The organism is Streptomyces mesophilus (assembly GCF_011044995.1).
GTDB classification, from domain to species: Bacteria; Actinomycetota; Actinomycetes; order Streptomycetales; family Streptomycetaceae; genus Streptomyces; species Streptomyces mesophilus.
Window position 1 is genome coordinate 1 of sequence record NZ_JAAKZW010000026.1, and the last position, 50,414, is coordinate 50,414.

The following is a 50,414-nucleotide window of genomic DNA, read 5'->3' on the forward strand; positions in this document are numbered from 1 at the left end:
CACCCCGCCCGCCCGGACCGAGCCGGAGGTCCGCCCGTGACCGACACCCCCATCCGTCTGCTCCTCGCCGACGACCACCCCGTCGTACGGGCAGGGCTGCGCGCGGTCCTGGAGACCGAGCCCGGACTCGCCGTGGTGGCGGAAGCGGCCACCGCCGAAGACGCGGTCGTCCGCGCGGCCGCGGGCGATATCGATGTCGTCCTGATGGACCTGCAGTTCGGCAAGGGAATGGGAGGCGCCGAGGCCACCGCGCTGATCACCGCACGCCCGGACGCCCCGCGCGTCCTGGTCGTCACCACGTACGACTCCGATGCCGACACCCTGCCCGCGATCGAGGCCGGCGCGACCGGCTACCTCCTCAAGGACGCGCCTCCGGAGGATCTGGCGGCCGCGGTACGTACGGCTGCCGCGGGCCGCACGATCCTGGCCCCCGCGGTCGCGGACCGTCTGATGCACCGCCTCCGCACCCCTGCGGCCGCGCTGACCCGGCGCGAGACGGAAGTCCTCACCCTGGTCGCGGAAGGCTTGTCGAACCAGGCGATCGGCCGGCAGCTCCACCTCACCGAGGGCACGGTCAAGTCCCATCTGGCCCGCGTCTACGCCAAGTTGGACGTCGATTCGCGTACGTCCGCCGTGGCGACCGCGGCAGCACTGGGGCTCATCCGCCGCTAGACCCGTCCGCGCGCGTAGCGGCTCGCGAGCGCGGCGGCGCGTTCGTGCAGACGGTCGCGCAGCCACTGCGGGCTCAGCGCTTCCGCCTGTGTGCCGAGCTGCCACAGCGCCCATTGCGCGTGCCTCGCGTCCTGGAAGGCCACGTCGAGGCGCAACCAGCCGTCCTCGTCGGCCTCTTCGGCCTCTTCGCCGAGGACGGCGACGGCGGTGCCGACCAGCTCCTCCCGCCGCGCCGGATCCACCCGTACCCGCACGGTGACCTGGTCGCCGCCGGTGCGGAACCGCGTGCTGCGCTCCTGCCAGGCCCGGTCGAGATCGACCCGGGCCGGCCGGGCGGCGGGCTCGGCGAGTGCTTCGGCCGCCAGGATCCGGGACAGCCGGTACGTGCGGTCCTCGCCGGATCGCGCGGCCAGCAGGTAGCCCCGGTCGCGGATGGTGACCAGGCCGATCGGATCGACGGTGCGCCACGCGGGGTCCTGATCGGCGGCCGCGTACCGGATGCGCAGCCGGTGGCCGGAGAGCACGGCGCGCAGCACCTCGGCCGCCACGGCGTCCGGCACTTCGTCGTCGACGAGCCGGCGGGAGAGCAGGTCGGTCTCCGGGTCGATGAGGAGGCGTTCGGCCACGCCGGCCGCGGTGTGGCGATAGCTCTCGGGCAGCGCGTCGACCACCTTGAGCATCGCCGCGGCGAGCGAGGAGCCGAGCCCGAAGGCCTGTGCGCCGCGCCGCGATCCGGCGACCAGGAGGGCGAGGGCTTCGTCGGGGTTCAGCCCGGTGAGCTCGGTACGGAATCCGGGCAGCAACGCGAATCCGCCGTGCCGGCCGCGCTCCGCGTAGACAGGAACCCCGGCCGCGGACAGTGCCTCGATGTCGCGCAGCACGGTGCGCGTGGAGACCTCCAACTCCTCGGCCAGCGCGGCCGCGGACATGCGTCCTTGCTGCCGCAGCAGCAGCACCAGGGACACCAACCGGTCGGCACGCATGCCGGAACCCTAATCAAATACATGACAGGGGATGTCATGAATGGTTGGCAGGCTCGGCACCGCACGAGGAGGAGAACTCGATGGGAGCTGATGTGGGCGTGGAGCGAACGGCGGTCAACCCGTGGGCGTGGTCCGGGGAGTTGGGGTACAACCAGGGCGAACTCGTCACCGGACACACCCGGACCCTGTACTGCTCGGGACAGACCGCGATGAGCGAGGACGGCAAGCCCGAGCACGCCGGTGACATGGCGGCGCAGCTGACGCTGAGCCTGGACAACCTGGAGGCGGTGCTCGGGGAGGCCGGCATGACGCTGGCCCACTTGGTCCGGCTCAATGTGTACACCACCGACGTCGACCGGCTCTTCGCGCACTACGGCGTGCTGGCCGCGCGGTTGGGGGCGGCACGGGTGGCGCCTGCCACCACGATGCTCGGGGTCACGCGGCTGGCGATCCCCGACCTGTTGGTGGAGCTGGAAGGAACCGCGGTGGCCTGATCCCGGTGAACGGTGGGGCGGGGCCCGCCCCACCGTTCGTACGGCTCAGGCCCGCAGCGCGTCCACCGTCGGCGCCACGGTGCCGAACAGGTCGGTGATCGTGGTCAGCGCGGCCGACTGGAGCGCGGCGGCCGGCACGACGGACCCGTCGGGCGCGGTGAGGTTGCGGGTGGCGGTGGCCTCCGCGACGACGGTGGGGCTGTAGCCGAGGTTGAAGGCGCCCTGGGTCGTGTAGTTGACGCACATGTGGGTCATGAACCCGGCGATGATCAGGTTCTTGCCGCTGCCCGGGGCGGCGTCGAGGCCGGTGAGCACGTCACCGAGGTTCGTCTCGTGGAAGGAGTTCGGGAAGCCCTTGACCACCACGGCCTCGCCCTCGGCCGGGGCGACCTCGTCGCTGATGGCACCGATCTCGGCGCGGATGTCGTACGGGGTGCCTTCGCCGCCGTCGTTGAGGACGTGGACGACGGGAGCGCCGGCGGCGCGGGCACGCTCGAGCAGCCGGGCGCCGGCCGCAAGGGCCTCTTCGGCGCCTTCGAGCGCCATGACGCCGGTGCGGTAGGTGTTCTGGAAGTCGATCATCACGACGATCGAGTCGCCGAGCTTCGGCAGCTCGTTGCCGAGTCCGACGACCTCGCGCAGGGACTTCGAGGGCTGAGTCATGGTGTGCCTTTCATCGGGTGGTGCTGTCGGGGGTGCGGTTCCGGGCAGGGCGAAGCCGCCGGGTGCGCCGGTGGAACACGTCGTACGTGGGCTCGTGGGTCAGAGGGAACTGGTGCGAAAACGGCGCCGGTACCCGGCCGGTGTGGTGGCCAACTGCCGTTTGAACGCGCGGTGCAGGGTTTCCGCGGAGCCGAGTCCGGCCGCCGCGGCGATGCGGTCGAGTGCGTCGTCGGTCGTCTCCAGGAGACGGCGCGCGGTCTCGACCCGGGCGGACTCGACATAGGTGGCCGGGCTCTGTCCGGTCTCCTGTTTGAAGACCCGGGCGAAGTGCCGCTCGCTGAGACACATCCGGTCGGCGAGCACCTCCGCGGACAGGTCCTGGTCGAGGTGGTCGGCGATCCACACCCGCAGTTCGTCGATGTCGCGCCGGGCCGCGGCCGGACGGCTCAGCGGTACGGAGAACTGGCTCTGTCCGCCCTGCCGCTTGAGGTACATGACGAGCTGCCGGGCCACCGCAAGCGCGACGTCCTCGCCGAGATCCTCCGCGACCAGGGCCAGGGAGAGGTCGAGGCAGGCGCTGATCCCGGCGCCCGTCCACAGCCTTCCGCGGTCGGTACGGACGAAGATCGGGTCCGGGTCGACCGTGACGGCGGGGTGGTCGGCGGCCAGCTGGGCGGCGGTCGTCCAGTGGGTCGTGGCCGTCTTGCCGTCCAGGAGCCCGGCGGCCGCGAGCAGATGCGCCCCGACGCACACGGAGGCGACGCGCCGCGATCGCGGTGCGGTCTTCTCGATCCAGGCCACGATGTCCGGGTCGATACGGGCCACGGGCCCCTCGTCGGTGAGGTCGACCGCTCCCGGTACGAGCAGGGTGTCGACCTGCCCTTCCACCTCGTCGAAGCCGAGATCGGCGACGACCCGTACACCTGCCGAGGTGGTCACCTCTCCCGCGGCGGGCCCGGCGAGGCGGACCTCGTAACCGGCGCGGCCTTCGCTCACGCGATTCGCGAGCGAGAAGACCTCGGCCGGTCCCGTGACGTCGAGGAGGTCGACATCGGGGAAGACCGCGATGACGACTCGGTGCTTGAGGGGCATGTCCCCATCCTCGCCCGCGGCCGCGATGGCGGCAATGACGGCTGTCTGTCACATTCGGACATGACCGTCGGCGGGTGGACAGGGACGGCGGCAGGCGTGCCCCGATTCATGACGGCATGCATTCAGGGCGAGCTCGACGTGGTCGATTCGTCTCCGTCGTAGGTGACCAGGGTGTTCTGCGTGACGTGGCCGGCCAGACCGAGGATCAGGAAGAGCACGAGGAGGACCTTGGCGCCGGTGTCGAGCAGCAGCGGCCGGGTCACCGACCGCGCTTCCTCCCCCGTACCGGGGGTGTCACCGAACAGGTGCTTGGGATACGCGGGCGTGAGCAGCGAGAAGTAGGCGGAGGTGCGCAGCTGGTAGCGGGCCATGGCCGCGGTGGCGGTGAAGACGGGGGCCGGCAGCCGTCCCAGGATGATGCCGAGGAGCCAGAAGATCCAGCTGAGCGCCGCCCAGCCGTACTGGAGAAGGGCGATGACGATGGCCGCGGGAATCCCCAGGATCAGCCGGAACAGCACGGCGAGCCGGTTCAGCTCGGTGGGGCGCACCTCGATCTGTACGGGGTAGTCGGGGGCCGTGAACGAGAACGGCGGATAGCGGTCCACCAGCAGCAGGGCGCTCGCGCCGACCCGGGTCCGGTAGGCCAGGACCGAGGCCAGGAAGGAGTAGATCGAGTCGGGCAGCCGCCCCAGGACCAGGGCCGCGAACCATCCGGCGATGGTGACGAAGAACGCTGCGAAGGACAGCAGGGCGGTCACGATGAACTGCGGCACCAACAGCAGCCACCGCAGCAGTACTGTCCAGCGGCGCTGCCGTCCGTCCGCGTGCAGGTCGAAGACGGGCAGCCACTCGCCTTCGTGTACGGGTTCCATGGGTGTTCGCGGGTCCCAGCCTGCTGCCATGACGCGCTCCAGGTGTTCCGGTCGGCCGTCTGACTGCCATCGTGTGGCGGGACGGCGCACCGCGCACGGCCAGGCATCCGATTGGCCAGATCACGTCACCCGCAGCTCCGGCGGTCACGCCGGGTCGGGCCTGGGGGCCCGACGCCGCCCCGCTGACACATCAGCCGGGCGGCGCGAGCCTGCCGGGCACCGGCTCCTACTCGAAGCGGGAGGTGTCGCCCGCCCCGCGCCGGATGATCTCGACGTCGCCGTCGGAGAAGTCGATCACCGTGGTGGGCTCGGTACCGCAGTCGCCCGAGTCGAGGACGGCGTCGACGACATGGTCGAGGCGTTCCTTGATCTCCCAGCCCTGGGTGAGGGGTTCGCCCTCGCCGGGCAGCAGCAGCGTGCTGGACAGGAGCGGTTCACCGAGCTCCTGGAGCAGGGCCTGGGTGACGACATGGTCGGGGATGCGTACACCGACGGTCTTCTTCTTCGGGTGCATCAGCTGGCGCGGCACCTCCTTGCTGGCGGGCAGGATGAAGGTGTAACTGCCGGGCGTGGCCGCCTTGATGGCACGGAACACATCGTTGTCGATGTGCACGAACTGGCCCAGCTGCGCGAAGTCCTGGCAGACGAGCGTGAAGTGGTGCCGGTCGTCGAGCTGGCGGATGGTGCGGATCCGGCCGATGCCGTCGCGGTTGCCGAGCTGGCAGCCCAGCGCGTAGCAGGAGTCGGTCGGATACGCGATGAGCGCGCCCCCGCGGATGCTGTCGGCCACCGTGGAGATGGTGCGGCGCTGCGGGTTGTCGGGGTGGACGTCGAAGTACGTTGCCATCCGGCGAGTTTAAAGCGCGTCGGCAGGTCCGCCGGGACAGCGCGTCAACGTCCGCGCCAGGTCAGTGCGTGACCTTCGCCAGGAAGGCTTCGACATTGGCGACCGTACGGGCGATCTTCTCGTCGACGGTGAGGGTCTCGGTCATCTTGAGGACGCCTTCGACCCGCTTGATGCCGCGGGTGTAGAGCGAGCAGTCGAGATCGGTGCACACGTAGACGCCCACCGAGTCGCCCTGCTTGCCCGCCTTGCCCGCCCGGGGGGCGACCATCAGGGACACGCCGCCGTCCTTGGTGGTGAGACAGATCGAGCACATGCTGCGGTGTGCGTGCCCGGCTATGCGCGGGGCGCCGCGCAGCACCACGGCCTGCGGCCGGCCGTCGATCTCGGTGACGAGGTAGGCGCGGTCGGGTGCCTGCGGGTCGCGCCAGCCGAGGTAGTCGAGGTCGTCCCAGGGGCGTTCTGCCAGGTCACGCGGCATGTTGAGGCGTTTGGCCTCGCCCTTCGAGCAGTTCACGAAGGCGGCTCGGATCTCTTGTTCGGTCAGCGGCTTCATAACGGCGATCGTAATTTGCCTAAAGGCTTTAGGCAAATGCATAATAGCCACAGGACAATGCACCAGAGCTTCACGGCAGGACCAGGCGAGGAGGCCGACGGATGGCACGTGCAGGGCTGACACCACAGCGGCTGACACAGGCCGGCGCGGAGCTCGCCGACGAGGTCGGCTTCGAGCAGGTGACCGTGTCGGCGCTGGCACGGCACTTCGATGTGAAGGTCGCGAGCCTGTACTCGCATGTGAAGAGCTCACACGACCTCAAGACCCGTATCGCCCTGCTGGCCCTGGAGGAGATGGCCGACGCCGCGGCGGACGCGCTCGCGGGACGCTCGGGCAAGGACGCCCTCGCCGCCTTCGCGAACGTCTACCGGGATTACGCGCGCCGGCATCCGGGCCGCTATGCGGCCTCCCAGCTGCGCCTCAGCCCCGAGACGGCAGCAGCGAGTGCCGGCGTGCGGCACTCCCAGATGACCCGGGCGATCCTGCGCGGATACGACCTGCCGGAACCCGAGCAGACCCATGCCGTACGGCTCCTGGGCGGCACGTTCCACGGCTATGTGAGCCTCGAACTGAGCGGCGGCTTCAGCCATAGCGCACCGGATTCGTCGGTGACGTGGGCGCGGATCGTGGACGCCCTCGACGCCCTGCTGCGCAACTGGCCGGCCGAGCCCGCACGTGATGCCCGGGTGGAACCCGAACGTGATGACCGAGAGGCCTGAGGGCACCATGAACGACTGGATCACCACCCCGCTGACCACGGCCATCGTGCGCGGGGCCCTGGAACTCGAACCCACCGCACAGGGCGTCCTGCCGCACCGGCTGCCCGCCCGCGCCCGTGCGCAATGCACCGACGGACAGCTCGCGATGGCCGAGTCGCAGCCCTCGGGCGTACGGATCGCTCTGCGCACCCGCGCCACCGCGCTGGAGCTGGACACCGTGCCCACCAAGCGCGTGTACGCGGGTGCCCCGGCGCGCCCCGACGGGGTCTACGACCTGCTCGTCGACGGTGAACTCGCCGGGCAGGCAAGCGTGGGCGGCGGCAACATCCTGACCATCGACATGGCGAGCGGATCGGTCGAGCACACCGCGGGCGCCCCGGGCACGCTCCGTTTCGCCGGGCTGCCCGACCGCGACAAGGTCGTGGAGCTGTGGCTGCCGCACAACGAGACCACCGAGCTGGTCGCACTGCGCACCGACGCTCCCGTGCAGCCGCTGCCGGCCGAGGGTCGCAAGGTCTGGCTGCACCACGGCAGTTCGATCAGCCACGGCTCCGATGCGGCGAGCCCGAGCACGACCTGGCCCGCCGTGGCCGCCAGGCTCGCAGGCGTGGACCTGGTCAATCTCGGGTTCGCCGGCAGCGCCCTGCTCGACCCGTTCACCGCGCGGGCGATGCGGGACACCCCTGCGGACGTGATCAGCGTCAAGATCGGCATCAATCTCGTCAACCTGGACCTGATGCGGATGCGGGCCTTCGGCCCGGCCGTGCACGGCTTCCTGGACACGATCCGCGAAGGCCACCCGACGGCGCCGCTCCTGGTCATCTCCCCGATCTACTGCGCGATCCACGAGGAGACCCCGGGACCCGGCACCTTCGACCTCGAAGCCTTCGCGACGGGGAAGCTGTCCTTCCAGGCCACCGGCGATCCGGCGGAAGCCGCCGCCGGCAAGCTCACCTTGAAGGTCATCCGCGACGAACTAGCCCGCATCGTGGCCCAGCGCGCGGCCGACGACCCTCATCTCCACCACCTCGACGGCCTCGACCTGTACGGCGAGACCGACTCCGCGGAGCTCCCGCTGCCCGACCAACTGCACCCCGACGCGGCAACTCACCTCCGTATCGGAGAACGCTTCGCGAAGCACGCCTTCGTCAACGGGGCCTTCGCCGGGGGCGGTTCGGCGCCCCCTCGCTGACGGCTTCTAGCCGCCGGTCGAGCCGTCGAGCATCTCGCGCAGGATGTCCAGGTGGCCGTTGTGGCGGGCCGTCTCCTCGGTGAGGTGGAGGAGGATCCAGCGCAGGTCGACGTGGAGGCCGTTGCGGATGGTTCCCACGGCTCGCTTACCCAGATCGTTCTCGGCGACCAGCTTGCGGTAGCGGGCGCTCTGTTCGGCGTACTCGTCGAGCAACTGCGGCAGCGGGAAGTCGACGGCGATCCGCATCTCGCCGTCGGGGTCCTCGTCGGTTATGGGGGCATGGTCTTCCTCGCCCAGGAAGACCACCTGGAACCAGTAGTACTCGACCCAGCGGAGGTGGTTGATCACTCCGCACATGGTCATCAGCGGCGAGCCCGGCAGCAGCGCCTTGCGGGCGTTCTCCGCCGAGACGCCCTCGCATTTGGTGCGGGCGGTGTCACGTGCGTAGTCGAGAAACGTGGTGAGCTGCGTGCGCTCGTCCCACGCGGGCGGGGTGTCATCGATCCTGGTCATCGCGCGAAGCCTCGCCGATCATGACGACCGGTGTCGAGGCATTTGCCGAACGGCCCGGCATGATCCCGGCCACTCCCCGGGCGTACACGGGGCAGGACCCAGGACTTGTCCGGCCGATCACGGTTGTGGGCTGTCGGCCATGATGTCCGGGTGAGCATCATCGTGGAGTTCTTCGTCGCGCCGGACGACACGTCAGCGAGCCTGGCCCTCCAGACCGGGCCGGGGCGGGCATTCGAGTCCCTCCTCTTCGGCAACTTCGATCCCGTAGTGGCCGTAGTCGACTGGGAATGCCTTCTGGCCGGCGGCAGTTTCGAGGAACTCGTCGAGGCCGGTGAGCCTCGCATCGTCGCCGCCCAGGACAACGGCGGAGGCGTCGTCTTGGCGATCTCGCTTCGCCTGTCCACTGCGCTCGCGGATGCCACGCACTCCAGGTTGAGCGACGTCGCCTCCTCGTGGACTCAGCTGCGTGCGGAGGAGGGCGAGGTCATCGACACTGAGATCGCCGAAGCGATCGTGGGTGATCTGGCTGCTCTCGTCAGCAGCGCCCGGCGCCAGAACCAGAGCGTCTACTGCCGGGTCGCGTAGAAGTTCATGTGCGGCGCCAGATCGCGAGGGGGCTTCAGGCGGTTGATCGTCCGTTCGACGGCGTTGCGCTTCTTGTAGCGGTCCTCATCGAAGGCGGGGGTTCCATCCCAGCGGCCCCCTTTGGTCCCGACCTAGGCGTCCGCGGGCGGATCCGGTTCGTCGTCGCCGAGCGTGTAGACGTCCTTGACCTTCACCTCGGTGACGGCCCGGCCCTCCGTGAAAATCTGGCGCCAGTCACCGGAGACATGGAGTTCGTCGGTGCCCATCGCGCGGACGACGACGAGGCCTTCGTCGAAGCACTTGTACGCCTTCATCCAGAGGTTGGCGAAGGCCTGCGAGCGGATGAGGTGCATCCAGTCGCTGCGGTACAGCTCCCGGTTGTAGTTGGACTCCCCCATCGTGGAGACGAACTTGGAGTACATCGCCTTCACGTACTCGAGCGTGACCGTGTCGTCCTCGGCGATGGCACGGTCACGGGCGTCCTTGAGGGCGATACGGAACTTCTCCAGGAGCCCCTCGGTGGCACCCGAGGTCCAGGACTCGTGGATCACCGGCGGCTCGCACAGTCCGTACGGATCCGAGGAGAGCCGCAGGAGCAGGCGCAGCGTCGGCTCGGTGACCCAGAACTCCCCGGACTCCTCGCGGTTGCCGAGCGGGTTGGGCAGCAGGTGCTCCAGGTCCCAGGCGGGCGGCGTGATCAGGTGGACGCCGGCACGGCGGCGGTCGTGGACGTTGCCCGTGGAGTGTTCGAGCGCGCCGATCGGCAGATGGGTCTTGAGGGCGGAGAGATAGGCGCCGTTGACGTCGAGGGCGGTCACTTCGTGGCGGCCCGCCGGGAGTTCGGGACGGGTCCAGTTCGGGCGCGCCTCCCAGATCTCGTCCGGGCCCTTGGCGCTCTTGCGGCGCAGGATGTCGGGCATCGGCGGGTGCGCGATGACCTGGTACCGGGCGCCCTTGCGAGTCTCGTCGAGCAGCGCCATCGCGTCCGGGATCGCGCGCTTGACCAGCGCGGCCGTGGCATTTTCCACGTCTCCGCCGTGGGCGGCGAGGGCGGCTTCGACGGCCCGCGCGATCAGGTCCGGGGAGTCGGCCTCCTTGGCGCGGCGGCCGGCGGGAACGAGTTTTGTGGGGGCCGGTGCGGTCGGCTCCACGGCTGCGGCAGGCGGCGCCTGCTCGCGCGGTGCCGTCGCGGCGGGGGTGGCGGCCTGACAGTCGGCGGCGTCCAAGTGCTGCGGGAACCCCTCGACTTGGTGCACGGCGGGGGCTCCGCACAGGACGCAGGGCGCGGGAGCGGCAAGGGGCGCTCCCCCGGCGACCTCCTCCACGGGCGGCGCCGGCTCCTCAGCCACCGACGCCTCAACCACGGGCGCCTCAGCCTCATCTCCCGTACCTGGGGTGACCTCCTCAGCCCCCACCTTGGCCAGCGCGCCCTCAAGGAAGTACCCGTACTTGGCGCGGATCTCCCCACTCGGCTCGCGCCCACTCTCCCACCCGCCGACGGTCGACGCGGACACCCCGAGCACGGCCGCCACCTGCGTACGGGAAAGGCCGAGCGCCTCGCGCAGCCGTCTGCGTTCGGCGACCGGGGGCAGGGCGGTCTCTTCCTGGACCGAGGCCAGAAGCGCGTCGATCGCGTCGAAGTCCGTCACGGCGCCTCCTTCTCGGGGCGGGCTGGGGGCACTGCCGCACCTTCGGGGGCGCGCACGCGGCAACTATAAGTCGCGGCCGCTGTCCGGTTTCGTACGGCACCAGCCTCGACTTTCCTGCGCAACCCGGCTCGTGACCGGGACCGCACCGGCCACGTACGCGCGCTCAGGCTTCCAGGTCCCGGGCCCGTGACAGGAGCAGCTCCCGTTCCCGGGCGTTGCGTGTCAGCGACGCCGCCCGGGCGAACTCGGCGCGGGCCTCCTCGTGCCGACCGAGGCGCTCCAGGAGATCGCCGCGCACGCTCGGCAGGAAGTGGTAGTCCTTGAGAGCGGCTTCGTCCGCGAGCGCATCCACCAGTTTCAGCCCCTGCTCGGGGCCCTCGGCCATCGATACGGCGACGGCCCGGTTGAGCTCGACCACCGCCGACGGGGTGAGCTGGGCGAGCCGCCCGTACAGGGCGGCGATCGCCTTCCAGTCCGTGTCCTCGTAACGCAGCGCCTGCGCATGGCACATGGCGATCGCGGCCTGCACGGAGTACGGGCCGGTACCGGCGCGCTGCAGCGCGTCGACGCCACGGTGCATCAGCATCCGGTTCCACTTGGTGCGGTTCTGATCGGCGAGCAGCACCGGCTCCCCGTCCGGCCCGGTACGTGCCGGCAGCCGGGAGGCCTGGAACTCCAACAGGGCGGCGAGCCCGTGCGCTTCGGGCTCGCCCGGCATCAGCGCGGCGAGCACCCGGGCGAGCCGGAGCGCGTCCTCGCACAGTGCGGGCCGCAGCAGGTCCTCGCCGGCCGTGGCGCTGTAGCCCTCGTTGAAGATCAGGTAGATGACCTCGAGGACCGAGGCGAGACGGGCCGGCCGCTCGGCGGCCCCCGGCACCTCGAAGGGGACATCGGCCTTGGCCAGGGCGCGTTTGGCGCGCACGATGCGCTGGGCGACAGTCGGTTCGGTGGTCAGCAGCGCGCGGGCGATCTCGTCGGTGGTCAGACCGCCGAGCAGCCGCAACGTCAGGGCGATACGGGCCTTCGCCGAGAGCACGGGGTGGCAGGCCGTGAAGATCAGGCGCAGCAGATCGTCGTCGATGTCGTCGGGGTCGGACGGTTCCGGCGGCGGTACGTCCTGAAGGGTGCGGCCGACCTCGGCGAGCTTGCGGGCGTAGGTCTCCTTGCGGCGTACGAGATCGATGGCCTTGCGCCGCGCGGCCGTCATCAGCCACGCGGCCGGGTTGTCGGGGACGCCGTCGCGAGGCCACTGCTCCAGGGCGCTGATCAGGGCGTCCTGCGCGAGTTCCTCCGCTATGCCGACATCGCGCACGACCCGGGTCACCACCGCGATGATGCGCGCGGACTCGATACGGAAGACCGCCTCCACCGCCGCGGTCGCCTGGTCCTGTCGGGCTGCTGTCACGGCGCCTATCCCAGCATCCGTCCCCGGGCGGGGCAAGCACGGCCGGTGGAATCGAAGGCTCCGCACTCATTGACAGCCTCCGGCGCCGACCTCAAACTCATCCCCTCGCGAGATGTGAACAGTTCTTCACCACACGAACAACGCCGGATTTCCGGCGTGCTGAGCTCGCCCCAGGGACCGATATGACCTCTTCCGCACACTCCGCCCCTGCGGCCCGTGCCCCGCACACGTTCCGGACGGTGTTCCCCGTTCTGGCGCTGTGCTGGCTGGCCGTGTTCTTCGACGGTATGGACGTCAACATCTACGGCGCCGTCATGCCGCACATGCTCGACGACCCCGGACTCGGTCTGACGCCGGGCACCGCGGGCACGATCGGCAGCTGGACCACCTTCGGCATGCTGATCGGCGCGCTCACCGCCGGCAATGTGACCGACTGGCTGGGCCGCCGCCCGATGCTGGTCGCCAGCGTCACGCTGTTCTCGCTCGGCTGCGCCTTGTGCGCGCTCGCCGGAAGCGCCGGTGTCTTCGGCGCCGGACGGTTCGTGGCGGGGCTCGGGCTCGGCGGCCTCATGCCGCTGTGTCTGGCGATGGTCCTCGAGTTCGCTCCGCCGCGGCGGGCCGCACTGATGACCGGCCTCCTGATGACCTCGTATCACGCGGGCGGCATGGCGGCCACGGGCCTCGGCCTCGGCGTGGCCCCGGAGTTCGGCTGGCGCTGGGTGTTCTGGGCCGGGGTGCTGCCCGCGTTCATCGCCGTACCGCTGCTGCTCAAGTACCTGCCCGAGTCGCCGGGTGTGCTCCTGGCACGCGGCCGACGGGCCGAGGCCGAGCAGGTCGCCGACCGCTTCGGGCTGCCGCGTCCCACCGAGGTCGAGGCGCCCGCGGCGGGGGCGAAGGGGCGGATCGCCGCGATCGGCGCCCTGTTCCGTCCCGAGTCGCGGTGGGCGACGCCGCTGCTCTGGCTGGCCTCGTTCTGCGGTCTGCTCCTCGTGTACGGGGTGAGCACCTGGCTGCCGACGATGATGCGGGCGAACGGCTACGGCCTGAACTCCTCGGTCAGCTTCCTGATGGTGATCAACGCGGGCGGCATTGTGGGCATGCTGATCGCCGGCCGGACCGCGGACCGCTTCGGCGCGGTGCGCGTGTCGGCGATCTGGTTCGTACTGACCGCCGCCGGCGCCCTGCTGCTCAAGTCCGAGCTGCCGCTGGGTGTCACCTACGTCGTGGTCGCGATCACCGGGATCTGGCTCTTCAGCGCCCAGGTCATGGTGTACGCGGCGACGAACAGCGTCTACCGGGACAGTGAACGCGCCGCGGGCCTGGGCCTGGTGACGGGCGTGGGCCGCACCGGCGCCGTGGTCGGGCCGTGGCTGGTGGGCGCGCTCGCCCAGAACGGCAACCAGAGCTGGGGCTTCACCGCCTTCGCCCTGGCCGGCCTGCTCGGCGCGGCAGCGATCGCCCTCGTACCGCTGGCCATACGGATCGGTCGCGGTGGTGCACGCACCGCGGCACCGGCCGTCGCCGAACCGTCAAGGGCCTGAACGCAGCGAATGGCCCCGCCCTCTCGATCGGAAGGATCGAGAGGGCGGGGCCATTAGCTGTCAGAGCGCCAACCCGCAGTAGTTCTCCGCCAGTTCCGCCTCCGCGTGCGGCGAGGACGCGATCCGTTCCAGCTGGGAGAGCTGCAGCCGCGTCTCGAAGGGCGACTGGTCGGGGTCGGTGTGCAGCGTCGTCGTCATGAAGTACGAGAAGTGCTCGGCCCGCCAGACCCGGCGCAGGCACGTGTCCGAGTAGGCGTCGAGCAGTTCGGGCGAGCCCGTGGCGTGCCGGTGGGCGAGGGCGCGGGCGAGGACCACGACGTCGGCCGCGGCGAGGTTGAGGCCCTTGGCGCCGGTCGGCGGCACGATATGGGCGGCGTCGCCCGCCAGGAACAGCCGGCCGAAGCGCATCGGCTCGGTGACCGAACTGCGCATCGGCAGCACCGACTTCTGCGTGACGGGACCGCGGACCAGCGGGGTGCCGCGTGCGAAGCGGTGGTCGAGCTCGTCCCAGATGCGCTCGTCGGACCAGCTCGCGGGGTCCGTTCCGTTGGGCACCTGGAGATACAGCCTGCTGACCTGCGGCGAGCGCATGCTAGCCAGGGCGAAGCCCCGGTCCGAGTGCGCATAGATCAACTCGTCGTAGTCCGGCGCCGCGTCGGCCAGGATGCCGAGCCAGGAGTACGGATAGACGCGTTCGTACGTGATGGCCGCCCCGTCCGGGACCGCGTGCCGTGACACTCCGTGGAAGCCGTCGCAGCCCACCACGTAGTCGCAGGTGAGGGTCTGTTCGCGGCCCTCGTGGGTGTAGCGGATGACGGGGCGTTCGCCGTCGATGCCTTCGACGGTGTGCACCTCGGACTCGAAGTGCAGCGGACCGCCTTCGGCGAGCTGCAGGGCTATGAGGTCCTTGACCACCTCGGTCTGCGCGTACACCGTGACGCGCCGTCCGCCGGTCAGCCCCGGGAAGTCCACGCGGTGACCGCGGCCGGCGAAGCGCAGCTCGATGCCGTCGTGCACGAGACCCTCGGCGTCGAGGCGTTTGCCCGCACCGCAGGCGCGCAGCGCATCGACCGTCGACTGTTCGAGGATCCCGGCCCGTTGGCGCTGCTCGACATAGGCGCGCTCCCGGCTCTCCAGGACGACACTGGCGATGCCCGCCTGGTGCAGCAGACGGGCGAGCAGCAGGCCGGAAGGGCCGCCGCCGATGATGCCGACGGTGGTGTGCACAGCGTCTCCTCGTCTTCGAGAGCGGTCCCGCTTGATGCCGGGCGGTGGACCGCCGCCCCAGTTGTTCGTATAGTGAAGGTTCTTTCACTCAAGCGTCGGCCTGAGTCTGCGCGCCTCGTTGCGGCATGTCAACGGCCTTGGCGACCTTGCGCAATACGCGAGACAGACGTGACAGACGAGATCCGCGAGACAGGCCAGGAGCGCCCGTGCCATCCCTCACCACAGCCCCGCCCGCGGAAGCCGTCACACCCTTGATCCGCGGGATCGCCGTACTGCGGGCGCTGACCGACGCCCACGGCCCGCTCACCCTGAGCGACCTCGAGCGTGCGACCGGTCTGGCACGGTCGACGGTGGACCGGATCGCGGCGACCCTCGCGCGCATGGCGTACGTACGGCTCGACGGGCGCACCGTCACGCTCGCCCCGCGCCTGATGGAACTGGGCAACGCATATCTGGGGGCACTGCAACTGCCCGCCCTGCTCGGCACGTTCGCCGACCGGCTGGCCGACGAGCTCGACGAGTCGGTGTCGCTCGCGGTGCGCGACGAGGACGGGATCCGTTTCATCCACCAGGCGACCCGTCGGCGGGCGATGTCGCTGAGCTTCCGCATCGGCGATCTGGTGCCCGCGGAACGCACCGCGCCAGGACCGCTGTTCGCCGCCGACTGGTCCGCGGCGGACTGGGCGCGGTGGCGGGCTCGCCGGGCGTCCGATCCGGGCGACGGCGGCTTCACCGCGCTCCCGTCACGTGAAGTACCGGTGGGCGATGAGGAGTTCGTACGCGCCACGCAGAGCGCCCGGAAGAACGGGTACGCGCTGGACGATCAGCTGATCGAGCCCGGCCTCGTCGCGCTCGCCATGCCCGTACGGGATGCGGCAGGCGTCCCGGCCTGTGTGGTGAGCGTGGTGAGCCACACCAGCCGGCACAGCGCGCGTTCCCTGCGCAAGGAGATGCTGCCGCGGCTGCGGAAGGCCGTGGCCGCGATGGAGAGCGAACTCCGCACCGCGGCCCCTGCGGACGGGCCGCCACGGCCGGCGGCGCTCGCGGCCTGGACGGGTGCGTCCAAGCAGGAGCTGGGCCGGGAGTTCATCGAGTCGCTCGCGCGCGGACTGACCGTCCTGACCGCCTTCGGCCGGACGCGGCCCGAACCGACGCTCAGCGCGGTCGCCGAGGCCACCGGCCTCGCGCGGGCCACCGCGCGCAGGGCACTGATCACCCTGGAGCACCTGGGATACGTGACGTCGCACGAGCGCACGTTCCGCCTGACGCCCCGGGTCCTCGGGCTCGGCTTCCCGCTCCTGTCGCGCACCTCGCTGCCCGAGATCGCCCAGCCCCATCTGGCCACGCTCGCCAAGCAGGTGCACGATTCGGCCTCGCTCGCGGTGTTCGCGGGCGAGGACATCCAGTACGTGGCGCGCATCGCGACCAGCCGCATCATGAGCGTCAACATCACGCTGGGGACGCGATTCCCCGCGTATGCGACCTCTATGGGGCGGGTGCTCCTGGCGGATCTCCCCCAAGGCGAGCGCACCGCACGCCTGGAGCGGATCACGCCCGAGGCGCTCACCCCGCGCACCGTCACCGACCGGGCCCGGCTGGGCGAGGTGCTCGACGAGGCCGCGCACCGTGGTTACGCCCTGGTGGACGAGGAGTTGGAGGAAGGGCTCCGCTCCATCGCGGTACCGGTACGCGACGGAGCGGGCCGCACGGTGGCCGCGGTGAACGTGGCGGTGCACAGCTCTCGGCGCACGGTCGCCCAGTGCCGCACCGACGTACTGCCGCTGCTGCGGGAGACGGCGGAGCGGATCGAGGCGGAGCTGCACATCGCCGGACGGTTCGCGCGGATTCCGGTCGCCTGAGTTCAGACGTAGAGCCCGATCCGCCCGCCTGGTGGGGCCGCATCCGGCGTCAATCGGGCTGCGGCGCCCCGCCGGCAATCGCCTCGGTGATGGTGCGGGCCGTACGCACAAAGTCCTCCGTCTGCCGCGCCGACAGATCCCGCGCGGAGGACTCCTCCAGGGTCTGCCACAGGGCCGCGATCGGTTCGCGCAGGGCGCGCCCCTTGTCGGTGAGGTGCACGACCATCACCCGCCGGTCGTGTGCGGCCGGCTCACGGACAAGGAGGCCTGCGTCCTGCATCCGGCGCAGGGACTTGGAGACGGTGGAGTGGTCGAGGCCGACACATTCGAGGAGCTCGGACTGGCTCTGGCCGTCCCGGTCCAACAGCTGCATCACCAGCAGTTCCTGTCCGGGATGCAGGTCCATCTCCCTCAGCAGGACGGCGGCGCGAGCCCGGTGGGCGCGGGCGAGCTGGAAAATCGCGTAGCTCATCGGACCGCCGCGGGCCGTCGAGGGGATGTCGGGCAGGTCGGGCATCGGGGCGGGTCCTTCAGTTCGTCATCCGGTGTACGTGGGGTAGTCCGTGTAGCCGGCCACCCCGCCGCCGTAGAAGGTAGCCGGGTCCGGCGTGTTCAGCTCCGCGCCGGCGCGGAGCCGTTCGACCAGGTCCGGGTTCGCGAGCGCGAGGGCGCCGACGGAGACCAGATCCGCCGTGCCATTGTCGACGTCCTTGGCGCGGGTGGGTACATCGGCCCCGGCACGGTTCAGGATCAGTGTGCCCGGCCACTGTGCGCGCACGGTGTCCAGGTGGGCCTCGTCCCCCAGGTGCAACACGTGCAGATAGGCCAGGTCCAGCGGGCGCAGCGCCTCCAGGAGCGCGGTGTACAGCTCGGCGGTGTCGGACTCGGCCATGTCGTTGTACGTGTTGCCGGGAGAGATGCGGAAACCGGTGCGCTCCGGGTCGATCTCGTCGGCCACCGCGGCGGCGACCTCTACGGCGAAGCGGATACGGCCCTCGATCGAGCCCCCGTAGCCGTCGGAGCGCCGGTTGGTGTGGTCGGACAGGAACTGGTGCACCAGATAGCCGTTGGCACCGTGGATCTCCACACCGTCCGCGCCCGCCGCGACGGCGGCGGCCGCGGCGCGCCTGAAGTCCTGGACGGTCGCCGCGACTTCCTGCGTCGACAGGGCACGCGGCTCGGGCATCTCCTGAGGTCCGGCCGCGGTGAACATCTGGCCCGCCGGGCGGATCGCGGAGGGTGCGACCGGCTGCCGGCCGTGCGGGGTGTTGTCCGGGTGGGAGATCCGTCCGACGTGCATCAGCTGGATGACGACCCGGCCGCCGGCCGCGTGCACGGCGTCGGTGACCTTCCGCCACCCGGCGATCTGCGCCTCGTCGTAGATCCCGGGGGTGAGCAGGTAGCCCTGACCATCGGCCGACGGCTGGGTGCCCTCGGTGATGATCAGCGCGTGCGAGGCGCGCTGTGCGTAGTACTCGGCGTTCAGCTCCGTCGGCACGCCTTCCGGCGTGGAGCGGTCACGGGTCATCGGGGCCATGACCAGACGGTGGGGCAGGGACATTCCGCCGAGGGTGGTCGGCGTCCACAGGGAGTTCAGCATGAAGGGTCCTTCGATACGGCGGTGACCGGCCGGCCACCGCTCAACTTGAAAAGGGGGCGGGTGTACTCAGCCGACGGTCAGGACGAGTTTGCCCCGCACGTGCCCGGCGTCGCTGACCTGCTGGGCCTTGGCCGCCTGGGCGAGCGGATAGGCGGTGACGGTGGTGGTGAGCTTGCCGGCCGCGGCGTCCTGGGCCACGGCGGCCAGGCTTGCGCGCGAGGACTGCGGGGGACCTTGGGAGAAGGTGATGCCGAGCTGGGGTGCGCGGAAGTCGGCGATGGTGACGATGCGTTCGGTGCCGCCCCGCAGGGCGATGGAGTCTTCGAGGGCGCCCTTGCCTGCCAGATCGAACACCGCGTCCACGCCTTCGGGGGCCAGCGCTCGCACCCGCTCGACCAGGCCCTCGCCGTACACGGTCGCGGTGGCGCCGAGCGAGGTGAGGTAGTCCTGGTTGGCGGGGCCCGCGGTGGCGATCACGCGCGCCCCGCGCGCCGTGGCGAACTGCACCGCGAGGGTGCCGACCGCACCGGAGGCGCCGTGCATCAACACGGTTTCTCCGGCGGCGACACCGAGCAGATTCAGGACCCGCTCGGCCGTCTCACTGGCCACCGGCAGCGCGGCCGCGCCCTGCCACGCCAGGCCGGCGGGCTTGGGGGCCACGAGGGTGGCAAGGGCGTACTCGGCGTAGGAGCCGGTGTCCGACCAGCCGAGGATCTCGTCGCCGACCTGCACGTCGGTCACACCCTCCCCCAGCGCGTCCACCACACCGGCCAGCTCGCCGCCCGGAACGGCGGGGAAGGCCGTCGGGTAGATCGCCTCCAGCATTCCGGACCGCTTCTTGCCGTCCAGGGCGTTCACCCCGGCAGCCTTCACGCGGACCCGGACCTGCCCGGCGCCGGGGCTCGGCACCTCGACATCCGCTTCGTGCAGTACTTCAGGGCCGCCGAACTGGTCGAAAACAATTGCCTTCACGATGACTCACAGCCTCTCCGCCGCCACATACGTGGCTGGCCACATATTCAACGTAACAGAAACCATGTGGCTAGCCAAGTAATTCCCGCGGGCCCTTGGCGGGTACCGACGAGCCGGGCAGCGTCAGCGCCGAACGGCCGCCCGGCGTCAGGCCCGCACTGCCGCCCGTTCCGGGCTGCGCAGTTCTTCCGCCGCATCCGAGACGCGCCGCAGCATGTCGAGGAACACCGACTGTTCCGCGTCCGACAGCGGCGAGAGGAAGACGTGGTTCATGCGGGCGGTGCGGATCGTGAGCTTGCGGTGCACGGTGGCACCCTCGCCGGTGAGGCGGAGCAGATAGCGACGGCCGTCCTCTGCGTCACGCACCTTCTCGATCAGTCCGCGCCTACCGAGCCGGCTGACCACTTCGGCGACGGTGGAGCGGTCCAGACCCACCCGCTCCCCCACCGTGCGCTGATCGAGGCCCGGTTCGGCCATCAGCGCGTTGAGGACCCCGTACTGAGGGGAGGTGATCTCCTCCGAGACCATCGTGGTCCACAGCAGGTAGTGAGCCTGCTGGAGCCGGCGGGCCAGATGCCCCGGGTGGGTGGTCAGATCCACGGCCGCCATCAGTCAACTCCCGACGGTTGTTCGTTGGTGCACTGAACAATACTCACGCGCAGCACACTCAGGGGCAGCGTCGGCCCATCAATCGACCTGTCTTTTCATGGACTTCTTGACGCCATCCACCTCCAGTGCCAGCATGACCGCCCAGAAGATATTAGTCAGTGCACTGAGTAATTCGGTCGGAACCGCCGCTGGGACAGGCGGCCGGCAGGAGGGTTCTCGTCATGGACAAGGTGGTCGCCACCGCCCGGGAGGCAGTGGCCGACGCGACCGACGGAGCCACATTCGCCGTCGGCGGCTTCGGACTGAGCGGTGTGCCGAACGTGTTGATCCAAGCGCTGTACGAGCGCGGGGTCGGCGAACTCGGCGTCGTCTCCAACAACTGCGGCGCGATGGACTCAGGACTCGCGGTGCTGCTGTCCGCGGGACGGATCGCCCGGGTCACGGGGTCCTACATCGGCGGGAACAAGGAGTTCGCCCGCCAGTACCTCGGCGGCGAGCTGGAACTCGAGCTGATCCCGCAGGGCACGCTGGCCGAGCGGCTGCGGGCGGGCGGCGCCGGCATCCCCGCCTTCTACACCCCGGCCGGTGTGGGCACCCAGGTCGCCGACGGCGGACTGCCCTGGCGCTACGACGGGGAGGGCGGTGTCGCCCTCGCCTCCCCACCCAAGGAGGTACGGGAGTTCGACGGCGTCGAGTACGTCCTGGAGCGCGGCATCCGCACCGACTTCGCGCTGGTGCGCGCGGCCCGGGGCGACCGGCACGGGAACCTCGTCTTCAACAAGTCGAGCCGCAACTTCAACCCCCTGGCAGCGATGGCCGGCCGGATCACCATCGCCGAGGTCGAGGAGCTGGTCGAGCCCGGCGAGATCGATCCCGATCACGTGCATCTGCCCGGGATCTTCGTGCAGCGGGTGCTCGCCCTCACCCCGGAACAGGCCGCCGACAAGGGCATCGAGCAGCGCACGGTCACCGTGCCCGCGCAGGCCGAGGAGACGCGATGAGCTGGTCACGGGAACAGATCGCGGCGCGTGCCGCACACGAACTCGAGGACGGCAGCTATGTGAACCTCGGCATCGGGCTGCCGACACTGATCCCCAACCACCTGCCGCCGGGCGTCGAGGTGATCCTGGAGTCCGAGAACGGGATCCTCGGGACCGGCCCGTACCCCCTCGAAGACGAGGTCGATCCGGATCTCATCAACGCCGGCAAGGAGACCGTCACCGTCCTGCCGGGCGCCTCGTTCTTCGACTCCGCGCTGTCCTTCGGCATGATCCGCGGCGGGCATATCGACGCCGCGGTGCTCGGGGCGATGCAGGTCTCGGCCCGCGGGGACCTCGCCAACTGGGCGGTGCCCGGGAAGCTGGTCACCGGGATCGGCGGGGCGATGGATCTGGTGCACGGGGCCCGCCGGGTGATCGTCGTGATGACGCACACCGCCAAGGACGGCACCCCGAAGATCGTGGACGAGTGCTCGCTCCCGCTGACCGGCCGCGGCTGCGTCGACCGGATCATCACCGATCTCGGGGTACTCGACGTAGTACCGGACGGGCTGCTCCTGGTGGAGACTGCGCCGGGGGTTTCCGTGGCCGAGGTGGTTGCCGCGACCGGTGCCCCGCTAGCCATCGCTGACACTGTGGGGAGCAAGGCATGAACACGCGCGATGTGTACATCGTGGACGCCGTCCGGACGCCGATCGGCCGCTACAACGGGGCGCTCGCGAGCGTACGGCCCGACGATCTGGCCGCGCACGCGGTACGGGAACTGATCGGCCGCTCCCCCGAGTTGGACCCGTCCCGTATCGACGACGTGTACTTCGGCAACGCCAACGGCGCCGGCGAGGAGAACCGCAACGTGGCCCGGATGGCCGGGCTGCTCGCGGGTCTGCCGACGTCGGTGCCCGGCGTGACGGTCAACCGGCTGTGCGCCTCGGGTCTCGAGGCCGTGATCCAGGCCGCACGCGCCATCGCCCTCGGCGACGCGTCGATCGCTCTCGCGGGCGGCGTCGAGTCGATGACCCGCGCCCCGTATGTCCTGCCGAAGAGCGACCGCGCCTTCCCCGCCGGGCACACCGAGATGTTCTCCACCACGCTGGGCTGGCGCATGGTGAACCCGCGGATGGCTCCCGAGTGGACCATTCCGCTGGGCGAGTCCGCGGAGCTGATCGCGGACAAGCACCGGATCAGCCGGGACCAGCAGGACGCGTTCGCGCTCGCCTCGCACGAGAAGGCCGCGGCGGCCTGGAAGAACGGCCTGTTCGACGCCGAGGTCGCACCCGTGCCGGTGCCGCAGCGCAAGGGCGAGCCGGTCGCGTACGGCCGTGACGAGTGCGTACGGGAGAACGCGTCGATCGAGGCGATGGCGAAGCTGAAGCCGTCGTTCCGCAAGGACGGCGGGACGGTCACCGCGGGCAACGCCTCGCCGCTCAACGACGGTGCGGCGGCGCTGCTGCTCACCGACGAGGAAGGGCTGCGGGCCACCGGACGCGAGCCGCTCGCGCGGATCTCGGCGACCGGTGTGGCCGCCGTCGACCCGCAGTACTTCGGGCTCGCGCCGGTCCCGGCCGTGGAGCGGGCGCTGGCCAAGGCGGGCAAGTCCTTCGCCGATCTCAACACCCTTGAACTGAACGAGGCCTTCGCCGCTCAGGTGCTCGGGTGCGTGGCCGAGTGGCCCGAGTTCGACCCGGCGATCCTGAACCCTCAGGGCGGCGCGATCGCGCTCGGCCATCCGCTCGGCGCCTCCGGTGCACGTCTGGCCGGCACCGTGGCCCATCAACTGGCCCGCCGCGGCAGCGGAGTCGGCGTGGCGACACTGTGCATCGGAGTCGGCCAGGGCCTCGCCCTGGTCCTCGAACGCTGAGGCCGCAGGGGCCAGGAGACCTCCTGGCCCCTGCACCTCCTTCCACCTTGTCATCGGAGCATCCTCATGACCGAGCTTCCCGTGGCCCTGCCCGACGGGCTCTCCCAGGAACAAATAGACGCCGAGGTCGCCAAGGTGCAGGCCGGCGCGGACGGCGGGGTGCACCCGCCGCGGGATTTCCCGCCGTATCGCAGCAGTACGCTGCGTCACCCTCGACAGCCGCTGGTCCCCCTGCGTGACCCCGAGGCGGTCGAACTGTCCGGTCCCGCCTTCGGCGTCACCGATGTGACCGCACTCGACCGCGACCTCACCCGGCAGCATCTGGGCGAACCGCTCGGCGAACGCATCACCGTCAGCGGCCGGGTGACCGACCGTCAGGGGCGCCCGGTCCGCGGCCAGTTGGTGGAGCTGTGGCAGGCCAACGCTTCCGGCCGTTACGCCCACCAGCTGGACCAGCACCCCGCCCCGCTGGACCCCAACTTCACGGGCTTCGGGCGCTGTCTGACCGATGACGACGGCTCGTACTCCTTCACGACGATCAAGCCGGGCGCCTATCCGTGGCGCAATCACGTCAACGCGTGGCGGCCCGCGCACATCCACTTCTCCGTGTTCGGCACCGCGTTCACGCAGCGCCTGGTGACGCAGATGTACTTCCCCGGCGACCCGCTCTTCGCCTACGACCCGGTGCTGCAGTCGGTGACCGACCTGGCGGCCCGCGACCGGCTCGTCGCCGCGTACGACCACGACCTCTCGGTGCCCGAGTGGTCGCTCGGCTACCGCTGGGACATCGTGCTCGACGGTCCGTCCGCCACGCTCTTCGAGGAGGACCAGTGATGTCCGAGACCCGGCTGATTCCCCGCACCCGACCGATGCCCCGCATCCCCACCCCGTCGCAGACCGTCGGCCCCTTCTACGGCTACGCGCTGCCGTTCACGGGCGGCCCGGAGGTCGCGCCCGTCGGGCATCCCGACCTGATCACCGTGCACGGATACGTGTACGACGGCGCGGGACAGCCCGTCCCGGACGCCCTGTTGGAGACCTGGCAACCCGCCCCGGACGGTTCACGCAGTGGCGCGCCCGGATCGCTGCGGCACGATCCGGTGACGGGTCAGGTGATCGGGCGCGACGGAGTCGGCTTCACCGGATTCGGACGGATCGCCACGGCCGCGGACGGACACTATGCGGTGCGGACGCTGCCGCCGGGCGGTGTCCCGTACCTCTCGGTCCTTGTCTTCGCCCGGGGACTGCTCCATCACCTGTACACCCGCGCCTACCTGCGGCCGGACCCCGACGACGCCCTGCTCGCCTCGCTGCCGGCCGACCGGCGCGGCACGCTGCTCGCGGCCGAGGAGCGGCCGGGGACATATCGCTTCGACATCCGGCTGCAGGGCGAGGGTGAGACGGTCTTTCTGGAGTTCCGGTGAGCGGCGACGAGCAGGGTTACGTGGACGGCGGGCTGCTCTCGCCGGGTTGGGCCGGGTCGCGGGTCGAGGCCGCGGTGAGCGATCTCGCGTACGTCCAGGCGCTGTTGGATGCGGAGGCCGCGCTGACGCGGGCGCAGGCCGCGCTCGGTGAGGTGCCCGCGGATGCGGCCGCGGCGGTGACCGAGGCGGCGCGGACCGAGGCGTTCGATGTGCGGTCGCTGGCGCTGCGGGCGCATGCGGCGGGTAATCCGGTGCTGGCGCTGGTGTCCGATCTGAAGGCCGCGGTGCCTGAGCGGCACCGGGAGTTCGTGCATCGCGGGGCCACCAGCCAGGACATCGTGGACACGGCGACGATGCTGGTCGCGGCTCGGGCGCTGGCTCTCGTACTCGCCGATCTGTCGCGCACCGAGGCGTCGCTGGCGACGTCGGCCGCCGCGCATCGGGGCACGGTGATGGCGGGGCGGACGCTGACGCAGCATGCGGTGCCGACGACGTTCGGTCTGAAGGCGGCCGGGTGGCGGTCGCTGATCCTGGACGCGAGGGACCGGGTGCGGTCGGTACGGGAATCACTGCCTGCTCAACTCGGGGGCGCGGCAGGGACGTTGGCGGCGCTCGGCTCACCGGGGGTCGTGGCAGCTTTCGCCCGGGAGACCGGACTCGCGGAACCCGCACTGCCGTGGCACACCCTGCGTACCCCCATCGCCGATCTCGCCGGCGCCCTGGCGTTCACGGCGGGTGCTCTCGGCAAACTCGCCGCGGACGTCCTCACGTTGTCCCGCACCGAGATCGCCGAACTGGCCGAGGGCACCGGCGGCGCGTCGTCCGCGATGCCGCACAAGGCCAACCCGGTGCGGTCCACGCTGATCGCCGTAAGCGCCCGGCAGGCGCCCGCGCTCGCCTCGGTCCTGTACGGATCGCTGGTCGCCGAGGACGAACGCCCGCCGGGCGCCTGGCATGCCGAATGGCAGCCATTGCGGGAGCTGCTGCGGGTCGTCGGGGGCGCCGCCGAGAACGCCGCCGCCCTCGGCCGCGATCTGCGCGTGGACACCGACGCCATGCGCCGCCATCTCGACCTCACCGACGGGCTGATCGTCTCCGAACGCCTCACCGCCGAGCTCGGCGCCATCGTCGGACGGTCCCGCGCCAAGGAGGTGCTCACCTCCCTCGCCGCACGCGTCCGCAAGGGCGAGGGAAGCCTGGCGCAACTCCTCGCCGAACAGCCCGAGTTCAAGCACCTCGACCTCGACGCCCTGACGGACCCGGCCCGCTACACCGGCGCGGCCGGCGCCCTCACCGACCGCGCACTGGAGCGACGTTGACCTCCCTGCACCACACGACGGAGGGAGCGCCCTCCGCTCCCCCGCTGCTCCTCGGCCCCTCCCTCGGCACCTCCAGCGCGCTGTGGGACGGTGTCGCGCCCGAACTCTCCGCCACGCACCGGGTGATCCGCTTCGACCTGCCGGGGCACGGCCGCTCCCCCGCCTCGCTCATCGAGCCCGGCGCGAGCATCGGTGACCTCGCCGAACTGGTCGTCGGCCTCGCGGACTCGCTGGGCATCGAGCGCTTCTCGTACGCGGGCGTCTCGATCGGCGGCGCGATCGGGCTCCACCTGGCGGCCCGACACCCCTCACGAGTCGACCGCTTGGCGGTCCTGTGCTCCTCGGCGCACTTCGGCGATCCGCAGCGCTGGCTGGACCGGGCCGCGCTCGTACGGCGCGACGGTCTGGAATCGGTGGCGAAGAGCGCGCCCGAGCGCTGGTTCACACCCGGCTTCACCTCGGCGCGACTGCTCGACGATCACCGCACCGCGGACCCGCAGGCGTACGCCGCGTGCTGCGACGCGCTCGGCGCGTACGACCTCCGCGACCAGCTGGCCTCGATCACGGCGCCGACGCTCCTGGTGGCGGGCCGCGAGGACCCGGCCACTCCGCCCGCCCACCTGCGCGAACTCGCCGACGCCATCGGCGACTCGACCCTTGTGGAGCTCCCCGGGGCCTCGCACCTCGCGGTCGCCGAGGCCCCGCTGCCCGTGCTCGCGGCGCTGCGCGGCCACTTCGACGGACCCGCCGACAGCGGGATGACCGTACGCCGCGAAGTCCTCGGCGACGCACATGTAGACCGGGCGCAGCAGCGCCAGACCGCGTTCACCGCACGCTTCCAGGACTTCATCACGCGCTACGCCTGGGGCGAGATCTGGACCGACGACACACTCAGCCGCCGCGAGCACAGCATCGTCACCCTCACGGCACTGGTCGCGGGCGGCCACCTCGACGAACTGGCCATGCATGTACGCGCCGCCCGCCGCAACGGGCTCACACCGGACGAGATCGGCGCGGTGCTGCTGCAGTGCGCCGTGTACGTCGGGGTACCGGCGGCGAACTCCGCGTTCGCGGTCGCACAGCGGGTACTCGACGAGGGTTGAGCCTCACACGCCAGATGAAGGGTGACAGGGTGCCCGCATGGACCAGTCAGCACTGCCCGGTGGTCTCATCAGCAATGTCGTCCGGATCGGTGCGACAGTGCGTCGGCCCCGAACGGCCCGGTCCGGCTTCGTCCATGAACTCCTGGCCCTGCTCGAACGCCGGGGCTGGTCCGCCGCGCCCCGCTTCCTCGGCTGGGACGAGCAGGGGCGCGAGATCCTCAGCCACATCGACGGTCATGCGGCCTGGACCGCGGACCGACGGCGGGCAGCCTGTTCGGATAAAGGCCTGGTGCGGGTGGCCGAGCTCGTCCGCGAGTTCCACGATCTGACGAGCGGCTCCTCGCTGGCCGACGGCGACGAGGTGGTCTGCCACAACGATCTGTCTCCGAAGAACACCGTCTACACCCTCGACGGCGAGGACTGGCGACCGGTCGCGTTCATCGACTGGGACCTGGCCGCCCCCGGCGCCCGCGTCCACGATGTCGCACACCTCTGCTGGCAGTACCTGGATCTCGGCCCGGGCGTCGTGGATGTGCCGGAGGCCGCTCGGCGCATCAAGCTGGTCTGCGATGCGTACGGCCACATCGAACCGGAGCAAGTCGTGGACGCGGTCCTGTGGTGGCAGGACCGGTGCGCGCGGGGCATCGAGACGGGAGCCTCGCAGGGCGATCCGGCCATGGTGCGCTTGCGCGACCAAGGTGTCGTCGATGAGGTACGGGCCTCGTACGCGTGGGTGTCGGCCCACCGCAGCGCATTGGGCCGCGGGGACTGACCGCGCTTTCAGGCGGGCCGGCTCAACCGGTGCAGCCGTAGCGCCAGTTGGAACTCCAGGGCGCGAGCCGGACTGTTCCAGTCCTCGCCGACGAGGCGGCCGATCCGCTCCAGGCGCTGCACGACCGTGTTCACATGGACGTGCAGCGCGTCCTTGGTACGGGTGAGGCTGGCGCCCTGCGTGAAGTACGCGTCGAGCGTGGCGACCAGCGCGGTGCCCCGCTGGTCGTCGTAGTCGAGCAGCGGGCCGAGTGTCCGGTCGACGTACCCCTTCAAGTCGGCCTGGTCACCGAGGAGTACGCCGAGGAAGCCGAGGTCCGCGAGGGCCGCGCCCTGGCCCGTATGGCCGAGCGCGCGCAGCGCGGACAGACAGCGGGCGGCCTCTGCATGCGCGGCGGCCAGCGCCGCGGGACCCGGTGCGGGACCGGCGGCGCCGACCGTCACCGGGGTGCCGAGGGACTGCGCCAGCTGTTCCGCCAGCGACTGGGCCCGCGAGCCCGGTTGATCGCTGGGCATGACAAGGACCACGTGCTCGTGGTGGATCCCGGCGAGTCCGCCCCGGGCGATCCGCGCACCGCAGGCGAGCAGCCGGTGGCGGGGCGCACCCTCGGCGTGCAGCACGAACACCGCGTGCGGCCGGGTCAGGGTCACGCCGAGCCGGCGGGCGCGAACGGTCAGCGCCGCGGGGTCGCCGGTCGAGGAGAGCAGATCGCTGAGGAGTTCGCCGCGCACCCGCTCCTCCGCCTCGGCCACCGAGCGGCGCAGGAGAAGCAGCAGCGCGGTGACCACGGCGGCCCGTTCGAACAGGAGCCGGTCCGCGTCGGAGAGGTCCGCGCGGCCGGTGAGGGCGAGGGAGCCGAGGAGTTCGGGTCCTGCGAGTACGGCGCAGACCCAGGTGCCGTCGCGCTCGACGGCGCGGCCGCTGCTGCGGGAGGCCGCCACGTCAGGGGCGGTCAGGGTGCCCGACTGGCCCCCGGTGGCAGCGAGTTCCGCGCCGTCGGCGTCATGCAGGACGATGCCGCCGTCGAGCAGATCGGCCAGGGCCGCGGCCACCTCGTCGGCCCCGCCGCCCCGCAGCACCAGGTCGGTCAGCTGGTCGTGGGCGGCTTCGGCGCGGCGCATCGCGGCGCTGTGCGCGCTGATGGTCGCGGAGGCGGCGTTGAGGTCGTCGAGCGCGGCCCGGGTCTCCTCAAGCAGGCGCGCGCTGTCGATGGCGATCGCGGCATGGTCGGCCAGCGAGGACAGGAGGTTGACCTCCTGCGGTGAGAACGTGCGCGGGGAGCGGTCGGAGGCGTACAGGACTCCGATCACCTTCGGACCGAGCATCAGCGGCACGCCGAGGATCGCGTGCAGCCCTTCCTCGGCCACCGCGCTGTCGATGGTGAGCGTGTGCTTGAAGCGCGGGTCGTCCTGATAGTCGCCGGTCGCGTACGGGCGGGCGGTGTGCGCGACGAGCCCGCCGAGCCCCTCCCCCATCCCGAGGCGCAGCTGCTGGAACGCGGCGGACACCGAGCCGTCCGTGACGCGCATATAGGTGTCGCCCACGGTGTCGTCGTTGAGCGACATATAAGCGACGTCGGTGCCGAGCAGCAGGCGTGCCCGGTGCACGATCGCGCGCAGGACGGCGTCCAGATTGCGCAGCGCGGCGAGGTCGCTGGCGGTGTCGAACAGGGCGGTCAGTTCGGTCTCGCGCCGGCGGTGCTGGCTGAGGGTGCGCCGGATCCGCAGGGCCACCTCGGTGGCCGCGGAGATCTCGCCCAGTTCTGCGGGGCTCGCCCCGGCCTCGCGTGCCTCGGCGGCAGGCCGGGCGAACTCCTCTGCGCCGGCTCCCGAGGCGAGCAGGTCGAGGAGGCGGCGCAGGGCGGCGCCGCAGGTCAGGGGGTTGTCGCCGAGACCGTTCATGGAGCGGAGCATACGTTTCCCGTACGAGGTGGGGGCCCGCCGTGACGTGGGGTTTTCGTCGGCACGGCGGGCCCGGCGGATCAGCCGTTCACCGAGGCGGGGACCTTCGCGTCGCTCTCGGCGCTCACGCCGTCCTTGGCGAGGTCCCGGCCGAGGGTCTCCTTGGCGATCCACACCGTCACCGCGGTGACCAGGGCCGCGAACGCCAGGTAGAGGGTGACGGGGGTGGAGTTCCCGTAGTCCTTGAGCAGTTCGACGGCGATGATCGGCGCGAGCGCGCCACCGATGATCGACGCCAGCTGGGAGCCCATCGACGCACCCGAGTAGCGGACCTTCGTATCGAACATCTCGGAGATGAACGCGGCCTGCGGCCCGTACATCGCCCCGTGGAACAGCAGTCCGACCGTCACGGCCAGGGCCATCACCGGGAAGGACTCGGTGTCAAGGAGCGCGAAGAACGCGAACGCCCACACCACCATCCCCACCGCGCCGATCAGGGTCACCGGCCGGCGCCCGATGCGGTCGGACAGCGCGCCCCACAGCGGGATGGTCACGAAGTGCACGGCGGAGCCGATCAGTACCGCGTTCAGGGCGGTGCTCTTGGGCAGCTCCAGATGGACGGTGACGTAGACGAGCAGGAACGCCGTCAGGATGTAGTACGAGATGTTCTCGCCGAAGCGGGTGCCGATCGCGGTGAGCACCTCGCGCCAGCTGCGCCGGAACACCTCGACGACCGGCGCCTCGTCCTTGATGCCCTGCTCGGCGCGGGCCGCGGCCTTCTTCTGTGCTTCGAGGAAGACGGGCGATTCGGAGACGGAGATACGGATCCACAGACCGATCACGACCAGGACCCCGGACAGCAGGAACGGGATGCGCCAGCCCCAGGCCAGGAAGGCGGCGTCCGACTGCACCGCGGCGAGCAGCGCGAGCACACCGGTGGCGAGCAGGTTGCCGCCGGGTGCGCCGGCCTGCGGCCAGGACGCCCAGAAGCCGCGCTGCTTGGCGCCACCGTGCTCGGACACGATCAGGACCGCGCCGCCCCACTCGCCGCCGAGCGCGAAGCCCTGGATCAGCCGGAGCAGGGTGAGCAGGATGGGCGCGCCGACGCCGATGGTGGCGTGGGTGGGCAGCAGTCCCATCGCGAAGGTCGCGCCGCCCATCATCATCAGGCTGATGACCAGGAGCTTCTTGCGGCCGATCTTGTCGCCGTAGTGCCCGAAGACCACGCCGCCGAGGGGGCGGGCCGCGAAGCCGACCGCGTAGGTGAGGAACGAGAGCAGGGTTCCGACGAGCGGGTCGCTGTCCGGGAAGAACAGGCTGTTGAACACCAGGGCTGCGGCGGATCCGTAGAGGAAGAAGTCGTACCACTCGATGGTGGTGCCGACGAGGCTCGCGGCGACGATCCGGCGGATTCCGCCGGGGGTGGGCGGTGCGGAGCTGACGCTGGTCATGGTGAGGCCACCGTTTCGGTCGGCTGTGCGGGGACGGGTGTGCGGGCTGAACTGGGGGATGCGGGCCGGACGGGGGCGGGTGCCTAGTTGGCGCCCCAGCCGCCGTCCACGGGGAGGGAGGTGCCCGTGATGAAACCGGTGTGCGGGCCGCAGAGCCAGAGCACGGCCGCGGCCACTTCCTCGGGTTCGATCAGGCGCTTGATCGCCGAGCGTTCCAGGAGCACCTCGCCGATCACGGCTTCGGGGTCGATGCCATGGGCTTCGGCCTGTGCGGCGATCTGACCCTCGACGAGCGGGGTGCGTACATAGCCGGGGTTCACGCAGTTGCTGGTGACACCATGCGGTGCGCCTTCGAGCGCGGCGACCTTGCTGAGGCCTTCGAGCCCGTGCTTGGCGGTCACGTACGCGGATTTAAAGGCACTCGCGCGCAGGCCGTGCATGCTCGAGATATGGACGAGCCGGCCCCAGCCCTGCGCGTACATATGCGGCAGACACCGCTGGATCATCAGGAACGGCGCGGTGACCATGACCTTCTGCAGCAGCTCGAAGCGCTCGGGCGGGAACTCCTCGATCGGCGCGACATGCTGCAGACCGGCGCAGTTGACCAGGATGTCGATCTCGCGGGGCAGCGCCTGCAGTGCGGTGGGGTCGGCGAGGTTCACGGCGTGCGCGATCCCGCCGGCCTCGGTGGCGGTCTCCTTGGCCGATTCGGCGTCCAGGTCCACGACATGGACCTGGGCGCCGGCCTCGGCCAGGGCCAGGGCACAGGCCCGGCCGATGCCGCTGCCGCCGCCGGTCACCAGGGCGCTGCGCCCCGAGAGGTCCACGGCGGCGGCCGCGGCAAGGCCGGGCCGCCCGGAAAGTTGGCTCGTCATGGCGGGAAACGCTAGAGACACACCGTCCATCGGCCCATGTGTCGCGCGTCCACATATTCAGGGCTACAGGTGTGGGCAGGCGCTACCGCCGACCTGCTCAGACCGCCTGGCGCACGCTCACGGCATCCAGCCGGACCGCGAACCGGGCCGTGTCCTCGAGCGTCAGCGCGAGCACCCGCTCCTTGGGCAGGGCCACCTCGATCCGTACACAGAAGGAGACCGCGTACAGCGCACCCTGGGTCTCCTCGTCCTGCAGCGCGAACAGCAGATCACAGGTGTACGCGGTGGAGTCCGGCCCGCTGTCGAGGAACCGCAGATGGGCGGCGCCCTCCTGGGAGCCGAGCCCGGTGACGCACTCCTCGAGGGCGCTCTCGACGCCTGCCCAGAACGCCTCGTTGGCGAAGGTGTCGACGAGTGCCTGGCGCACCCCTTCCTTCAAGGTGAGGACCACGACCTGAACGGGCGCGGTCTCATGCACACCGAATCCGGGGATCACCCGGACCACCCGGCTGTCGGGCAGGGCGCGCGCCGCCCGCTGTATTCGCCCGAACACCTCGGCCCGGGGCGCGGCAAGGGCCTCGGTGAAGCGGGCCTCGATCTCCTTGAGGGGCACGGCACTTGAGGACTGTGTCTCGTACACCGTCCTGTACCCGGCCTCGGCGTGGGTGCCGTTCTGCTCGCTCATCGCTCGCTCCTAGTCACGTGTGCCTGTTCCCTGCCGCGCCCACCCGAGTGATCTTCGGGAGCGCCCAGTATGACGGGCCCTCATGGGGCGGGGATCGGCCGCCCGGGTGCCGGACAGAGCGGCAACTGCGCAGGTCGCGGGGCGTTGTCAGTGCCGTACGCAAGACTGGTCGGTCCGAGGCCTTCAGGGGGAAGGCCCGAGACCTTGCACGAAAGGGCAGTTGACATGACCGAGCTCGAACTTGTCGCAGCGCAGGCCTACATCCGCCTCCTCCAGACGGCACGCGCCGCGCTCGAGGACCCGCGCAGCGCGCCCATGGCGATCACCGTGCTCACCCCGCCCATGGCCGAGGCGGACCAGGCCCTCGCCGCGGCCGGACTCGCGGGCAATGAGCGCCGGTTGTTCGAGCTGGTGCATCGGGTGTGTCCGCGGTTGCCGGTGGATACGCCGGCCTAGGCGCGGGACGGTCCCGGGCGGGGCGGCCGGGCAGCGGTGGACGCCTGACGGTGCGTCGGGCGTGATTCGCCGTGCCGCACCCGCTCCGCACCCGTGACCTCGCCGGGCTGCTGGCCAATACTGGGCAGGGACCGGACGCGAGGGACACCCGACCTACTGAAGGCGGCCGAAATGAAGATGCTCATCAATGTGGCGGAGACGGTGGTCGCGGACGCGCTGCGCGGTATGGCCGCCGCCCACCCGGAGTTGACGGTGGACGTCGAGAACCGGGTGATCGTACGGCGGGACGCGCCGGTCGCCGACAAGGTGGGCCTGGTCTCCGGCGGCGGCAGCGGTCATGAGCCGTTGCACGGCGGGTTCGTGGGTCGCGGCATGCTCTCGGCCGCCTGCCCGGGCGAGGTGTTCACGAGCCCCGTACCGGATCAGATGGTGCGGGCCGCGGCGGCGGTGGACAGCGGGCAGGGCGTGCTGTTCATCGTGAAGAACTACACCGGCGACGTCATGAACTTCGACATGGCCGCCGAACTCGCCGAGGACGAGGGCATCCAGGTCGCCAAGGTCCTCGTCAACGACGACGTGGCGGTCACCGACAGCCTGTACACGGCCGGCCGGCGCGGTACGGGCGCGACCCTGTTCGTGGAGAAGCTCGCGGGTGCGGCCGCCGAGGAGGGCATGCCGCTCGAGCGGGTCGAGGCGATCGCGCGCCAGGTGAACGAGAACTCCCGCAGCTTCGGTGTCGCCCTCAGCGCCTGCTCGACCCCCGCCAAGGGCAGCCCCACCTTTGATCTGCCCGCCGGACAGCTGGAGTTGGGCATCGGTATCCACGGTGAGCCGGGCCGTGAGCGGCGCGCGATGATGACCTCCGGCGAGATCGCGGAGTTCGCCGTGGACGCGATCCTCGACGACATGCGCCCGAACAATCCGGTGCTGCTGCTCGTCAACGGCATGGGGGCGACACCGCTTCTCGAGCTGTACGGCTTCCACGCGGAGGTCACGCGGGTGCTCGCCGCACGGGATATCGCCGTGGCCCGGGTCCTGGTGGGCAACTATGTGACCTCGCTCGACATGGCCGGTGCCTCGGTGACCCTGTGCCAGATCGACGAGGAACTGCTGAGGCTGTGGGACGCACCGGTCCGTACGCCCGCATTGCGCTGGGGCATCTGACCGTCTGCACCACACCGCACCGCACCCACCATCCCTGACAGGAGACCCTGTGCTCGACGCCGAGTTCTTCCGCCGCTGGATGACGGCGACCGCTGCCGCCGTCGACCGTGAGGCGACGCGGCTGACCGAACTGGACTCGCCCATCGGCGACGCGGACCACGGCAGCAATCTGCGCCGCGGCTTCACCGCCGTCGCGACCGTGCTGGAGAAGGAGGCGCCGGGCACACCAGGAGCCGTCCTGGTCCTGGCCGGACGGCAGTTGATCTCCACGGTCGGTGGAGCGTCCGGCCCGCTGTACGGAACGTTGCTGCGCCGCACCGGCAAGGAGCTCGGCGACGCACCCGAGGTGTCGGCCGAGCAGCTGGCGGCCGCGCTGCGCGCCGGCGTGGAGGCGGTGACCAAGCTCGGCGGCGCCGTCCCCGGCGACAAGACGATGGTGGACGCGCTCGATCCGGCGGTCGCGGCGCTGGCCACTTCGTTCTCGGCGGCCGCTCGGGCCGCCGCGGCCGGCGCCGAGGCGACGGTGCCGCTCATCGCCCGTAAGGGCAGGGCGAGTTACCTGGGTGAGCGCAGTATCGGGCATCAGGATCCGGGGGCCACGTCCTCGGCGCTGCTGATCGCCGCGCTGGCCGAGGCGGCGGGCGAGGACGGGGCGGGCGCATGACCGAGTCCCCGCTGGTCGGCATCGTCCTCGTCTCGCACAGCGGCCCGGTGGCGACCGCTGTCGTGGACCTCGCGTCCGGCCTCGCCGGCGGGAAGGCCCTGGCCCCGGTCGCCGCCGCCGGCGGCACGCCCGACGGCGGCCTCGGCACCAGCGCCGATCTGATCGCCGCCGCGGCCCGCTCGGTGGACCGCGGCGCCGGTGTCGCGCTCCTTGTCGACCTGGGCAGCGCGGTGCTCACGGTGAAGGCCCTGCTGGCCGAGGACGACGAACTCCCGCCCGGATCACGCCTGGTGGACGCCCCCTTCGTCGAGGGCGCGGTGGCCGCGGTGGTGACGGCTTCGGCGGGGGCGGATCTGGATGCGGTGGAGGCGGCGGCCCGGGAGGCTTACGCGTACCGCAAGGAGTGAGTACGGCGCTCAGAATGCCGTCGGGTAGGGCACCTTCGCGCCGACGAACTGGGTGATGCCCCGGCGGCGGAAGCCGAGCGACTCGTACAGGCGTATCGCGCCTTCGTTCTGCGTCGACGCGTGCAGGAAGGGGATCTCGCCGCGTTCGCGGATGCCGGACGCCACGGCGTGTACGAGTCGGGTGCCGAGGCCCTGGCCGCGGAAGTCCTCGTCGGTACAGACGGCGCTGATCTCGGTGTAGCCGGGCGGGTGCATCCGCTCCCCCGCCATCGCGACGAGTCGGCCTTCGCGCCGTATGCCGAGATAGGTGCCGAGCTCCACGGTCCGCGGCAGGAACGGGCCGGGCTGCGTCCGGGCGACGAGGTCGAGCATCTCGGGGGCGTCCGCGGGGCCGAGCCGTACGGCTTCGGGGTCCGGGCGGGCGTCGACCGACTCGTCGACGAGCTGGACGCCCTGCCCCTCGAAGGTGATCTTCCAGTCGGCGGGCGGCAGGGTCCGCAGGCCGGGCAGCGCGACCTCGGTCCCGGGGCCGCGGAGCGCGGCGAGGTCGGCCCAGTCCTGGGCGTCGGGCTCATCCGGGAGGCCCTGCCACAGCGCCACGTCCGAGGGGTAGCTCAATGCACGGCCGCGGCGCTCGGCGAAGGGGGCGTGCGGGCCCAGAAGCGCGGCGTACGCCGGGTTGTCCAAAACGTGCTGGGTCACCGGCGGTGCGGTGGTCATGGGGCTTGCTCCTCGGTCCTGCCGTCAGCTCTATGCGGACGCAAACAAAGACGGCAATCGTAAAGTACGACAGAGGATCAAGCGGAATCGGCCCTGGATTATTCCGCGGGCGGGCTCGGCCGGCCATCGGCCGTATCGTGCGCGGCCCGGCTTTCCATGATCCGCGCATTGTTCTCCATGGCCCATCCGGCCAGCGCCAATGCCGGCGGGATCAGGCTCTTGCCGAGCGGAGTCAGGGCGTACTCGACGCGCGGCGGCACCTCCGCGAAGGCCGTACGGGACACCAGTCCGTCCCGGGTGAGATTCCGCAGGGTCAAGGTCAGCATCCGCTGCGAGATACCCGGAATGTGCTGGTGCAGTTCACCGAAGCGCATCCGCTGCTCATCGAGGGTGGCCACGATCAGGAGCGTCCACTTGTCGCAGATCCGGTCGAGTACGGCGCGGATCGTCCGGCCGCCGTCCCCGCGGATCATGCAGGTGTGTTCGTACGGCGTGCCCGGCTGCGCCTGCGACATGACAGCTCCCTGTGCGTAAGGCACATCCATGTGCCTTTTGTAGACCCCTCGACGCTGACTCATCATGAGGCCACTTCCTGCCCGTGAACCCAGCTTCCAGGGGGCCCTCATGACCGTTGCCTATTGGATCGTCGCCGTACTGCTCGGCCTGTTCTACCTCTACTCGGGAGGCATCAAAGCCGTGCAGAGCCCCGAGAAGCTCAAGCCGATGATGGCCTGGGTCGACACAGTCCCGTTGCCGGCGCTCAGAGCGCTGGGGGTCGTCGAAGTCCTCGGCGCGCTGGGCCTGTTGCTGCCGCCCCTGACCGGCATCGCACCATGGCTGGCCATAGCGGCCGCCGCCGGTCTTGTGCTGCTGCAGATCGGAGCGATGCGGCTGCATCTGTCCCGCGGCGAGGTGCGCGAGACCGGGCTGAACATCGCCCTGATCGCGCTCGCGGCGGCGGCCGTGTGGCTCGGGACGGTGTGGGTCTGAGGCCGGTTCAGACGGTGGGGTCGAACCACGCGGGTTCGTCGAGCAGCGCCTGCTTGATGCGGAACAGACCGAACTCGTGCAGCGGCGGCAGCGCGTCCACCGAGAACCAGCCCACCTCGAGCGACTCCTCGTCGTTCACCCGCGCCTCGCCGCCGACGGCGCGGCAGCGGATCGTGATGTCCATGAACTGGCAGTGGTCGCCGTTGGGGTACATCGTCGGGTCGAGCGTCTGCACCAGGACGACCCGCTCGGGTACGCAGTGGACGCCCGTCTCCTCGTAGACCTCTCGTACGGCGCAGGCGGCGGGCTGCTCACCGGGGTCGGGGATGCCGCCGATCACGGACCATTTGCCCGTGTCCGCGCGGCGGCCGAGCAGCACTCTGCCCTCGTCGTCGAAGACGAGCGCGGTCACGCCCGGCAGGAAGAGGAGTTGATGGCCCGCGCTGGCCCGGATCTCGCGGATGAAGTCGGGAGTACCCATGCCCCGACCCTAACGCGCGGCTGATCTACGGTTCGCCCATGCCCACGGCGTGCCGGGGCCGGGCGGGGTTCAACTGATGGCAGGGCTGCGGCGTTCGACGAGGACCACGTCGCGCCACCGGCCGTGCCGGCGGCCGATGCGCTCGCGCGTACCGATGCGCCGGAAGCCGAGGCGCTGATGCAGCTCGAGGCTCGCGGTGTTCTCGGGGAAGATGCCCGACTGGATGGTCCAGATGCCGGCGGCCTCGGTCGAGGTCACGAGGGCACCGAGCAATCCGCGGGCGACGCCTTGGCCGCGTGCCGCGGGGTGGACGTATACCGAGTGCTCCACGACGCCGACGTAGGCGCATCGGTCGGAGACACGCGTCGCCGCGACCCAACCCAGCACTTTCCCGACGTCGGCGCTCAACGCGACGAAGCGGTGCTCGGGCATCTTGGCGGCATCGAAGGCGCGCCAGTTCGGGGCTTCGGTCTCGAAGGTGGCGTTTCCTTCGTCGATGCCCAACTGGTAGATACCCAGAACCTGTTCCGCGTGGGCAGCGGTGAGCGCCGTGATGATCATGGCTGCCCCATGATGGCGCGCACCGCGGCGGGGAAGCATTCCAGGCAGGCGCCGTTGACCTCGTAGCGGGTCGAGGTTCCCTGTCGCTCGGCGAGCACGAAGCGGACCTCGGCCAGAATTCGGAGATGGTGCGAAACGGTCGACTGGCCGATCGGCAGAAGCCCGACGATCTCACCGACCGTCATCGCCCGCCGCTCGGTGGCGAGCAGGTTCAGCAGACGTACGCGCATGGGGTCGGCCAGCGCCTTGAACCAGGTGGCATAGGTGGCGGCGTCCTCGTGGCTCAGTGAGCCCGGCTCACACTCGGTCTCATTCATCGATCATCGACGATAGTCGATTAAAGCTTCAGGCCCAGCCCTTTTAACTGTTTCGAAGTCTCTCTATGTTGACTCTCATCGAATCAGCAGGCAGCCTTGATTCCACAGACGTCGAAACAATGGATCACCGAGGAGCCGACGTGAGCAAGAGCGAGCAGTCCGAACTGCTGGAAACCGTCCGCGCCGGATACGCGGCCGCCGCCTTGAAGGTGACCGGCGGTGGTGCGGCCTGCTGCGGCTCGGAGGGCGTCGAGATCGACGAGAACTTCGGGTCAGGGCTCTACGCGGCCACCGACCGCGAGGCCCTGCCCGCCGAGGCCGTCGCCGCCTCACTCGGCTGCGGCAATCCCCTGGCCGTCGCCGAACTCCGCGAAGGCGAGCGGGTGTTGGACCTCGGCTCGGGCGGCGGCATCGACGTCCTCCTGTCCGCTCGCCGGGTCGGCGTGAGCGGCAAGGCGTACGGCCTGGACATGACCGAGGAGATGTTGGCCCTTGCACTGGCCAACAAGGAGAAGGCCGGAGCGACGAACGTCGAGTTCCTCAAGGGCACGATCGAGTCGGTGCCGCTGCCCGCGAGCACCGTCGACGTCGTGATCTCCAACTGCGTGATCAACCTGTCCGTCGACAAGCCCGCCGTCTTCACCGAGATGTTCCGTGTGCTCGCGCCTGGCGGCCGGATCGGCATCTCCGATGTGGTGGCCGACGATGCGCTCAGCCCTGCCCAGCGTGCCGAGCGCGGCAACTACGTGGGCTGCATTGCGGGCGCGCTCTCCTTCGCCGAGTACCGCCAAGGCCTTGCGGAGGCCGGTTTCACCGGCGTCGAGGTCACCCCGACCCACCAGGTGGCCGACGGCATGCACTCCGCAATCGTCCGCGCCACCAAGCCGCTCTCCGCCACGACTGTCCCGGTCGCCGCGCCCGCGCAGGGCGGGAGCTCCTGCTGCAGTTGATACGCCTGAGCGACGATGACATTGCGCATCTCGCCCGTCGTGCCGCTCTGCGAGCTCAGGCCGACTTCTCCGGCGCGATCTCGGCGATCAGACCCTCGACCAAGTTTTTGATCTCGTCGCGGATGGGACGCACGGCCGCCACGCCCTGGCCCGCCGGGTCCTCCAACTCCCAGTCCAGGTACCGCTTGCCGGGGAAAACGGGGCAGGTGTCGCCGCAGCCCATGGTGATGCAGACGTCCGACTCCTTGACCGCGTCCACGGTGAGCATCTTCGGGGTCTCGGCGGAGATGTCGATGCCGACCTCGGCCATGGCCTCGACGGCGGCCGGGTTCACGGCGTCGCCGGGGTTGGAGCCGGCCGAGCGGACCTCGATCCGGTCGCCCGCGAGGTGGGTCAGCCAGGCGGCCGCCATCTGGGAACGGCCGGCGTTGTGGACGCACACGAAAAGAACGGACGGCTTCTCGGACATCGCGGGGTCTCTCTTGTCTCGCGTTGATTGCGGCGCGGGCTATCGATTGCGGATCCGACCAGCCATCACGGATCAACCATCGGGGATGGACGAGCAGGGATGGACGAGCAGCCGGGATGGACGATCGGGATCAGATCAGCGCCGAATGGTGTCAGCGACCACTGATGTGACAGTATCAGTCCATGATGACGTCAGCCACCACTGATCTGATCCGGGTCATCGCCGATCCGCTCAGGCTTCAGATCGTGACCCTGCTCGCCCACGAGACCCTGTGCACCACCCACCTCGTGGAGGAGACCGGTGCCCGGCAGACGAACCTCTCCAACCATCTGCGCGTGCTGCGCGAAGCGGGCGTGGTGGAGACCGAGCCGTGCGGGCGCTTCACGTACTACAAGCTGAAGCCCGAGGTCATCGAGGCGCTTGCCGCATCCTTCGGCGAACTGGCCGCCACCGCGCGTACGACGACCGAGACGAACCGAAAGCGAGCCTGCTGATGACCGCGACCGAACCCGGCACCGCCTCACCGCCCAAGGGCGGCGAGGACGCCTCGATCGTCGCCAAGCTCTCCACGCTCGACCGGTTCCTGGCAGTGTGGATCCTGCTGGCCATGGCCATAGGCCTCGGCCTGGGCCGCGTGATCCCGGGCCTCGACGACGCCCTCGCCAAGGTCGAGATCGGCGGCATCTCGCTGCCCATCGCCCTCGGCCTGCTGATCATGATGTACCCGGTCCTCGCGAAGGTCCGCTACGACAAGCTCGACGCCGTCACCGGCGACCGCAAGCTGATGGCGTCCTCGCTCGTCATCAACTGGATCGTCGGACCTGCCGTGATGTTCGCGCTCGCGTGGATCTTCCTGGCAGACCTGCCCGAATACCGCACGGGCCTCATCATCGTGGGCCTTGCGCGCTGCATCGCGATGGTCATCATCTGGAACGATCTGGCCTGCGGCGACCGCGAGGCCGCTGCCGTACTCGTGGCCCTCAACTCGGTCTTCCAGGTACTGGCGTTCGGCCTGCTCGGCTGGTTCTACCTCGACCTGCTGCCCGGCTGGCTGGGCCTCGGCGAGGGAGAGCAGCTCGACATCTCGATGTGGAAGATCGCGCTGAACGTCGTCATCTTCCTCGGCATCCCGCTGCTCGCCGGCTTCCTCACCCGCCGCATCGGCGAGAAGAAGCTCGGCCGCGAGTCGTACGAGTCCAAGTTCCTGCCGAAGATCGGCCCTTGGGCCCTCTACGGCCTGCTCTTCACGATCGTCATCCTCTTCGCCCTGCAGGGAAAGACCATCACGTCGCAGCCACTCGACGTGGCCCGTATCGCGCTGCCGCTGCTCGTCTACTTCGCGATCATGTTCTTCGGCACGTTCGCGCTCGGCAAGGCGATCGGCCTCGCCTACGACCGCACCACGACACTCGCGTTCACGGCGGCCGGGAACAACTTCGAGCTGGCCATCGCGGTCGCCATCGCCACCTTCGGGGTGACGTCCGGGCAGGCTTTGTCGGGTGTCGTCGGACCGCTGATCGAAGTGCCCGTCCTGATCGCGCTCGTCTACGTGGCGCTGGCCTGGCGCAAGAAGTTCGCCCCGGCCAAGCTCACGACGTGACGCAGCGGACCGATGTGGTGGTGATCGGCGGCGGCCAGGCAGGGCTCGCCGCCGGTTACCACCTGCGCCGCCTCGGCCTGGACTTCGTCGTGCTCGACGCCCAGACCGCGGCGGGCGGCGCCTGGCAGCACACCTGGGACTCGCTGCATCTGTTCTCCCCCGCGGCCTACTCGTCTCTGCCGGGACGGCCCATGCCCGGACAGGCCGGCGAGGTGTATCCGGACGCCTCGCATGTCGTCCGCTACCTGCGCGACTACGAGCGGCGCTATGTACTGCCGGTGCTGCGGCCCGTACGCGTTCAAGGCGTCCACCGCGACGGCGAGTTCCTGCGCGTCGAGAGCGACTCCGGGACCTGGCGGGCGCGCAACGTCATCAGCGCGACCGGCACCTGGTGGCGCCCGTTCATCCCGGCCGTCCCAGGGCGTGCCGAGTTCGACGGGACGCAGCTGCACACCGTCGAGTACCGCAGCCCGGCCGACTTCGCCGGACGACGCGTCATGGTGGTCGGCGGCGGCAACTCCGGCGCGCAGATCGCCGCCGATCTCGCGTACGAGAGTGAACTGACCTGGGTCACCCAGCGCCCGCCCCGCTTCCTGGCCGATGACATCGACGGGCGCGCCCTGTTCGACGCGGCCACCGCCCGCCGCCGTGCCTTGGAGAACGGGCAGACGGACACCGGAGGCGTCGCCTCGCTGGGTGACATCGTCGCCGTGCCGCCGGTGCGCGAGGCGCGGGATGCGGGCCTGCTCAAGGCCTCACCCATGGTCGTAAGACTGACCCGTGACGGCGTCGAGTGGGCCGACGGCACCCGCGCGGCAGCCGATGCCGTCATCTGGTGCACCGGATACCGCCCTGCGCTCTCCCACCTCGCCCCACTGCAACTCCGGGGCACTCGCGGGCACATCGCGACCGAGGGCACACGGGCCGTGGGCGAACCACGACTGCACCTGCTCGGCTACGGCGACTGGACGGGCCCGGCCTCCGCCACCCTCATCGGGGTGGGCCGCCCCGCGCGCGACGCGGCACGCGCCGTCGCCGAGGCCATCGTCTCGTAAGCGCGGTCAATTCCCCGCAGGCGCCAGCAAGTTGCCCATCGCCGTCACCACGGACGGCTCCACCCGGTAGTACACCCAGGTGCCGCGCCGCTCGGAGGAGAGCAGGCCCGCTTCCTTGAGCTTCTTGAGGTGGTGGGAGACCGTCGGCTGGGAGACGCCGACGTCGGAGATGTCGCAGACGCACGCCTCGCCGCCCGGGTGCGAGGCGACCGCGGAGAACAGGCGCAGGCGTACCGGGTCGCCGAGGGCCTTGAACATCTTCGCGGTGCGCTCGGCCTCCTCGGCGGTGAAGGTGCGCTCCGTCAGGGGCGGGCAGCAGGGCGTCGCGGCCTCGGCGGTCTCCGGTTCGAGCAGCGGCAGGCTCTTCGTGGTGGACATGCCGTCAAGCCTACCCAGGTATTCGACAAACATCTATGTTGACGTTCATCGAATCAAGTGCCATGCTGACGCCGAAGTCATCGACAAACGTCGAAACAAAGGGGACCCTGCCGTGAGTACGTCCACCACCACCCTGCCCGTCCTGGTCATCGGAGCCGGCCCCATCGGCCTGGCCGCCGCCGCCCAGCTCACCGCACGCGGTCTGGAACCCCTGGTCCTCGAGTCCGGTTCCTCGGCGGGCAGCGCGGTCCGCGAGTGGTCGCACGTCCGTCTCTTCTCCACCTGGGCCGAGGTCGTCGACCCGGCCGCCGAGAAGCTGCTCGCGCCCACCGGCTGGGTCCAGCCGGACGGCGCCACCTACCCGACCGGCGGCGACTGGGCCGAGCAGTACCTCCAGCCCCTCGCCGACGTACTCGGCGACCGCGTCCGCTTCGGCGCCACCGTCACCGGGGTCTCCCGGACCGGCCGCGACCGCGTGGTGGACGCCGACCGCGCCGAGCAGCCCTTCACCGTCCACGTCACCTACGCGGACGGGACCGAGGAGCGCATCCTCGCCCGCGCCGTCATCGACGCCTCCGGAACCTGGTCCACCCCCAGCCCACTCGGCGGCGACGGCCTGCCCGCCCTCGGCGAGCGTGCGGCCGCCGACCGGATCTCGTACCGCGTCCCCGACTTCAAGGACCTGGCCGTACGGGCCCGTTACGCGGGCAAGCGCACCGCGATCGTCGGCTCCGGCGCCTCCGCCTTCACCGCCTTGGCCTCCCTCGCCCAGCTGGCGAAGGACGAGCCCGGCACCCATGCGGTGTGGATCCTGCGCCGCGGCATCAGCGGCAGCACCTTCGGTGGCGGCGCGTCCGACCAGCTCCCCGCACGCGGTGCGCTCGGCCTCGCGGCCAAGGCGGCCGTCGACCACGGGTACGCCACGGCCGTGACCGGCTTCCGTACGTACGAAATCGTCCACCAGGACGGGCGGTTGGTGCTGGCGGGCGAGGACGGCCGCCGGCTCGACCCGGTCGACGAGGTCATCGGCCTGACCGGCTTCCGCCCGGACCTCTCCTTCGTCGACGAGCTCCGTCTCGCCCTCGATGAGCGGCTGCAGGCACCGGTCGAACTGGCCCCGCTGATCGACCCGAACGTCCACTCCTGCGGCACGGTCTACCCGCATGGCGTGGGCGAGCTCTCCCACCCCGAGCAGGACGTCTACCTGGCCGGCATGAAGTCCTACGGCCGCGCCCCCACCTTCCTCGCGATGACCGGGTACGAGCAGGTCCGCTCCATCGCCGCCGCGCTCGCCGGCGACCAGGATGCCGCGGAGCGCGTCGAGTTGACCCTGCCGGAGACGGGCGTGTGCGGCGGCGCGGGACTCTTCGACGAGGCCGCCGCGCAGGAAAGCCAGGCCGACGCGGGCTGCTGCGGCACCCCCGCCCTCGTCCAGCTCGGCGCGCCTGCTTCCGGCGGTTGCTGAGCCACATGCCCCAGGCCCACACCGACGGGGCCGCGACCGGTACGCACCACCACCGGTCGCGGCCCGCGCCGTCCTGCCCGCGCTGTGCGCCACTCAGATCACCGGCTGGGGAATCGTCTATTACGCCTTCCCCGTGCTGCTCCCCCGCATCACCGCCGACACCGGCTGGTCCTCCGGCACGGCCACCGCCGCCTTCTCCCTGGCCCTGTTGATCTCGGCTGCTGTCGGCATCCCCGTCGGCCGCGTCCTCGACCGGCACGGACCGCGTGCCGTCATGACCGGCGGCTCCGTACTGGCGACAGTCGCGGTCCTGACCGTCGCGGCCGCACCCAGCCTCCCGCTGTTCTTCGCGGGCTGGATGCTCGCCGGTGCGGCCATGGCCGCCACCTTCTACCAGCCCGCCTTCGCCGCCGTGACCCGCTGGTGGGGTCCGGACCGCGTCCGTGCTCTCACCGTCATCACGCTCGCCGGCGGCCTCGCCTCCACCCTCTTCGCCCCACTGACCACCGCACTCGCCGCGCACCTCAGCTGGCGCAGCACGTACGCCATCCTCGCCGTCATCCTGGCCGCCGTCACGATCCCCGCCCACGCACTCGCCCTGCGCGCCCCGTGGCCACCGGCCCCCGCGGTTCCGGCCCAACAGACCGGGAGGAACGGGTCGGTTGCCCGCAGCCGCCCCTTCGTCCTGCTGGCCACCGCGTTCACCCTCTCCGGTTTCGCGGTGTACGCGGTCGTGATCGGCATCGTCCCGCTCATGACCGAACGAGGTGCGAGCACCACCGCGGCCGCCTGGGCCCTCGGCCTCGGCGGCGCGGGCCAGACCCTGGGCCGCGCCCTGTACGCCGCGCTCGCCGGGCGCACCGGCGTCACCACCCGCACCGTCACCCTGATCGCCGCGGGCGGCGCCACCACCGGGGCCCTCGGGCTCGTGCCCGGCCCCTTCCCGCTCCTGATCGTCCTGGCCGTCGCGGCCGGCATGGTCCGCGGCAACCTCACGCTCCTGCAGGCGACGGCGGTCGCCGACCGCTGGGGCACCGGCTCCTACGGCCGCCTCTCGGCGCTCCTTGCCGCACCGGCCACCGTCGCGGCAGCGCTCGCACCCTGGGCGGGCGCGAGTCTCGCCGCCGCCCTGGGCGGCCATGCCGCGCTCTTCGTGCTGCTTGCCGGAGCTTCGGCTGCCGCGGCGCTGCTTGCGGCCGCCGCCGTCACTTCGCGGCGGCGCCCCGTGCCCGCACCCGCCGCGTGATGACCCAGCCGATCCCGCCGAAGGCCACGGCGACCAACGCCAGTTCGGGCGCGATGCCGAGCTTCGTGGCCGGGGTCTGCGAGGAGCGCAGCGGCACTTCGGCGACCAGGGTGTCCGCGGTGAACCAGGTGGTGCGCTGCACGATCCTGCCGTCCGGCATGATCACGGCGCTGACGCCGCTGGTGACCGGAACGGTGACGGTGCGGCTGTGCTCGACAGCGCGGACCCGCGACATGGCGAGCTGCTGGTAGGTCATCTCGCTGCGGTCGAAGGTGGCGTTGTTGCTGGGCACGGAGATCAACTGGGCGCCATGGGTGACCGTGTCGCGCACGGCCCAGTCGAACGCCGCCTCGTAACAGGTCGCGAGCCCCACCTCGGCGCCGCCCATGGTGAACACTCCGGGCTTGCTGCCCCGGCTGAAGTCCTTGCGGACCATGGACCCCCACGCGGGGTTGATCATGTCGACCACCGAGCGCAGCGGCAGGAACTCGCCGAACGGCTGGATCTGCCGCTTGTCATACGTCTCGGTGGGCCCCTTCACGGGATCCCAGAGAATCTGTTCGTTGAGCAGCCGGCCGTCGTCGGCCTCCACCACACCGCCGACGGAGATCGGCGCGCCCACGGCCTTGGCGGCGGCGTCGATATCGGCGTACGCGTCGGAGTTGCGGAAGGGGTCGATATCGGAGGAGTTCTCCGGCCAGAGCACGAAGTCGGGCTTCTTGACCTTGCCTGCGCGGACCCGCTCGGCGAGCCGCAGCGTCTCCTTCACATGGTGGTTCAGGACCTCTTTGCGCTGGGCGTTGAAGTCGAGTCCGGCCTGCGGGACGTTGCCCTGGATGACGGCGACCGTGGCGGTGCCGTTCTCGGCCGCGTCGGAGACCAGGGGCAGTGAGGCGACGGCGCCGACGAGCGGCACGGCGACGGCGGCGAGCGCCACGGCCGCGGTGCCCCGGTGCAGGGTGCGGGTACGGCGGTAGGTGAGGAACACCCGTACCGCCTCGAAGAGACCGAACCCGCAGAGCACCACGGCGAAACCGAGCACCGGAGTGCCGCCCAGCGCGGCCAGCGGCAGGAACACCCCGTCGGCCTGCCCGAAGGCGACCTTCCCCCAGGGGAACCCGCCGAACGGCGCCCGTGCCCGGGCCGCCTCGCCCAGCGTCCACACGGCGGCCGCCCACAGCGGCCAGCCCGGCAGCTTGGACACGGCGGCGATGCCGACCGAGGTGACCGCGACGAACAGTGCCTCGATCGCGACCAGCGCGAGCCACGGACCAGGGCCGACCTCCACACCCGTCCACACGAGGAGCGGCAGCAGAAACCCGAGGCCGAAGAGGTATCCGCGGCCGAGCGCGCTCTTCAAGCCGCGGCCGCGCAGACACCACGCGAGCCCGGCGAACGCGGGCAGCGCCAGCCACCACAGGGTGCGCGGCGGGAAGCTCACGTAGAGGAGCACACCGCTGAGCGCGGCCGCCGCGGCGGGAACGAGCCCGCGCAGCAGCCGTCGGCCGCGCGGCTCGGGTGCGGGCGGGGTCTGCTCGCCGGACGGGGCGATGGTGGCTGTCACGCCGCGGAGTCTACGGCGCGCGGCTGTGACCAGGCCAAGGGCCTCCGGCGAACCGGCTGTCAGGCGCCCCGCGCCCTGGCGAGGAGCGGACGTCAGGCGCCCTGTGCCGGACCGGCGGTGGGCAGCCTCAGGCGTGCGCGGATGAAGTGCACCGCGGCTTCGGCGTCGTCGACGGTGACGGTGAACTTCCGTCCGTCGCCCAAGTTCAGGACCAGTCCCTCACCACGCCGTACGACCACGGCAGTGCCCTTCTCGGGACGCCAGCGACAGCCCCAGCCGCCCCACTGCTGCGGGGTGATCGTCGGGGCGAACTCGGCGGCGACGACATTGTCGAGAAGGATGCGGCGCCTGGGCAGACCCATGTGTCCGCAGCGCACTTCGAGGGCTTCGGTGTCCACCCGTACCGCCACATGAACGAAGGCCAGGGTGCCGAAGAGCATCAGCAGTCCCGCGGCGACGCAGCCGACCACCGCCATCACCAGGGGCGCGAGCCCCGAGGTCCAGGGCGAGTCGACGGCCAGCTCGATACCGAGCGCCATGCAGGCCGCGCCGAAGCTGGCGAGCAGCCACTGCACACGGTTCGTGGCACGCCCGGTCCAGATCTCCGGCTGGGGCTGTGCGCCCCGCTCTTCGTGGGGGTCCCTCATGGCGTGAAGGCTACTAGTGTTCCGCTGCGAAGGCACGGGATCGCGGAGCGTGACATTCAGTTGTGCGACCCATGTATCCCACGGGTCCTGCCCAGGTGTCCCACGGGCCCTGCGGACTCAGTGGGCGGCGCTGGCGACCCTGAGCTGGCGGCCTTCCGCGTAGGCGAGCGCGGCCGCGGGGAGGTCGCCCTCGCGACCGGTGAGCAGCACGGTCAGCGACCCCGAGGCGGGGGCCTCCGGTGCGGGCTCGAGGTGGATACGGCGCAGGGCCTGGGCGGCGACGGCGCCGGCACTGCCGTGCAGGACGAGGGGCGCTTCGCCGGGCTGCTGCACGGCGGCGCGGATACGCTCCGCGACCAGCTCGTAGTGGGTGCAGCCGAGGACGACGGCGCGCACGTTCTTCGGCGTGAGGGCGGCGGCCGCGGCGATCGCCCGGTCGATGGCCGCCTCGTCGGCGTGCTCGACGGCGTCGGCGAGACCGGGGCAGGGCACTTCGGTGACGTCGACTCCGGCCGCGAACTCGCCGATCAGACCCCGCTGGTACGGGCTGCCGGTGGTGGCGGGCGTGGCCCAGATCGCGACGGGTCCGCCGCCCGCGGCGGCGGGCTTGATGGCGGGGACGGTGCCGATCACGGGGATCTGCGGTTCCAGACGGGCGCGCAGGGCGGGCAGGGCATGCACGGAGGCCGTGTTGCAGCCGACGATCAGCGCGTCGGGCTGCCGTACCGCTGCGGCCTCGGCGCAGGCGAGCGCGCGGCCGGTGAGGTCTTCGTGGGTGCGCAGGCCCCAGGGCATTCCCTCGGGGTCGCAGGTCAGCACGAGATCGGCGTCCGGCCGCAGGCGCCGTACCGCGGCGGCGGCGGGGAGCAGGCCGATTCCGGAGTCCAGGAGCGCGATCTTCACCCGGCCACCATAGATGATTGCGCCCTTGCGGCCGTGGTGTGGGGCATCATCGCGAGGATGAGCGCACTCGCTTGGACCGCCGCCGCGTCGCTCGCCGCCTGGTTGTGGCTACTGCTCGCGCAGGGCTTCTTCTGGCGTACGGATATCTGGCTGCCCGTCCGCCGCACGCCGGCTTCCTGGCCCTCGGTGGCCTTGGTCGTACCGGCCAGGGACGAGGCCGCGGTACTCCCGCTGAGCCTTCCTTCACTGCTCAAGCAGGACTATCCCGGTGAGGCACGGATCTTCCTCGTGGACGATTCCAGCTCGGACGGCACCGGGGAGCTGGCCCGCACGCTCGCCGCTCAGCACGGCGGGCTGCCGCTGACCGTGACGACGCCGGGCGAACCGCCGGCCGGCTGGACGGGGAAGCTGTGGGCGGTGCGGCACGGGATCGCCGAGGCACGCACCACTCAGCAGCCCGACTACCTGCTCCTGACCGATGCCGACATCTCCCATGAGCCGGACAGCCTGCGGGAGTTGGTGGCGGCCGCGCACGGCTCCGGGTTCGATCTCGTCTCGCAGATGGCGCGGCTGCGGGCCACGAGCGTCTGGGAGCGGCTGATCGTTCCGGCGTTCGTCTACTTCTTCGCGCAGCTGTATCCGTTCCGCCGGATCGCCGTCGACGGGTCACGGACGGCGGCCGCGGCAGGCGGCTGCGTGCTGCTGCGCGACGAGGCAGCCGCCCGGGCAGGGGTGCCGGAGTCCATCCGGCACGCGGTGATCGACGATGTGGCGCTTGCAAGGGCGGTGAAATCCACGGGCGGCCGGATCTGGCTGGGGCTCGCCGACAAGGTGGACAGCATCCGGCCGTATCCGCGGCTCGGTGATCTGTGGCGGATGGTCTCGCGCAGCGCGTACGCACAGTTGCGCCACCAGCCGTTGCTGCTCCTCGGCACCGTGGTGGGGCTGCTGCTCGTGTACGTGGTGCCGCCGGCGGGTCTCGTGCTGGCGCTGGTGACCGGGGACGGGCCGGCCGCGTGGGCGGCCGGCCTGGCGTGGCTGGTGATGACGGCCACGTATGTCCCGATGCTCCGCTACTACCGCCAGCCGCTGTGGCTCGCGCCGCTGCTGCCGGCGACGGCGGTGCTGTATCTGCTGATGACTGTGGACTCGGCCGTGCAGCACTACCGGGGGCGCGGAGCCGCATGGAAGGGCCGCACCTATGCGCGGCCCGACCGCACGGAACCCGCCCCCGATCAGTGAAGCCGCGGCGTCACTTGCGGCCCGGGGTCCAGTCGAGGCCCCAGCCGTACGCGTAGTCGACGGTGCGCTGCGGGCTGACGCCGCGCTCGGGGACCAGGAAGCGGGACTCGCGACGGACCAGGAGGTCGCCGTGCTCGTTGGTGAGCAGGGCCAGGGCGCAGACCGTCGAAGGGACCGTGCACTCGTCGAGCGAGAAGTCGATCGACGCACCGTGCTGCGGGGTCAGCGTCACCGTCGCGTTGAGGTCGGCGAAGCTGCGGGCGCCCTCGTAGATCGTGACGAAGATCAGGATGCGCCGGAAGGCGCTCTTCTGGTCGAGGTTGATCGACATGTTCTCGCCCGAGGCGTTGGCCCCCGTGCGGTCGTCGCCGTCGAGATGGATGAACGGCGGGCGGTCGAGCGCTCCAAAGGCGTTGCCGAGCGCCTGGATCACGCCCTTGCGGCCGTCGGACAGCTCGTAGAGCGCGCACAGGTCGAGGTCGAGGTCCGAGTGCATGGCCACGGCGCGGCCGAGCTTGGCGCCCCAGCCCTTGAACTGCTTGCGCACCTCCCAGTTGAGGTTGACGCGCATCCCGCCCGAGGTGCCGCCCTGCTTGGTCAGCGAGACGGTGGGCGCGTTCTTGGTCAGCGTCACCTTGGTGAGCTGGACGGGAGCGGGCGCGGCCGGCGGGGCGGCCGGGGGCGGCGGAGCCGCTGCGGGGA

The 50,414-nt window shown here is 70.9% G+C and carries 56 protein-coding genes and 1 pseudogene; 27 read left to right on the forward strand and 30 right to left on the reverse strand.

The genetic code is table 11. The annotated features are described in order from the left end of the window. Positions 1 to 36: 36 nt before the first annotated feature. Positions 37 to 672 carry a response regulator gene (locus G6045_RS10130; protein WP_165331532.1) on the forward strand — a complete coding sequence of 212 codons (636 nt, stop codon included), beginning with the start codon at positions 37 to 39 and terminating at the stop codon, positions 670 to 672. Here G6045_RS10130 and G6045_RS10135 read toward each other — a convergent pair. Further along, positions 669 to 1,655, reverse strand: a complete 987-nt coding sequence (locus G6045_RS10135) for a helix-turn-helix transcriptional regulator (protein ID WP_165331533.1) — start codon at positions 1,653 to 1,655, stop codon at positions 669 to 671. The genes G6045_RS10130 and G6045_RS10135 overlap by 4 nt on opposite strands. Before the next feature lie 98 nt (positions 1,656 to 1,753). Between G6045_RS10135 and G6045_RS10140 the strand changes: the two genes are divergently transcribed. Beyond that, entirely contained in the window at positions 1,754 to 2,149 is a 396-nt protein-coding gene (locus G6045_RS10140; protein WP_165331582.1) for a RidA family protein, read from the forward strand. Positions 2,150 to 2,194: 45 nt separating this feature from the next. Here G6045_RS10140 and G6045_RS10145 read toward each other — a convergent pair whose 3' ends face one another. The 5 genes from G6045_RS10145 to G6045_RS10165 form a co-directional block, all read right to left on the reverse strand. After that, a complete protein-coding gene (locus G6045_RS10145) occupies positions 2,195 to 2,812 on the reverse strand; it encodes an isochorismatase family protein (RefSeq protein ID WP_165331534.1) in 618 nt (205 codons plus the stop codon). Between the two features lie 99 nt (positions 2,813 to 2,911). Beyond that, positions 2,912 to 3,904 carry a GlxA family transcriptional regulator gene (locus G6045_RS10150; RefSeq protein ID WP_165331535.1) on the reverse strand — a complete coding sequence of 331 codons (993 nt, stop codon included), beginning with the start codon at positions 3,902 to 3,904 and terminating at the stop codon, positions 2,912 to 2,914. Positions 3,905 to 4,026: 122 nt separating this feature from the next. Then, positions 4,027 to 4,806: a DUF4389 domain-containing protein gene (locus G6045_RS10155; RefSeq protein WP_235967760.1), complete on the reverse strand. Its 780-nt coding sequence runs from the start codon at positions 4,804 to 4,806 to the stop codon at positions 4,027 to 4,029. A gap of 196 nt (positions 4,807 to 5,002) precedes the next feature. Further along, positions 5,003 to 5,623, reverse strand: a complete 621-nt coding sequence (locus G6045_RS10160) for an L-threonylcarbamoyladenylate synthase (protein WP_165331536.1) — start codon at positions 5,621 to 5,623, stop codon at positions 5,003 to 5,005. 61 nt (positions 5,624 to 5,684) lie between these two features. After that, entirely contained in the window at positions 5,685 to 6,176 is a 492-nt protein-coding gene (locus G6045_RS10165) for an FBP domain-containing protein (protein WP_165331537.1), read from the reverse strand. 101 nt (positions 6,177 to 6,277) lie between these two features. On the opposite strand from G6045_RS10165, the gene G6045_RS10170 reads away from it, so the two are divergent. Together G6045_RS10170 and G6045_RS10175 are read left to right on the forward strand one after the other, a co-directional pair. Further along, positions 6,278 to 6,895: a TetR/AcrR family transcriptional regulator gene (locus tag G6045_RS10170; RefSeq protein ID WP_165331538.1), complete on the forward strand. Its 618-nt coding sequence runs from the start codon at positions 6,278 to 6,280 to the stop codon at positions 6,893 to 6,895. Then, a complete protein-coding gene (locus G6045_RS10175) occupies positions 6,879 to 8,087 on the forward strand; it encodes an SGNH/GDSL hydrolase family protein (protein ID WP_408056325.1) in 1,209 nt (402 codons plus the stop codon). The genes G6045_RS10170 and G6045_RS10175 overlap by 17 nt, the downstream gene beginning before the upstream one ends. 6 nt (positions 8,088 to 8,093) lie before the next feature. Here the strand turns inward: G6045_RS10175 and G6045_RS10180 are convergent, their stop codons facing one another. Beyond that, a complete protein-coding gene (locus tag G6045_RS10180; protein WP_165331539.1) occupies positions 8,094 to 8,600 on the reverse strand; it encodes a DinB family protein in 507 nt (168 codons plus the stop codon). 150 nt (positions 8,601 to 8,750) lie between these two features. Here G6045_RS10180 and G6045_RS10185 point away from each other — a divergent pair, with 150 nt between their 5' ends. Then, a complete protein-coding gene (locus G6045_RS10185; RefSeq protein WP_165331540.1) occupies positions 8,751 to 9,185 on the forward strand; it encodes a hypothetical protein in 435 nt (144 codons plus the stop codon). A gap of 14 nt (positions 9,186 to 9,199) precedes the next feature. Here the strand turns inward: G6045_RS10185 and G6045_RS41365 are convergent. The 3 genes and pseudogenes from G6045_RS41365 to G6045_RS10195 all read right to left on the reverse strand — a co-directional run. Next, positions 9,200 to 9,301: pseudogene (locus tag G6045_RS41365) on the reverse strand (IS5/IS1182 family transposase); the annotation flags it as partial. A 15-nt stretch (positions 9,302 to 9,316) separates the two neighbouring features. Continuing rightward, the gene (locus G6045_RS10190) at positions 9,317 to 10,834 is read right to left on the reverse strand and encodes a helix-turn-helix domain-containing protein (RefSeq protein ID WP_165331541.1); all 1,518 of its coding nucleotides are present in this window, start codon (positions 10,832 to 10,834) and stop codon (positions 9,317 to 9,319) included. Between the two features lie 163 nt (positions 10,835 to 10,997). After that, positions 10,998 to 12,239, reverse strand: a complete 1,242-nt coding sequence (locus G6045_RS10195; protein WP_165331542.1) for an RNA polymerase sigma factor — start codon at positions 12,237 to 12,239, stop codon at positions 10,998 to 11,000. A 182-nt stretch (positions 12,240 to 12,421) separates the two neighbouring features. Between G6045_RS10195 and G6045_RS10200 the strand changes: the two genes are divergently transcribed. Beyond that, the gene (locus G6045_RS10200) at positions 12,422 to 13,780 is read left to right on the forward strand and encodes an MFS transporter (protein ID WP_165331543.1); all 1,359 of its coding nucleotides are present in this window, start codon (positions 12,422 to 12,424) and stop codon (positions 13,778 to 13,780) included. 60 nt (positions 13,781 to 13,840) lie between these two features. On the opposite strand, the gene G6045_RS10205 is transcribed toward G6045_RS10200, so the two are convergent. Then, positions 13,841 to 15,007 (reverse strand): 4-hydroxybenzoate 3-monooxygenase, encoded by a 1,167-nt coding sequence (locus G6045_RS10205; RefSeq protein WP_165331544.1) that lies wholly within the window; start codon positions 15,005 to 15,007, stop codon positions 13,841 to 13,843. Positions 15,008 to 15,213: 206 nt separating this feature from the next. Here G6045_RS10205 and G6045_RS10210 point away from each other — a divergent pair, with 206 nt between their 5' ends. Further along, a complete protein-coding gene (locus G6045_RS10210; RefSeq protein ID WP_328707723.1) occupies positions 15,214 to 16,866 on the forward strand; it encodes an IclR family transcriptional regulator domain-containing protein in 1,653 nt (550 codons plus the stop codon). Positions 16,867 to 16,915: 49 nt separating this feature from the next. On the opposite strand, the gene G6045_RS10215 is transcribed toward G6045_RS10210, so the two are convergent. From G6045_RS10215 to G6045_RS10230, 4 genes are all read right to left on the reverse strand, one after another. Next, positions 16,916 to 17,383: a MarR family winged helix-turn-helix transcriptional regulator gene (locus tag G6045_RS10215; protein WP_165331546.1), complete on the reverse strand. Its 468-nt coding sequence runs from the start codon at positions 17,381 to 17,383 to the stop codon at positions 16,916 to 16,918. Between the two features lie 21 nt (positions 17,384 to 17,404). After that, the gene (locus tag G6045_RS10220) at positions 17,405 to 18,466 is read right to left on the reverse strand and encodes an alkene reductase (protein WP_165331547.1); all 1,062 of its coding nucleotides are present in this window, start codon (positions 18,464 to 18,466) and stop codon (positions 17,405 to 17,407) included. 66 nt (positions 18,467 to 18,532) lie between these two features. Continuing rightward, positions 18,533 to 19,438 carry an NADP-dependent oxidoreductase gene (locus G6045_RS10225; RefSeq protein ID WP_165331548.1) on the reverse strand — a complete coding sequence of 302 codons (906 nt, stop codon included), beginning with the start codon at positions 19,436 to 19,438 and terminating at the stop codon, positions 18,533 to 18,535. A 147-nt stretch (positions 19,439 to 19,585) separates the two neighbouring features. Then, positions 19,586 to 20,047 carry a MarR family winged helix-turn-helix transcriptional regulator gene (locus G6045_RS10230; RefSeq protein ID WP_165331549.1) on the reverse strand — a complete coding sequence of 154 codons (462 nt, stop codon included), beginning with the start codon at positions 20,045 to 20,047 and terminating at the stop codon, positions 19,586 to 19,588. Positions 20,048 to 20,268: 221 nt separating this feature from the next. Between G6045_RS10230 and G6045_RS10235 the strand changes: the two genes are divergently transcribed. From G6045_RS10235 to G6045_RS10270, 8 genes are all read left to right on the forward strand, one after another. Next, on the forward strand, positions 20,269 to 21,048 hold the full coding sequence (locus G6045_RS10235) for a CoA transferase subunit A (RefSeq protein ID WP_165331550.1): 780 nt from the start codon (positions 20,269 to 20,271) through the stop codon (positions 21,046 to 21,048). Further along, complete coding sequence (locus G6045_RS10240; RefSeq protein ID WP_165331551.1) at positions 21,045 to 21,698, forward strand: CoA transferase subunit B; 654 nt, start codon at positions 21,045 to 21,047, stop codon at positions 21,696 to 21,698. Before G6045_RS10235 ends, G6045_RS10240 begins: the two co-directional genes overlap by 4 nt. Further along, positions 21,695 to 22,903 (forward strand): thiolase family protein, encoded by a 1,209-nt coding sequence (locus G6045_RS10245; RefSeq protein ID WP_165331552.1) that lies wholly within the window; start codon positions 21,695 to 21,697, stop codon positions 22,901 to 22,903. The genes G6045_RS10240 and G6045_RS10245 overlap by 4 nt, the downstream gene beginning before the upstream one ends. A 66-nt stretch (positions 22,904 to 22,969) precedes the next feature. After that, complete coding sequence (gene pcaH, locus G6045_RS10250) at positions 22,970 to 23,737, forward strand: protocatechuate 3,4-dioxygenase subunit beta (protein ID WP_165331553.1); 768 nt, start codon at positions 22,970 to 22,972, stop codon at positions 23,735 to 23,737. After that, positions 23,737 to 24,327 carry a protocatechuate 3,4-dioxygenase subunit alpha gene (gene pcaG, locus G6045_RS10255; RefSeq protein ID WP_206343562.1) on the forward strand — a complete coding sequence of 197 codons (591 nt, stop codon included), beginning with the start codon at positions 23,737 to 23,739 and terminating at the stop codon, positions 24,325 to 24,327. Before pcaH ends, pcaG begins: the two co-directional genes overlap by 1 nt. Next, positions 24,324 to 25,646: a 3-carboxy-cis,cis-muconate cycloisomerase gene (gene pcaB / locus G6045_RS41370; protein ID WP_165331554.1), complete on the forward strand. Its 1,323-nt coding sequence runs from the start codon at positions 24,324 to 24,326 to the stop codon at positions 25,644 to 25,646. The genes pcaG and pcaB overlap by 4 nt, the downstream gene beginning before the upstream one ends. Beyond that, positions 25,643 to 26,749, forward strand: a complete 1,107-nt coding sequence (gene pcaDC / locus G6045_RS10265; RefSeq protein WP_235967761.1) for a bifunctional 3-oxoadipate enol-lactonase/4-carboxymuconolactone decarboxylase PcaDC — start codon at positions 25,643 to 25,645, stop codon at positions 26,747 to 26,749. Before pcaB ends, pcaDC begins: the two co-directional genes overlap by 4 nt. A 37-nt stretch (positions 26,750 to 26,786) precedes the next feature. Beyond that, the gene (locus tag G6045_RS10270) at positions 26,787 to 27,521 is read left to right on the forward strand and encodes a phosphotransferase (RefSeq protein WP_165331556.1); all 735 of its coding nucleotides are present in this window, start codon (positions 26,787 to 26,789) and stop codon (positions 27,519 to 27,521) included. Between the two features lie 8 nt (positions 27,522 to 27,529). On the opposite strand, the gene G6045_RS10275 is transcribed toward G6045_RS10270, so the two are convergent. The 4 genes from G6045_RS10275 to G6045_RS10290 form a co-directional block, all read right to left on the reverse strand. Beyond that, positions 27,530 to 29,422 carry a helix-turn-helix domain-containing protein gene (locus tag G6045_RS10275; protein WP_165331557.1) on the reverse strand — a complete coding sequence of 631 codons (1,893 nt, stop codon included), beginning with the start codon at positions 29,420 to 29,422 and terminating at the stop codon, positions 27,530 to 27,532. Between the two features lie 80 nt (positions 29,423 to 29,502). Further along, entirely contained in the window at positions 29,503 to 30,873 is a 1,371-nt protein-coding gene (locus tag G6045_RS10280) for an MFS transporter (protein WP_165331558.1), read from the reverse strand. A gap of 83 nt (positions 30,874 to 30,956) precedes the next feature. Then, positions 30,957 to 31,748 carry a 3-hydroxybutyrate dehydrogenase gene (locus G6045_RS10285; protein ID WP_165331559.1) on the reverse strand — a complete coding sequence of 264 codons (792 nt, stop codon included), beginning with the start codon at positions 31,746 to 31,748 and terminating at the stop codon, positions 30,957 to 30,959. Between the two features lie 97 nt (positions 31,749 to 31,845). After that, a complete protein-coding gene (locus G6045_RS10290; RefSeq protein WP_165331560.1) occupies positions 31,846 to 32,433 on the reverse strand; it encodes a Type-2Aa cytolytic delta-endotoxin in 588 nt (195 codons plus the stop codon). A gap of 225 nt (positions 32,434 to 32,658) precedes the next feature. On the opposite strand from G6045_RS10290, the gene G6045_RS10295 reads away from it, so the two are divergent. From G6045_RS10295 to G6045_RS10310, 4 genes are all read left to right on the forward strand, one after another. Beyond that, positions 32,659 to 32,889 carry a hypothetical protein gene (locus tag G6045_RS10295; RefSeq protein ID WP_165331561.1) on the forward strand — a complete coding sequence of 77 codons (231 nt, stop codon included), beginning with the start codon at positions 32,659 to 32,661 and terminating at the stop codon, positions 32,887 to 32,889. Positions 32,890 to 33,060: 171 nt separating this feature from the next. Next, positions 33,061 to 34,053 (forward strand): dihydroxyacetone kinase subunit DhaK, encoded by a 993-nt coding sequence (gene dhaK, locus G6045_RS10300; RefSeq protein WP_165331562.1) that lies wholly within the window; start codon positions 33,061 to 33,063, stop codon positions 34,051 to 34,053. 49 nt (positions 34,054 to 34,102) lie between these two features. Then, positions 34,103 to 34,717, forward strand: a complete 615-nt coding sequence (gene dhaL, locus G6045_RS10305) for a dihydroxyacetone kinase subunit DhaL (RefSeq protein WP_165331563.1) — start codon at positions 34,103 to 34,105, stop codon at positions 34,715 to 34,717. Beyond that, entirely contained in the window at positions 34,714 to 35,124 is a 411-nt protein-coding gene (locus tag G6045_RS10310) for a PTS-dependent dihydroxyacetone kinase phosphotransferase subunit DhaM (RefSeq protein WP_165331564.1), read from the forward strand. Before dhaL ends, G6045_RS10310 begins: the two co-directional genes overlap by 4 nt. Positions 35,125 to 35,133: 9 nt before the next feature. On the opposite strand, the gene G6045_RS10315 is transcribed toward G6045_RS10310, so the two are convergent. Next, positions 35,134 to 35,844 (reverse strand): GNAT family N-acetyltransferase, encoded by a 711-nt coding sequence (locus G6045_RS10315; protein WP_165331565.1) that lies wholly within the window; start codon positions 35,842 to 35,844, stop codon positions 35,134 to 35,136. A gap of 98 nt (positions 35,845 to 35,942) precedes the next feature. After that, positions 35,943 to 36,359, reverse strand: a complete 417-nt coding sequence (locus G6045_RS10320) for a winged helix-turn-helix transcriptional regulator (protein ID WP_165331566.1) — start codon at positions 36,357 to 36,359, stop codon at positions 35,943 to 35,945. Positions 36,360 to 36,468: 109 nt separating this feature from the next. On the opposite strand from G6045_RS10320, the gene G6045_RS10325 reads away from it, so the two are divergent. Further along, on the forward strand, positions 36,469 to 36,834 hold the full coding sequence (locus tag G6045_RS10325; RefSeq protein ID WP_165331567.1) for a DoxX family protein: 366 nt from the start codon (positions 36,469 to 36,471) through the stop codon (positions 36,832 to 36,834). A gap of 7 nt (positions 36,835 to 36,841) precedes the next feature. On the opposite strand, the gene G6045_RS10330 is transcribed toward G6045_RS10325, so the two are convergent. The 3 genes from G6045_RS10330 to G6045_RS10340 all read right to left on the reverse strand — a co-directional run bounded on the left by G6045_RS10330 (position 36,842) and on the right by G6045_RS10340 (position 38,193). Next, positions 36,842 to 37,315 carry an NUDIX hydrolase gene (locus G6045_RS10330; RefSeq protein WP_165331568.1) on the reverse strand — a complete coding sequence of 158 codons (474 nt, stop codon included), beginning with the start codon at positions 37,313 to 37,315 and terminating at the stop codon, positions 36,842 to 36,844. Between the two features lie 69 nt (positions 37,316 to 37,384). Next, positions 37,385 to 37,876, reverse strand: coding sequence for a GNAT family N-acetyltransferase (locus tag G6045_RS10335; protein ID WP_206343564.1), 492 nt, complete (start codon positions 37,874 to 37,876; stop codon positions 37,385 to 37,387). Next, positions 37,873 to 38,193: an ArsR/SmtB family transcription factor gene (locus G6045_RS10340; RefSeq protein ID WP_165331570.1), complete on the reverse strand. Its 321-nt coding sequence runs from the start codon at positions 38,191 to 38,193 to the stop codon at positions 37,873 to 37,875. The genes G6045_RS10335 and G6045_RS10340 overlap by 4 nt, the downstream gene beginning before the upstream one ends. Positions 38,194 to 38,312: 119 nt before the next feature. On the opposite strand from G6045_RS10340, the gene arsM reads away from it, so the two are divergent. Continuing rightward, a complete protein-coding gene (gene arsM, locus G6045_RS10345; protein ID WP_165331571.1) occupies positions 38,313 to 39,143 on the forward strand; it encodes an arsenite methyltransferase in 831 nt (276 codons plus the stop codon). Positions 39,144 to 39,198: 55 nt separating this feature from the next. On the opposite strand, the gene G6045_RS10350 is transcribed toward arsM, so the two are convergent. Then, positions 39,199 to 39,612 (reverse strand): arsenate reductase ArsC, encoded by a 414-nt coding sequence (locus tag G6045_RS10350; protein ID WP_165331572.1) that lies wholly within the window; start codon positions 39,610 to 39,612, stop codon positions 39,199 to 39,201. Between the two features lie 182 nt (positions 39,613 to 39,794). Between G6045_RS10350 and G6045_RS10355 the strand changes: the two genes are divergently transcribed. The 3 genes from G6045_RS10355 to G6045_RS10365 are packed head-to-tail and all read left to right on the forward strand — an operon-like array spanning position 39,795 to position 42,267. Next, positions 39,795 to 40,106 (forward strand): ArsR/SmtB family transcription factor, encoded by a 312-nt coding sequence (locus G6045_RS10355; RefSeq protein ID WP_165331573.1) that lies wholly within the window; start codon positions 39,795 to 39,797, stop codon positions 40,104 to 40,106. Then, positions 40,106 to 41,212, forward strand: a complete 1,107-nt coding sequence (gene arsB / locus G6045_RS10360) for an ACR3 family arsenite efflux transporter (protein WP_165331574.1) — start codon at positions 40,106 to 40,108, stop codon at positions 41,210 to 41,212. The genes G6045_RS10355 and arsB overlap by 1 nt, the downstream gene beginning before the upstream one ends. Next, positions 41,209 to 42,267: an ArsO family NAD(P)H-dependent flavin-containing monooxygenase gene (locus tag G6045_RS10365; RefSeq protein WP_165331575.1), complete on the forward strand. Its 1,059-nt coding sequence runs from the start codon at positions 41,209 to 41,211 to the stop codon at positions 42,265 to 42,267. The genes arsB and G6045_RS10365 overlap by 4 nt, the downstream gene beginning before the upstream one ends. A 6-nt stretch (positions 42,268 to 42,273) precedes the next feature. Here G6045_RS10365 and G6045_RS10370 read toward each other — a convergent pair whose 3' ends face one another. Further along, positions 42,274 to 42,645, reverse strand: coding sequence for an ArsR/SmtB family transcription factor (locus tag G6045_RS10370; RefSeq protein ID WP_165331576.1), 372 nt, complete (start codon positions 42,643 to 42,645; stop codon positions 42,274 to 42,276). A 112-nt stretch (positions 42,646 to 42,757) separates the two neighbouring features. Between G6045_RS10370 and G6045_RS10375 the strand changes: the two genes are divergently transcribed. Together G6045_RS10375 and G6045_RS10380 are read left to right on the forward strand one after the other, a co-directional pair. Further along, the gene (locus G6045_RS10375) at positions 42,758 to 44,110 is read left to right on the forward strand and encodes an NAD(P)-binding domain-containing protein (protein ID WP_328707724.1); all 1,353 of its coding nucleotides are present in this window, start codon (positions 42,758 to 42,760) and stop codon (positions 44,108 to 44,110) included. A gap of 133 nt (positions 44,111 to 44,243) precedes the next feature. After that, positions 44,244 to 45,356, forward strand: coding sequence for an MFS transporter (locus tag G6045_RS10380; protein ID WP_328707725.1), 1,113 nt, complete (start codon positions 44,244 to 44,246; stop codon positions 45,354 to 45,356). Here the strand turns inward: G6045_RS10380 and lnt are convergent. The 3 genes from lnt to G6045_RS10395 all read right to left on the reverse strand — a co-directional run bounded on the left by lnt (position 45,316) and on the right by G6045_RS10395 (position 48,470). Continuing rightward, positions 45,316 to 46,920, reverse strand: a complete 1,605-nt coding sequence (gene lnt / locus G6045_RS10385; RefSeq protein ID WP_165331578.1) for an apolipoprotein N-acyltransferase — start codon at positions 46,918 to 46,920, stop codon at positions 45,316 to 45,318. The genes G6045_RS10380 and lnt overlap by 41 nt on opposite strands. Positions 46,921 to 47,012: 92 nt before the next feature. After that, positions 47,013 to 47,567: a hypothetical protein gene (locus tag G6045_RS10390; protein WP_165331579.1), complete on the reverse strand. Its 555-nt coding sequence runs from the start codon at positions 47,565 to 47,567 to the stop codon at positions 47,013 to 47,015. A 117-nt stretch (positions 47,568 to 47,684) separates the two neighbouring features. Continuing rightward, positions 47,685 to 48,470 (reverse strand): aspartate/glutamate racemase family protein, encoded by a 786-nt coding sequence (locus G6045_RS10395; RefSeq protein ID WP_165331580.1) that lies wholly within the window; start codon positions 48,468 to 48,470, stop codon positions 47,685 to 47,687. A 57-nt stretch (positions 48,471 to 48,527) separates the two neighbouring features. On the opposite strand from G6045_RS10395, the gene G6045_RS10400 reads away from it, so the two are divergent. After that, on the forward strand, positions 48,528 to 49,712 hold the full coding sequence (locus tag G6045_RS10400) for a glycosyltransferase (protein ID WP_165331581.1): 1,185 nt from the start codon (positions 48,528 to 48,530) through the stop codon (positions 49,710 to 49,712). Positions 49,713 to 49,722: 10 nt separating this feature from the next. Here the strand turns inward: G6045_RS10400 and G6045_RS10405 are convergent. Beyond that, positions 49,723 to 50,414, reverse strand: a 692-nt coding sequence (locus G6045_RS10405; protein WP_456243471.1) for a TerD family protein, incomplete at its 5' end; no start/stop codon positions are given.

Excerpts from the sequence above, each read along its gene's own strand:
- G6045_RS10330 (WP_165331568.1), bottom strand. The coding sequence starts at position 37,315 with ATGGGTACTCCCGACTTCATCCGCGAGATCCGGGCCAGCGCGGGCCAT.
- G6045_RS10275 (WP_165331557.1), bottom strand. The coding sequence starts at position 29,422 with ATGAACGGTCTCGGCGACAACCCCCTGACCTGCGGCGCCGCCCTGCGC.
- G6045_RS10215 (WP_165331546.1), bottom strand. The coding sequence starts at position 17,383 with ATGCCCGACCTGCCCGACATCCCCTCGACGGCCCGCGGCGGTCCGATG.
- G6045_RS10245 (WP_165331552.1), top strand. The coding sequence starts at position 21,695 with ATGAACACGCGCGATGTGTACATCGTGGACGCCGTCCGGACGCCGATC.
- G6045_RS10320 (WP_165331566.1), bottom strand. The coding sequence starts at position 36,359 with ATGTCGCAGGCGCAGCCGGGCACGCCGTACGAACACACCTGCATGATC.
- arsM (WP_165331571.1), top strand. The coding sequence starts at position 38,313 with ATGGATCACCGAGGAGCCGACGTGAGCAAGAGCGAGCAGTCCGAACTG.
- G6045_RS10150 (WP_165331535.1), bottom strand. The coding sequence starts at position 3,904 with ATGCCCCTCAAGCACCGAGTCGTCATCGCGGTCTTCCCCGATGTCGAC.
- arsB (WP_165331574.1), top strand. The coding sequence starts at position 40,106 with ATGACCGCGACCGAACCCGGCACCGCCTCACCGCCCAAGGGCGGCGAG.
- G6045_RS10240 (WP_165331551.1), top strand. The coding sequence starts at position 21,045 with ATGAGCTGGTCACGGGAACAGATCGCGGCGCGTGCCGCACACGAACTC.
- G6045_RS10155 (WP_235967760.1), bottom strand. The coding sequence starts at position 4,806 with ATGGCAGCAGGCTGGGACCCGCGAACACCCATGGAACCCGTACACGAA.
- G6045_RS10335 (WP_206343564.1), bottom strand. The coding sequence starts at position 37,876 with ATGATCATCACGGCGCTCACCGCTGCCCACGCGGAACAGGTTCTGGGT.
- G6045_RS10370 (WP_165331576.1), bottom strand. The coding sequence starts at position 42,645 with ATGTCCACCACGAAGAGCCTGCCGCTGCTCGAACCGGAGACCGCCGAG.
- G6045_RS10175 (WP_408056325.1), top strand. The coding sequence starts at position 6,879 with ATGACCGAGAGGCCTGAGGGCACCATGAACGACTGGATCACCACCCCG.
- G6045_RS10355 (WP_165331573.1), top strand. The coding sequence starts at position 39,795 with ATGATGACGTCAGCCACCACTGATCTGATCCGGGTCATCGCCGATCCG.
- G6045_RS10290 (WP_165331560.1), bottom strand. The coding sequence starts at position 32,433 with ATGAGCGAGCAGAACGGCACCCACGCCGAGGCCGGGTACAGGACGGTG.
- G6045_RS10310 (WP_165331564.1), top strand. The coding sequence starts at position 34,714 with ATGACCGAGTCCCCGCTGGTCGGCATCGTCCTCGTCTCGCACAGCGGC.
- G6045_RS10350 (WP_165331572.1), bottom strand. The coding sequence starts at position 39,612 with ATGTCCGAGAAGCCGTCCGTTCTTTTCGTGTGCGTCCACAACGCCGGC.
- G6045_RS10135 (WP_165331533.1), bottom strand. The coding sequence starts at position 1,655 with ATGCGTGCCGACCGGTTGGTGTCCCTGGTGCTGCTGCTGCGGCAGCAA.
- G6045_RS10270 (WP_165331556.1), top strand. The coding sequence starts at position 26,787 with ATGGACCAGTCAGCACTGCCCGGTGGTCTCATCAGCAATGTCGTCCGG.
- G6045_RS10325 (WP_165331567.1), top strand. The coding sequence starts at position 36,469 with ATGACCGTTGCCTATTGGATCGTCGCCGTACTGCTCGGCCTGTTCTAC.
- pcaH (WP_165331553.1), top strand. The coding sequence starts at position 22,970 with ATGACCGAGCTTCCCGTGGCCCTGCCCGACGGGCTCTCCCAGGAACAA.
- dhaK (WP_165331562.1), top strand. The coding sequence starts at position 33,061 with ATGAAGATGCTCATCAATGTGGCGGAGACGGTGGTCGCGGACGCGCTG.
- G6045_RS10340 (WP_165331570.1), bottom strand. The coding sequence starts at position 38,193 with ATGAATGAGACCGAGTGTGAGCCGGGCTCACTGAGCCACGAGGACGCC.
- G6045_RS10180 (WP_165331539.1), bottom strand. The coding sequence starts at position 8,600 with ATGACCAGGATCGATGACACCCCGCCCGCGTGGGACGAGCGCACGCAG.
- G6045_RS10280 (WP_165331558.1), bottom strand. The coding sequence starts at position 30,873 with ATGACCAGCGTCAGCTCCGCACCGCCCACCCCCGGCGGAATCCGCCGG.
- G6045_RS10170 (WP_165331538.1), top strand. The coding sequence starts at position 6,278 with ATGGCACGTGCAGGGCTGACACCACAGCGGCTGACACAGGCCGGCGCG.
- G6045_RS10315 (WP_165331565.1), bottom strand. The coding sequence starts at position 35,844 with ATGACCACCGCACCGCCGGTGACCCAGCACGTTTTGGACAACCCGGCG.
- G6045_RS10230 (WP_165331549.1), bottom strand. The coding sequence starts at position 20,047 with ATGGCGGCCGTGGATCTGACCACCCACCCGGGGCATCTGGCCCGCCGG.
- pcaG (WP_206343562.1), top strand. The coding sequence starts at position 23,737 with ATGTCCGAGACCCGGCTGATTCCCCGCACCCGACCGATGCCCCGCATC.
- G6045_RS10235 (WP_165331550.1), top strand. The coding sequence starts at position 20,269 with ATGGACAAGGTGGTCGCCACCGCCCGGGAGGCAGTGGCCGACGCGACC.
- G6045_RS10220 (WP_165331547.1), bottom strand. The coding sequence starts at position 18,466 with ATGCTGAACTCCCTGTGGACGCCGACCACCCTCGGCGGAATGTCCCTG.
- G6045_RS10295 (WP_165331561.1), top strand. The coding sequence starts at position 32,659 with ATGACCGAGCTCGAACTTGTCGCAGCGCAGGCCTACATCCGCCTCCTC.
- G6045_RS10400 (WP_165331581.1), top strand. The coding sequence starts at position 48,528 with ATGAGCGCACTCGCTTGGACCGCCGCCGCGTCGCTCGCCGCCTGGTTG.
- G6045_RS10145 (WP_165331534.1), bottom strand. The coding sequence starts at position 2,812 with ATGACTCAGCCCTCGAAGTCCCTGCGCGAGGTCGTCGGACTCGGCAAC.
- G6045_RS10200 (WP_165331543.1), top strand. The coding sequence starts at position 12,422 with ATGACCTCTTCCGCACACTCCGCCCCTGCGGCCCGTGCCCCGCACACG.
- G6045_RS10390 (WP_165331579.1), bottom strand. The coding sequence starts at position 47,567 with ATGAGGGACCCCCACGAAGAGCGGGGCGCACAGCCCCAGCCGGAGATC.
- G6045_RS10160 (WP_165331536.1), bottom strand. The coding sequence starts at position 5,623 with ATGGCAACGTACTTCGACGTCCACCCCGACAACCCGCAGCGCCGCACC.
- G6045_RS10285 (WP_165331559.1), bottom strand. The coding sequence starts at position 31,748 with ATGACGAGCCAACTTTCCGGGCGGCCCGGCCTTGCCGCGGCCGCCGCC.
- G6045_RS10165 (WP_165331537.1), bottom strand. The coding sequence starts at position 6,176 with ATGAAGCCGCTGACCGAACAAGAGATCCGAGCCGCCTTCGTGAACTGC.